Source organism: Cupriavidus sp. UBA2010, from assembly GCF_002335265.1.
GTDB lineage: Bacteria > Pseudomonadota > Gammaproteobacteria > Burkholderiales > Burkholderiaceae > Cupriavidus > Cupriavidus metallidurans.
In genome coordinates this window covers 57,672-109,291 of sequence record NZ_DDCI01000010.1, presented here as the reverse complement: position 1 = coordinate 109,291, position 51,620 = coordinate 57,672, and the positions used below count along the sequence as shown (strand labels likewise).

At 64.5% G+C, this 51,620-nt stretch carries 47 protein-coding genes (1 of these 47 only partly in view); 27 read left to right on the top strand and 20 right to left on the bottom strand.

Translation table 11 applies throughout. The features are described from left to right. Positions 1 to 61: 61 nt before the first annotated feature. Both B2246_RS06030 and B2246_RS06025 read right to left on the bottom strand, forming a co-directional pair. Positions 62 to 601, bottom strand: coding sequence for a DUF4124 domain-containing protein (locus B2246_RS06030; protein WP_008652225.1), 540 nt, complete (start codon positions 599 to 601; stop codon positions 62 to 64). A gap of 94 nt (positions 602 to 695) precedes the next feature. Continuing rightward, complete coding sequence (locus B2246_RS06025; protein ID WP_008652224.1) at positions 696 to 1,655, bottom strand: DMT family transporter; 960 nt, start codon at positions 1,653 to 1,655, stop codon at positions 696 to 698. 125 nt (positions 1,656 to 1,780) lie between these two features. Here B2246_RS06025 and guaB point away from each other — a divergent pair, with 125 nt between their 5' ends. The 3 genes from guaB to guaA all read left to right on the top strand — a co-directional run bounded on the left by guaB (position 1,781) and on the right by guaA (position 5,567). After that, complete coding sequence (guaB, locus tag B2246_RS06020) at positions 1,781 to 3,244, top strand: IMP dehydrogenase (RefSeq protein WP_008652223.1); 1,464 nt, start codon at positions 1,781 to 1,783, stop codon at positions 3,242 to 3,244. Positions 3,245 to 3,331: 87 nt separating this feature from the next. Next, complete coding sequence (locus tag B2246_RS06015; protein WP_008652222.1) at positions 3,332 to 3,973, top strand: hypothetical protein; 642 nt, start codon at positions 3,332 to 3,334, stop codon at positions 3,971 to 3,973. Next, positions 3,948 to 5,567, top strand: coding sequence for a glutamine-hydrolyzing GMP synthase (gene guaA / locus B2246_RS06010; RefSeq protein ID WP_008652220.1), 1,620 nt, complete (start codon positions 3,948 to 3,950; stop codon positions 5,565 to 5,567). Before B2246_RS06015 ends, guaA begins: the two co-directional genes overlap by 26 nt. 114 nt (positions 5,568 to 5,681) lie before the next feature. Here the strand turns inward: guaA and B2246_RS06005 are convergent, their stop codons facing one another. The 5 genes from B2246_RS06005 to B2246_RS05985 all read right to left on the bottom strand — a co-directional run bounded on the left by B2246_RS06005 (position 5,682) and on the right by B2246_RS05985 (position 10,377). Next, on the bottom strand, positions 5,682 to 7,223 hold the full coding sequence (locus B2246_RS06005) for a flavin-containing monooxygenase (RefSeq protein WP_186425338.1): 1,542 nt from the start codon (positions 7,221 to 7,223) through the stop codon (positions 5,682 to 5,684). Positions 7,224 to 7,285: 62 nt separating this feature from the next. Continuing rightward, positions 7,286 to 8,119, bottom strand: a complete 834-nt coding sequence (locus B2246_RS06000; protein WP_035882081.1) for an alpha/beta fold hydrolase — start codon at positions 8,117 to 8,119, stop codon at positions 7,286 to 7,288. Positions 8,120 to 8,219: 100 nt separating this feature from the next. After that, positions 8,220 to 9,005: a TetR/AcrR family transcriptional regulator gene (locus tag B2246_RS05995; protein WP_286880780.1), complete on the bottom strand. Its 786-nt coding sequence runs from the start codon at positions 9,003 to 9,005 to the stop codon at positions 8,220 to 8,222. Between the two features lie 235 nt (positions 9,006 to 9,240). Continuing rightward, a complete protein-coding gene (locus B2246_RS05990) occupies positions 9,241 to 9,660 on the bottom strand; it encodes a PAS domain S-box protein (protein WP_035882083.1) in 420 nt (139 codons plus the stop codon). Positions 9,661 to 9,780: 120 nt separating this feature from the next. Further along, on the bottom strand, positions 9,781 to 10,377 hold the full coding sequence (locus B2246_RS05985) for a DUF2239 family protein (protein ID WP_062794319.1): 597 nt from the start codon (positions 10,375 to 10,377) through the stop codon (positions 9,781 to 9,783). A 395-nt stretch (positions 10,378 to 10,772) separates the two neighbouring features. Between B2246_RS05985 and B2246_RS05980 the strand changes: the two genes are divergently transcribed. From B2246_RS05980 to B2246_RS05955, 6 genes are all read left to right on the top strand, one after another. Then, entirely contained in the window at positions 10,773 to 11,285 is a 513-nt protein-coding gene (locus B2246_RS05980; protein WP_008649704.1) for a DUF1993 domain-containing protein, read from the top strand. Positions 11,286 to 11,463: 178 nt separating this feature from the next. After that, positions 11,464 to 12,099, top strand: coding sequence for a 7-carboxy-7-deazaguanine synthase (queE, locus tag B2246_RS05975; RefSeq protein WP_035882086.1), 636 nt, complete (start codon positions 11,464 to 11,466; stop codon positions 12,097 to 12,099). Positions 12,100 to 12,102: 3 nt separating this feature from the next. Further along, complete coding sequence (locus tag B2246_RS05970) at positions 12,103 to 12,579, top strand: 6-pyruvoyl trahydropterin synthase family protein (RefSeq protein WP_008649701.1); 477 nt, start codon at positions 12,103 to 12,105, stop codon at positions 12,577 to 12,579. Between the two features lie 21 nt (positions 12,580 to 12,600). Next, positions 12,601 to 13,170 (top strand): tRNA adenosine(34) deaminase TadA, encoded by a 570-nt coding sequence (gene tadA, locus B2246_RS05965; protein WP_008649700.1) that lies wholly within the window; start codon positions 12,601 to 12,603, stop codon positions 13,168 to 13,170. Next, positions 13,167 to 14,087: a muramoyltetrapeptide carboxypeptidase gene (gene ldcA / locus B2246_RS05960; protein ID WP_008649698.1), complete on the top strand. Its 921-nt coding sequence runs from the start codon at positions 13,167 to 13,169 to the stop codon at positions 14,085 to 14,087. The genes tadA and ldcA overlap by 4 nt, the downstream gene beginning before the upstream one ends. Before the next feature lie 185 nt (positions 14,088 to 14,272). Beyond that, positions 14,273 to 15,895 carry an ABC-F family ATPase gene (locus B2246_RS05955; RefSeq protein ID WP_286880778.1) on the top strand — a complete coding sequence of 541 codons (1,623 nt, stop codon included), beginning with the start codon at positions 14,273 to 14,275 and terminating at the stop codon, positions 15,893 to 15,895. A gap of 74 nt (positions 15,896 to 15,969) precedes the next feature. Here B2246_RS05955 and B2246_RS05950 read toward each other — a convergent pair whose 3' ends face one another. Further along, positions 15,970 to 16,653 carry a hypothetical protein gene (locus B2246_RS05950; RefSeq protein WP_286880777.1) on the bottom strand — a complete coding sequence of 228 codons (684 nt, stop codon included), beginning with the start codon at positions 16,651 to 16,653 and terminating at the stop codon, positions 15,970 to 15,972. A 222-nt stretch (positions 16,654 to 16,875) separates the two neighbouring features. Between B2246_RS05950 and B2246_RS05945 the strand changes: the two genes are divergently transcribed. The 4 genes from B2246_RS05945 to B2246_RS05930 all read left to right on the top strand — a co-directional run bounded on the left by B2246_RS05945 (position 16,876) and on the right by B2246_RS05930 (position 22,406). Continuing rightward, positions 16,876 to 18,306, top strand: coding sequence for an aldehyde dehydrogenase family protein (locus tag B2246_RS05945; RefSeq protein WP_008649695.1), 1,431 nt, complete (start codon positions 16,876 to 16,878; stop codon positions 18,304 to 18,306). A 91-nt stretch (positions 18,307 to 18,397) separates the two neighbouring features. Next, entirely contained in the window at positions 18,398 to 20,863 is a 2,466-nt protein-coding gene (locus tag B2246_RS05940; protein ID WP_286880776.1) for a penicillin acylase family protein, read from the top strand. A gap of 107 nt (positions 20,864 to 20,970) precedes the next feature. Next, the gene (locus B2246_RS05935; RefSeq protein ID WP_008649692.1) at positions 20,971 to 21,699 is read left to right on the top strand and encodes a glutamine amidotransferase; all 729 of its coding nucleotides are present in this window, start codon (positions 20,971 to 20,973) and stop codon (positions 21,697 to 21,699) included. Then, positions 21,699 to 22,406 carry an MOSC domain-containing protein gene (locus B2246_RS05930; RefSeq protein ID WP_035882091.1) on the top strand — a complete coding sequence of 236 codons (708 nt, stop codon included), beginning with the start codon at positions 21,699 to 21,701 and terminating at the stop codon, positions 22,404 to 22,406. Before B2246_RS05935 ends, B2246_RS05930 begins: the two co-directional genes overlap by 1 nt. A 27-nt stretch (positions 22,407 to 22,433) precedes the next feature. Here B2246_RS05930 and B2246_RS05925 read toward each other — a convergent pair whose 3' ends face one another. Then, on the bottom strand, positions 22,434 to 22,685 hold the full coding sequence (locus B2246_RS05925; RefSeq protein WP_286880774.1) for a DUF1289 domain-containing protein: 252 nt from the start codon (positions 22,683 to 22,685) through the stop codon (positions 22,434 to 22,436). Between the two features lie 153 nt (positions 22,686 to 22,838). On the opposite strand from B2246_RS05925, the gene B2246_RS05920 reads away from it, so the two are divergent. Further along, complete coding sequence (locus B2246_RS05920) at positions 22,839 to 23,279, top strand: PaaI family thioesterase (RefSeq protein WP_286880773.1); 441 nt, start codon at positions 22,839 to 22,841, stop codon at positions 23,277 to 23,279. Between the two features lie 21 nt (positions 23,280 to 23,300). On the opposite strand, the gene B2246_RS05915 is transcribed toward B2246_RS05920, so the two are convergent. From B2246_RS05915 to prpB, 5 genes are all read right to left on the bottom strand, one after another. Continuing rightward, positions 23,301 to 24,428 (bottom strand): asparaginase, encoded by a 1,128-nt coding sequence (locus tag B2246_RS05915; protein ID WP_286880772.1) that lies wholly within the window; start codon positions 24,426 to 24,428, stop codon positions 23,301 to 23,303. A gap of 274 nt (positions 24,429 to 24,702) precedes the next feature. Beyond that, on the bottom strand, positions 24,703 to 25,896 hold the full coding sequence (gene prpF, locus B2246_RS05910; RefSeq protein ID WP_286880771.1) for a 2-methylaconitate cis-trans isomerase PrpF: 1,194 nt from the start codon (positions 25,894 to 25,896) through the stop codon (positions 24,703 to 24,705). 14 nt (positions 25,897 to 25,910) lie between these two features. Continuing rightward, a complete protein-coding gene (acnD, locus tag B2246_RS05905) occupies positions 25,911 to 28,508 on the bottom strand; it encodes a Fe/S-dependent 2-methylisocitrate dehydratase AcnD (RefSeq protein WP_286962397.1) in 2,598 nt (865 codons plus the stop codon). A 96-nt stretch (positions 28,509 to 28,604) separates the two neighbouring features. Then, positions 28,605 to 29,762: a bifunctional 2-methylcitrate synthase/citrate synthase gene (prpC, locus tag B2246_RS05900; protein ID WP_186425344.1), complete on the bottom strand. Its 1,158-nt coding sequence runs from the start codon at positions 29,760 to 29,762 to the stop codon at positions 28,605 to 28,607. 58 nt (positions 29,763 to 29,820) lie between these two features. Beyond that, positions 29,821 to 30,729 (bottom strand): methylisocitrate lyase, encoded by a 909-nt coding sequence (gene prpB, locus B2246_RS05895; protein WP_011516322.1) that lies wholly within the window; start codon positions 30,727 to 30,729, stop codon positions 29,821 to 29,823. Between the two features lie 302 nt (positions 30,730 to 31,031). Here prpB and prpR point away from each other — a divergent pair, with 302 nt between their 5' ends. Further along, the gene (gene prpR, locus B2246_RS05890; protein ID WP_286880768.1) at positions 31,032 to 33,023 is read left to right on the top strand and encodes a propionate catabolism operon regulatory protein PrpR; all 1,992 of its coding nucleotides are present in this window, start codon (positions 31,032 to 31,034) and stop codon (positions 33,021 to 33,023) included. Between the two features lie 144 nt (positions 33,024 to 33,167). On the opposite strand, the gene egtB is transcribed toward prpR, so the two are convergent. Beyond that, positions 33,168 to 34,457 (bottom strand): ergothioneine biosynthesis protein EgtB, encoded by a 1,290-nt coding sequence (gene egtB, locus B2246_RS05885; RefSeq protein ID WP_186425345.1) that lies wholly within the window; start codon positions 34,455 to 34,457, stop codon positions 33,168 to 33,170. Positions 34,458 to 34,664: 207 nt separating this feature from the next. Beyond that, entirely contained in the window at positions 34,665 to 35,288 is a 624-nt protein-coding gene (locus B2246_RS05880) for an FMN-dependent NADH-azoreductase (RefSeq protein ID WP_008649655.1), read from the bottom strand. A 155-nt stretch (positions 35,289 to 35,443) separates the two neighbouring features. On the opposite strand from B2246_RS05880, the gene B2246_RS05875 reads away from it, so the two are divergent. Continuing rightward, the gene (locus B2246_RS05875; protein WP_286880766.1) at positions 35,444 to 36,445 is read left to right on the top strand and encodes a LysR substrate-binding domain-containing protein; all 1,002 of its coding nucleotides are present in this window, start codon (positions 35,444 to 35,446) and stop codon (positions 36,443 to 36,445) included. Here the strand turns inward: B2246_RS05875 and B2246_RS29150 are convergent. Next, on the bottom strand, positions 36,363 to 36,599 hold the full coding sequence (locus B2246_RS29150; RefSeq protein ID WP_414646340.1) for a thiocillin family RiPP: 237 nt from the start codon (positions 36,597 to 36,599) through the stop codon (positions 36,363 to 36,365). The two genes, B2246_RS05875 and B2246_RS29150, sit on opposite strands and share 83 nt — an antisense overlap. 47 nt (positions 36,600 to 36,646) lie before the next feature. Between B2246_RS29150 and B2246_RS05870 the strand changes: the two genes are divergently transcribed. The 7 genes from B2246_RS05870 to B2246_RS05840 all read left to right on the top strand — a co-directional run bounded on the left by B2246_RS05870 (position 36,647) and on the right by B2246_RS05840 (position 46,313). Further along, positions 36,647 to 37,060 (top strand): DoxX family protein, encoded by a 414-nt coding sequence (locus B2246_RS05870; RefSeq protein WP_035882094.1) that lies wholly within the window; start codon positions 36,647 to 36,649, stop codon positions 37,058 to 37,060. Between the two features lie 13 nt (positions 37,061 to 37,073). Then, complete coding sequence (locus B2246_RS05865) at positions 37,074 to 37,658, top strand: DUF4136 domain-containing protein (RefSeq protein ID WP_008649649.1); 585 nt, start codon at positions 37,074 to 37,076, stop codon at positions 37,656 to 37,658. Between the two features lie 159 nt (positions 37,659 to 37,817). Next, positions 37,818 to 41,159: a DNA translocase FtsK gene (locus tag B2246_RS05860; protein ID WP_286880765.1), complete on the top strand. Its 3,342-nt coding sequence runs from the start codon at positions 37,818 to 37,820 to the stop codon at positions 41,157 to 41,159. 10 nt (positions 41,160 to 41,169) lie between these two features. Continuing rightward, complete coding sequence (locus B2246_RS05855; protein ID WP_286880764.1) at positions 41,170 to 41,517, top strand: cupin domain-containing protein; 348 nt, start codon at positions 41,170 to 41,172, stop codon at positions 41,515 to 41,517. Positions 41,518 to 41,598: 81 nt separating this feature from the next. Further along, positions 41,599 to 43,149 (top strand): glycine betaine ABC transporter substrate-binding protein, encoded by a 1,551-nt coding sequence (locus B2246_RS05850; RefSeq protein WP_286880763.1) that lies wholly within the window; start codon positions 41,599 to 41,601, stop codon positions 43,147 to 43,149. 18 nt (positions 43,150 to 43,167) lie between these two features. Next, a complete protein-coding gene (locus B2246_RS05845) occupies positions 43,168 to 44,484 on the top strand; it encodes a cytochrome c (RefSeq protein ID WP_008649645.1) in 1,317 nt (438 codons plus the stop codon). Then, entirely contained in the window at positions 44,481 to 46,313 is a 1,833-nt protein-coding gene (locus B2246_RS05840; protein WP_286880762.1) for an NAD(P)-binding protein, read from the top strand. The genes B2246_RS05845 and B2246_RS05840 overlap by 4 nt, the downstream gene beginning before the upstream one ends. 109 nt (positions 46,314 to 46,422) lie before the next feature. On the opposite strand, the gene B2246_RS05835 is transcribed toward B2246_RS05840, so the two are convergent. Continuing rightward, positions 46,423 to 46,860 carry a MarR family winged helix-turn-helix transcriptional regulator gene (locus B2246_RS05835; RefSeq protein ID WP_008649643.1) on the bottom strand — a complete coding sequence of 146 codons (438 nt, stop codon included), beginning with the start codon at positions 46,858 to 46,860 and terminating at the stop codon, positions 46,423 to 46,425. A 405-nt stretch (positions 46,861 to 47,265) separates the two neighbouring features. Here B2246_RS05835 and B2246_RS05830 point away from each other — a divergent pair, with 405 nt between their 5' ends. Further along, positions 47,266 to 48,522, top strand: coding sequence for a BamA/TamA family outer membrane protein (locus B2246_RS05830; RefSeq protein WP_008649640.1), 1,257 nt, complete (start codon positions 47,266 to 47,268; stop codon positions 48,520 to 48,522). A 54-nt stretch (positions 48,523 to 48,576) separates the two neighbouring features. On the opposite strand, the gene B2246_RS05825 is transcribed toward B2246_RS05830, so the two are convergent. After that, positions 48,577 to 49,116: a carboxymuconolactone decarboxylase family protein gene (locus B2246_RS05825; RefSeq protein ID WP_286880761.1), complete on the bottom strand. Its 540-nt coding sequence runs from the start codon at positions 49,114 to 49,116 to the stop codon at positions 48,577 to 48,579. A 152-nt stretch (positions 49,117 to 49,268) separates the two neighbouring features. Between B2246_RS05825 and B2246_RS05820 the strand changes: the two genes are divergently transcribed. After that, the gene (locus B2246_RS05820) at positions 49,269 to 50,282 is read left to right on the top strand and encodes a cupin domain-containing protein (RefSeq protein WP_008649638.1); all 1,014 of its coding nucleotides are present in this window, start codon (positions 49,269 to 49,271) and stop codon (positions 50,280 to 50,282) included. Next, complete coding sequence (locus B2246_RS05815; RefSeq protein ID WP_008649637.1) at positions 50,257 to 51,174, top strand: LysR family transcriptional regulator; 918 nt, start codon at positions 50,257 to 50,259, stop codon at positions 51,172 to 51,174. The genes B2246_RS05820 and B2246_RS05815 overlap by 26 nt, the downstream gene beginning before the upstream one ends. Before the next feature lie 4 nt (positions 51,175 to 51,178). On the opposite strand, the gene B2246_RS05810 is transcribed toward B2246_RS05815, so the two are convergent. Next, positions 51,179 to 51,364 carry a hypothetical protein gene (locus tag B2246_RS05810; protein ID WP_286880760.1) on the bottom strand — a complete coding sequence of 62 codons (186 nt, stop codon included), beginning with the start codon at positions 51,362 to 51,364 and terminating at the stop codon, positions 51,179 to 51,181. Between B2246_RS05810 and B2246_RS05805 the strand changes: the two genes are divergently transcribed. Continuing rightward, positions 51,363 to 51,620, top strand: partial view of a CidA/LrgA family protein gene (locus tag B2246_RS05805; RefSeq protein WP_008649634.1) — the 5' portion only. The gene runs 153 nt beyond the window's last position; the window shows 258 of its 411 coding nt (coding positions 1–258); its start codon is at positions 51,363 to 51,365; its stop codon lies beyond the right edge, outside the window. The genes B2246_RS05810 and B2246_RS05805 overlap by 2 nt on opposite strands.

The window sequence follows — 51,620 nt, the reverse complement described above, 5'->3', positions numbered from 1 at the left end:
AGTGGCGGATGAGTGGCGGATGAGCGGCGGATGAGTGGCGTGCGGGTCGCTTTGCGCCCTGTCAGCTATTGCACTGCTGCAGCGCGTCGTTGGTGCGCGCAATCTCCGCGGCACGCTCGTCGTCGTTTAGACGCACCGGCACGCCATCGGGACCCGCCTTCGCGGCGCGCATCCCTTGATTCAGCCCCGCCGCGTAGTTGCGCAATTCCTGGCAATTCTGTTGCCTGGCCAGTTGCTCTCGCTCCTTGGTGGCGGCTTCGAGATCCGCCTTCAAGCGCGCGTCACGTCGCTCCTGGAACTCGGTGTCCGCGTCCTTCGGCTTGGCGCCGCCTGCCTTGACGCTGGTGGGTTGCATACGCGGAGCGTCGGCCTTTGCCGGTGCGTCGCCTTTGGGCGGGGCATCGGCTTCCACTGCGTGATACATGCCCGGCGCGCGGCCCGGCGCCATGATGATGGCGCGGTCCGGCACGGACGGCGGTGGCGGCGTGTCGCTGTAGACCGTGCGACCGTTGGTGTCCTTCCATTGCCATTGGGAGAATGCGGTGCCGGGGACGGCAAGGCTTGCAGCAATCAGCAGGTACAGCACGGACGATCGGTTCATGGCGAAGGCGTCAACAGGTCGAGCGGGTTGCAGATGGGCATCAGACGCCAGTAGGGTTGACAGTGATGTGACCCGTGCGTCATGGCTCGTTAGTCTACTGAGACTTGTCGGTCGCGTGCAAGCGCACGGACCACGCCACGCCTGCCATCAACAGCATGATCGCGGCCATCTCGAGGGGCCGCGGCCAGCGATGATCGAATACAAACCCGTATGCCAGCGCGAAGAGCGTCTCGAAAACGATCATCTGACCGGACAGCGTCAGTGGCAAACGACGGCTTGAAATGTTCCAGAGGTTGTTGCCAATTAGCGACGCTCCGAGCGCCACGGCCGCATTGACCATCCAGAACAACTGCCAGTCGCGGCCGCTGTCGGGGGCGGTCAGGGTGTCGCCAAACATCGCCCAGCCGATTGCGGCGAGAACCGCCGATACCAGCCCGGTCGACAAGCCGTAGAGCGCGGACCATTCGTTGCCGCTGTAGTGCGGGTTGCGCTGAAGGTAGCGAGCATTGTCGACGGCATAAAGCGTCCAGCAGACCAGAGCGCCGGCCGCGCAGATCACACCGGCGATTTTCTGCCAGACGGGGCGCGCCGCTGCGCCGATTGTGGCGCCGTGCGCGCTGCCGCCCCCGGCGAAAAGATCAATGTTGATGCAGGCGATCCCGGCTGCCACCACGAGCAGTGGCAGCACCAGCCGGCGCAGTTGCACGGCGCCATGGTCGCGCCGGCCCATAAGCGTGACCGAAATCGGCAGGATGCCGATGATCAGCGAGGTCGGTCCGACGCCCGCCAACTGCACGCCGAAGGCCAGCAGCACGTAATAGAGCAGGTTGCCGGTGAATGCCTGGCGCAGCAGGGCGACGCAGTCGGCGCGGGTCAGTTTGCGGGCGATGCGGCCCATCAGGGGCAGCGCCGCGACGCAGGCCACCAGACCGTAGGCGAGGTACCGGCCGATCGCGAGTTCCCAGGGGGAGAACACCGGCAGCAGCTTGGGCGCGATGAACACCATGCCCCAGAATGCTCCCGCCAACAGTCCGCACAACACCCCGATTCCCATGGTCTTCCCGCTTGGCCCCGAAGGGGCGTCTAAAAAGGAGGCCGAGATTAGCAAACGCCATGCGATAACGCATCAGCAAATCCTGCATTCCTGTATAATCTGCTTTTGCGCCTAGAGGATTCGCTATGCGTCTTGTCCAGAAAGCACTCACATTCGATGATGTGCTGCTCGTCCCGGCCTATTCGGCCGTCCTGCCCCGGGATGTTTCCCTCCGCACCCGCCTGACCCGTTCCATCGATTTGAACATTCCGCTGGTTTCCGCCGCCATGGATACCGTGACGGAAGCTCGCCTTGCCATTTCCATGGCACAGGCCGGTGGTATCGGCATCGTCCACAAGAACCTGAAGCCAGCCGACCAGGCGCGCGAAGTGCAGCGTGTGAAGCGCTACGAATCGGGCGTGCTGCGTGATCCGATCACCATTTCTCCGGAAATGAAGGTGCGCGATGTGATCGCCTTGTCGCAGCAGCATGGCATTTCGGGCTTCCCGGTGCTGGAAGGCAAGACCGTAGTCGGCATCATCACCAACCGCGACTTGCGCTTCGAGGAAGAACTCGACGCCCCGGTGCGCGCGAAGATGACGCCGCGAGAAAAGCTCGTAACCGTCGCCGAAGGCGCTCCGCTGGAAGAAGCCAAGCGCCTGATGAACCGCCATCGTCTGGAGCGTGTGCTCGTAATCAACGGCGCGTTCGAACTGCGCGGCTTGATTACCGTGAAGGATATCCAGAAGGCCGTGGAAAACCCGCTGGCCAATAAGGATGCACACGGCCAACTGCGCGTAGGCGCGGCAGTGGGCGTGGGTCCGGACAACGACGAGCGTGTGGAGTTGCTGGTCAAGGCCGGTGTGGACGTGATCGTGGTCGATACCGCGCACGGCCATAGCCAGGGCGTGCTGGACCGCGTGCGCTGGGTCAAGCAGAACTTCCCGCAAGTGCAGGTCGTGGGTGGCAACATCGCCACTGGCGCGGCAGCGCTGGCACTCGTCGAACATGGCGCAGATGGCGTCAAGGTCGGTATCGGCCCGGGCTCGATCTGCACGACGCGTATCGTTGCTGGCGTAGGCGTGCCGCAGATCACCGCCGTGTCGAACGTGGCCGAAGCGCTCAAGGGCACGGACGTGCCGCTGATCGCCGATGGCGGCGTGCGCTATTCGGGTGACGTTGCCAAGGCACTGGCCGCTGGCGCCCACACCGTGATGATGGGTGGCATGTTCTCGGGTACCGAGGAAGCGCCGGGTGAAGTGTTCCTGTATCAGGGTCGTTCGTTCAAGAGCTACCGTGGCATGGGTTCGGTCGGCGCGATGAAGGACGGTGCCGCTGACCGCTACTTCCAGGAAGACAACACGGCCAACGTCGACAAGCTCGTGCCTGAAGGCATCGAAGGCCGCGTACCTTACAAGGGCTCGGTGCAGGCGATCATCCACCAGTTGACCGGTGGCATTCGCGCGTCGATGGGCTACTGTGGCGCAAGCTCGATCGCCCAATGGCACGAAACCGCCGAGTTCGTGCAGATCACCGCCGCGGGGATGCGCGAGTCGCATGTCCACGATGTGCAGATCACCAAGGAAGCGCCGAACTACCATATCGATTGATTTCGATCTGGTGCCTCCCACCACGGCCGCGCTGGTTTCGTCGATGCTGACGGGGCCGCGCGGCCGCGCTGCAAAAAAGGAGCGCTCATGAAGGTATTGCTGCGAGCCGTGCTGTTCTTCGACGCCTTGCTGGACTTGCTGCTTGGCATCCTGCTGCTGGCGTCACCGTTCACCACGCTGTATGCCGCGCTGCAATTGCCGCAGCCCCAGCCGGCCCTCTTCGGGCAATTGCTTGGCGTGGCGACGATCGGACTGTCCTGGCTGCTGTTCCAGGCCACCATCAACGGCCAGTTGACCGTCGCCGTGGCGCGGACCACGGGCTATGTGAATCTGGTCAGCGCGCTGCTGGTGACCGTATGGACGCTGTTTCTCGACATTCCCGTACAAGGCGTGGGCAAGGTCTGGTTGCTAACGCTGGCAGCCGTACTGATCTTTTTTGCCATCGTGCAGATCCCCGCGGCCAAGAAGGTGCGGCTGCGTGAGCGGCAACAGGCCGAACTGGCTACGGCCGAGCGCGAACCTGGCGCGGCCAATGGCGACTCCCCGAACAACGAACCCGGCGTGCCCCGCACGGCGCGCCCGAATGGATCCCCTGCATCTCCCGAATACCGGCGCGAGCCGGGTATCACGCCACCGCCTGGCTATGGTCCGGGCACCGAGGTGATGCCCGAACCCGATCCGGAAGCACTGCCAACTGCCAATCATGCACGACAAAATCCTCATTCTTGACTTCGGCTCGCAAGTCACACAGCTCATTGCCCGCCGCGTTCGCGAAGCGCACGTCTACTGCGAAATCCATCCGAACGACGTCACCGACGAGTTTGTGCGCGAGTTCGCGCCGAAGGGCGTCATCCTGTCCGGCAGCCACGCCAGCACCTACGAGGACCACCAGCTGCGCGCGCCGCAGGCCGTGTGGGACCTGGGCGTGCCGGTGCTCGGCATCTGCTACGGCATGCAGACGATGGCCGTGCAACTGGGCGGCAAGGTGGAGTGGAGCGATTCGCGCGAGTTTGGTTACGCGGAAGTGCGCGCCCATGGTCACACGAACCTGCTCAAGGGCATCGAGGACTTCGTCACGGACGAAGGCCACGGCATGCTGAAGGTCTGGATGAGCCACGGCGACAAGGTCACGGCACTGCCGGCCGGCTTCAAGCTGATGGCCTCCACGCCGAGCTGCCCGATCGCCGGCATGGCCGACGAGGCGCGCGGTTACTACGGCGTGCAGTTCCACCCGGAAGTCACGCATACGTCGAAGGGCCGCGAGATGATCGAGCGCTTCGTGCTGGAGATCTGCGCCACGAAGGCCGACTGGGTCATGCGTGACCACATCGCCGAAGCCGTCGAGAAGATCCGCGAACAGGTGGGCGATGAAGAGGTGATCCTCGGCCTGTCCGGTGGCGTCGATTCGTCGGTGGCCGCCGCGCTGATCCATCGCGCCATTGGCGACCAGCTCACCTGCGTGTTCGTCGATCACGGCCTGCTGCGCCTGGACGAAGGCAAGATGGTGATGGACATGTTCGCAGGCCGCCTGCACGCGAAGGTTGTCCATATCGATGCCTCCGAGCAGTTCCTGGGCCATCTGACCGGCGTGACCGACCCCGAGCAGAAGCGCAAGATCATTGGCCGCGAGTTCGTGGAAGTCTTCCAGGCCGAAGCGAAGAAGCTGAGCAACGCCAAGTGGCTGGCGCAGGGCACGATCTACCCGGACGTGGTGGAGTCGGGCGGTACCAAGACCAAGAAGGCGACGACGATCAAGAGCCACCACAACGTGGGTGGCCTGCCGGAAACGCTGGGCCTGAAGCTGCTGGAGCCGCTGCGCGACCTGTTCAAGGACGAAGTGCGCGAACTGGGCGTGGCATTGGGCCTGCCGCCCGAGATGGTCTACCGTCACCCGTTCCCGGGTCCGGGTCTGGGTGTGCGGATTCTCGGCGAGGTCAAGCGCGACTATGCCGACCTGCTGCGTCGCGCTGATGCAATCTTCATCGAGGAACTCCGCAAGACGATCGCCACGGAGCAGGACGCCGCTGCCGGTCTGTGCGAAGCGAATCAGGTGGGCAAGAGCTGGTACGACCTGACCAGCCAGGCATTTGCCGTGTTCCTGCCGGTGAAGTCCGTGGGCGTGATGGGCGATGGCCGTACGTACGACTATGTCGTAGCGCTGCGCGCGGTGCAGACCACCGACTTCATGACCGCCCACTGGGCGCACCTGCCGTACTCGCTGCTGGGCCGCTGCTCGAACCGCATCATCAACGAGGTTCGCGGCCTGAACCGGGTGGTGTACGACGTCTCGGGCAAGCCGCCGGCGACAATCGAGTGGGAGTGATTCGGCCTCTGGCACTGGCCAGAGCCGAGTCGCACCAGAGAACAAAAAAGCCCGCGTAATTGCGGGCTTTTTTGTGCCATTCATCCGGCACGGTGCAGTCGACCACGGCCTGGCTCAGGCATTGCCTGATGGGCGATTCGCGTCGTAACGAAATGCCCCATCCGTCAGATCAATCTCGGGGAACTCATCCTTTTCTCCCCAGTAGTCTTGCGTGTGTTGCCACTCGCGCGTGTTGCCGCTCCTGGGCATGAGATGAATGTCGCGCATGAGATAGCCGGGGTTGAAGTTGTCGGCGTCTATCCACTCGGATAGAGGCATGTCTTTCTCGTTTTCACGGAGTTGTGGGGTGACTTGCTTTGCTCCCGTGGCATCCATGTGCTTCAGCAGGCGGCAGACGAAGTCGGCGACCATGTCAACCCGTAGCGTCCAGCTGGCGCGGAAGTAGCCGAATACCCAGACCATGTTTGGCACGCCAGTGAACATCATGCCGCGATAGGTCACGGTTTTCGAGAAATCCAGCGGTTGGCCGTCGATGCTAAACGGAATGTCGCCCAGCACACTGAGCTGAAAGCCCGTAGCGGCCACAACGATGTCGGCGTCTAGCTTCTCGTTGGACTTGAGTACGACGCCGTCCTCGACGAACCGGTCGATCTCGTCAGTGACCACGCTGGCGTTGCCCTCGCGAATTTCCGCGAACATGTCGCCATCCGGAATGAACGCCACCCGCTGCTGCCAAGGCCGGTAGCGTGGCGAAAAATGCGGTTCGAGTTCGAAGTCCTCGCCAAGCTGCGCGCGAACCCCCGCAAGCAGTTCCTTGCGCACCTCCTCTGGTTCTTCACGTGAGCGGCGGGCGAAGATGGCGCCATCCATCAGGACTTTCTTCCGGATGATGGCGTGGATCCACATCGGGTCGATCTCGAGCCGGCGTAGCTCGTTTGCGAGATCGTTGGCGTTGCGGCCCGAGATGAAGTATGTGGGCGAGCGTTGCAGCATGGTGACCTTGGCACCCAGGCGGGCCAATCCCGGCACGACGGTGGCAGCGGTAGCGCCTGAGCCGACGACAACCACACGCTTGCCCTGGACGTCCAGTTCCTCGGGCCAGGTCTGCGCGTGAATCAACGGGCCTTTGAAATTGTCCATGCCCGTCCACTCGGGCAGGTAGCCCTGATCGTGGCGATAGTATCCCTGGCACATCCACAGGAAATTGGTGGTGAATCGTACGTGCTCTCCCGATTCGAGCCGTGTGGCATCAAGGGTCCAAAGTCCTTCGGCGGAAGACCAGGAGGCCGCATCGATGCGATGGCGATAGCGGATGTGCCGAGCGAGGTCGTTTTCTTCGATCACTTCGCCCATGTAGCTGAGGATCTCTTCCGCAGTCGCAATGGGTTTCCCTATCCATGGCTTGAAGCGGTAGCCGAAGGTGTAGAGGTCACTATCCGAACGCACGCCGGGATAGCGGTGGGTATGCCAGGTGCCCCCGAAGCTGTCCTTGCTTTCGAGCACGACGAAACGCTTGCCGGGGCACTGTGTCCGCATGTGATAGGCCGAGCCTACACCCGAGATGCCCGCACCGACGATGATCACGTCGAAATGCTCTGTGTGCTCCGTGGCTGCGGGTCGGGCAGGCTGGCGCCCGGACAAGATGTTGGCATTCATGGGGTTGTCTCCTGAGATATCGTATGTGGCCCTGGCCACTCACGTGAAGAACGCCGATGACGTCATGCGGCACCGTGTCGTTCTTCGTGGCAATGTCCTGTCGGACTATCAAGATGACTTTCAACCAGATCGAGCAGGGCACCGGGCTGTTCCAGCGTGACGAGGTGGCCGCAGTCGATCTGCTCGTAACGCGCGCCTGCAATGCCTGCAGCCAGATCGCGGCAATGCGCGGGCGGCACCAGACGATCTTGCTGCATGCCGATCACCAGGGTCTGGGCTCTGATTTTGGGTAGCTCGGCGCGAATATCGATCGTGGCATCGAGCTCCGCCTGGCGATCGCCTCCGGCAGAAAGCAGGTTGGCGATGCGGTCCAGTGCGGTCTGGATTGCCTCAGTGGAGTTGGCTTGAAAGAAGGCATCCGATACGCCGTTGACCAGCAGCAGTCTCGCGAGCTGGTGCTTGTCGGTTCGTGACAACTCCGCCCAGAGGTCAAAAAGCACGCACATGCTTCTGCTGCTTTGCACCCAGCCACCTAGCAAGACCAGTCGGCGCACACGGTCGGGCATTGCAGCGGCCGCGACCGCGGCGACCACGGCACCCAGCGAATAGCCGACAAGATCCAGTGGCTTGCCGTCTCCAGCTAGGTCGGCGACGGCGCGGACTTGTTGGACCAGCGTGGTCAGGGCGATGGGGCCGCCCGGGTCTTCGGTCTGGCCTGCGCCGACCATGTCGAACGCGAGGCAGCGCCGTTTGGCTGCCAGCCTGGGTAGCAACTGCGCCCAACCCATTTCGGCGCTTGAGGACGTGCCGTGAATCAGAATTGTGGGTCTGCCCTGGCCCGCGTCCAGCACAGTGGTTCTGGGAATGCCGGGCGCGTCCACATTCAGACGTTGCATAGGAGTCCTTGAGTGAGGAGAAGAAAGAGACCAACCAGACTGCGTCAGTTTGCTAGCGGCCAACGCTCGATTCGCTGGCCGTTAGCGCCTGCACGGGTGTCTACGGCGTATGGCGGGTACGCGATGAGGTGGCTAGCTTCCTGGGGCGGCCGCCCTGGTCATTAGTGCCCTGGCCGACGCGCCCGATTGGGGGCAGGCCCAGATAGCTCACGACAAGCTCGTACAGCGTGTGAACCATGGCGGTATGGCCCTTGGGTAAGGGTGCCTGGCTGTTGTACATCGCGTTGAAATGCGCGCTGCGCGCTGCGTACACTCCGAACATCAGGCGCGCTTCCCAGTCAGGGATGGCTACCACCTCCGGAAACCGGCTCAGTGCGGACACCAGCCGGCGCGTGGCGTCGTTTCCCAGGCGACCCACGGGCTCCCAGGCTTTGGGGTCGACCAGCGCACGCTGCAGTACGGCATGGAATACGCCATGACTCTTCTTCTGTACGCGTACGGCCAGGTCCACGAAGGCATTGATGACCTCGTGCGGTGATGCATGCTCGGTCGTGACCTTGGCCAGCAAGTCGTCGGTATCCTGGCGGATCTGGTCGAAGCCGCGTTCCAGCACGGCCTGAATGAAGCCTTCGCGGTCTCCGAAGCGGAAGTACAAGGCGCCAATCGATGTGCCAGCGTATTCAGCCACCGCCTGCATCGACAAGCCCTCGAATCCGTGCGCTTCGAAGTGGGCCAGGCCAGCATCCAGCAGCGCTTTCTCTGTTGCCTGGCTGCGGGCTTGCAGGGCGAGTCTGCGGTTCTTTGGGGGTGCCGCCTCTGTCTGGCGATCAGGTCGATCTGATCGCTCAGGCGATGCCTCGACGCTGCCGATGGGAACATCGAGCATGCTGTGTCTCCCAAATAGAATTCGATTTATGGTTCTATTTATAGTCCCTGTGGCCTATTGTGCAAGCCGGAACTGAAGGCCGGCTGCAATTTCCGGTCTGCCATGCTGTTGGGCCTCTGCCGAACACATTTGGCGTGTTGGCCAAACCTGACGGGTAGCTGTCGTCAGCGGCGGAAAGACAAAACCCGCAAGTGACTGTGGGTTTTGTCTGCTGGTGATCGTCCCGGAAGGGGGGCTATCTTGACGCTGGCCCCGCAGCGCTCTGGGCGCGTTCCTGCTCGACCTTGTCCGTGACATCCCGTGCAACGGCGACTGAGCCGATGACTTTGCCAGTCGCATCGCTGACCAGCGCGAACGTCATTTCCACGAAGAGTTTGCGTCCGTCCTTGTGGATCGCCTTGGTCAGCGTCGGCTTGCCGGAGAGCCGGGTCTTGCCGGTGTCGATGGCGGCCTGAAATCCCTTCCAGTGTGCGGCCCGCAGGCGCTCGGGGATGATCAGGTCGAGACTTTGGCCCAGCGCCTCGTCCGAGCCATATCCAAAGAGTTCTGCCGCGGCATGATTCCAGCCCGTGATTCGGCCGTCCGTATCGGCAAAGATGAGTGCGTCGGCGAGTTGCTCGAGGATTTGCGCTGCCGTGTTCGTTGAAATTGTCATGATTTCATCGCCTTGTGGGGTGGGGGCGCTCGCCCGGCATCGGGCCGTCTGATGCGGCCCGGTTGCCAGTTGATATTCTCCGCTGCAAATCGCAGATGCCTGCGTTTTCTCTTTGGACTATCAATAGTCCGCCAGATGTAGCGCGTGATCGCGCACGTCAGCCGGCCATCCGCCGATCAGTTCGCGGAGCCGCGATGCATCATTGCTAAACAGCGCACGCGTAGCTTCTTCAAAGCCGGGCAGATCGCCGCCAATGGCCAGCATGAAGTGATAGGCGCGCTCGTGGGCCTGTCGCATCCGGTCTTTCTCGCTGCCTGCGCGGCGCGCTTCCTCGACCAGCTTCCTGAGCGCCACGGAGGCGCCACCAGGCTGGCCGGCTAGCCATTCCCAGTGCCGGGGCAGCAGCGTGACCTCACGCGCCACCACGCCAAGCTTCGGTCGACCGCGGCCTTTGGGCTCGGAGGCCTCCGGCGCTTCCAACCCGGCTTCAGGATCTTTGTTGTGTGGCGTCGCCAGCTGCAATCGGCTGGCGATCTCTTGTTCCGTTCCCCTGGTATCCACATCCACGGTGCGGCCGGTCGTATCGTCGAAGATCAACACGGGGCCGGTCGTACCCTGTGCGAGCGCATGTTTGATGGCCAGCGCGTTCGCCAGCAAGGGGCCTGTGGCGATGCGTTGGTGTCCGTTGAAGCTGGTATAGGAGGGGGAGGTTGTCATCATCATCGGATGGGTAACTAGGCGATTCACACATATTACCCGGATAAAAATGAGCGCGCAATATCACCCGGATAAAAATATCGCCTCCCGGTGATAAGTGACTTAAAGCGCATCTTTATTGGCGAGGCCCAGCACCTGGTGCAACGCGTTCGAGCACGATCGCCAGCGCTCTATCTCAGCAGAGGCTCAGGCTCACATGTCAGGTCACGAAGGCATCGCACGCATTCACGATCCGCAGGTCCGTGCCCGGACCATTGAAGGCCCGATTTCCGCCGGGGCTGAAGCCTGACCGGGCAGTCGGCGGGATTCCGGTCTATGCTCTGGCCAGCGGGTGCCGGCAGGCCCCGCCTGGACAACAGCAACGCACGTTCCGTATTCACAGCCAAGGAGCCCACATGGCCCTCTCGATGTACGACGTATCGGTACCCGTATTCATCCGCGCGCTGACCAACCTGTCCGCGATCCTGGAAAAGGGCGCGGCCCATGCGAAGGCGCAGGGAATGGACGCCGCGGAGCTGATCCAGACGCGGTTGATCGCGGATATGGACCCGTTGCCGGCTCAGATCCAGCGCGCGAGCGACGCGGCCAAGGGCTGCGCGGCACGGCTGGCGGGGCTTGAGACTCCCTCATTTCCGGATACCGAGGCGACTTTCCCGGAGCTTCAGGAGCGCATCGCCAAGACCATTGGCTATCTGAAGACGATTCGGCCGGAGCAGTTCGAAGGCAGCGAGACGCGGACGGTGGAGCTCAAGCTGCGCCATGGTCCGATTACGTTCGACGGGAAGAACTACCTGCTTGGTTTCGCGCTCCCGAATTTCTATTTCCATGTCACGACGGCTTACGACATCCTGCGTCACAAGGGGGTACAGATCGGCAAGATGGATTTCCTGGGCGCGCCGCCGCGGTGAGCGATGATGGGTGGCGTCTGCTGCTCGCGGCGGCCGGCGCCAAGGTCGTCATGATTTCGGGTTCTCAGCAAAAACCCTAAGTTCTTGCTACAATCACCGGTTGCCCACCCATCGCATTTTGCTTATTTTTTAGGCAGGCGGGCGATTCCGGACACCCCCAAGACCCAAAACCAACCGCATGACTTACGCCGTCAAGGAAATCTTCTACACGCTGCAGGGCGAAGGCGCTAACGCCGGTCGCGCCGCGGTGTTCTGCCGTTTCTCGGGTTGCAACCTGTGGACCGGTCGTGAGGAAGACCGCGCGCGGGCGGTATGCCAGTTCTGCGACACCGATTTCGTCGGGACCGATGGCACGCTGGGTGGCAAGTACAAGACCGCCGACGAACTCGCGGCAGTGGTCGCGGCCGAATGGCCGCAGGGTGCTGGCGGCAAACCGCTCGTGGTCTGCACTGGCGGCGAGCCGCTGCTGCAGCTCGACGCGCCGCTGATCGGCGCCCTGCACGCGCGCGGTTTCGAGATCGCCATCGAAACCAACGGCACGATCGAAGTGCCTGAGGGTATCGACTGGGTTTGCGTGAGCCCGAAGATGGGTTCGGAACTCGTGGTGAGGAAGGGCGATGAACTCAAGGTCGTGATTCCGCAGGATGGCCAGGATTTCGCGGCATACGAGCAACTGGATTTCCAGTATTTCATGGTGCAGGCCATGGATGGCCCGCTGGCCCGGCAGAATACTGCCGCGGCAGTGGAGTTCTGCCAGCGCCACCCGCGCTGGCGCCTGTCGCTGCAGACCCACAAGCTGCTGGGCATTCGTTGACACATGAGCAAACAAGTTTCGATTACGCGCCGGCTCGAATTCGACGCCGGGCACCGCATCCCAAGCCATGGCGGACAGTGCCGCAACATCCATGGCCACCGCTATCGTCTGGACCTGACGCTGTCCGGCGAAGTCCTGCACCAGGAGGGCGCGCCCGATGACGGCATGATCCTGGATTTCGGCGATATCAAGACGCTCGCCAACGAGCATCTGGTGTCGAAGTGGGATCACGCGTTCCTGATCTATCGTGGCGATACCGCGCTGCTGAATTTCCTGCAGTCGATGGACAACCACAAAACCGTGGTGATCGACAGCATTCCGACCGTTGAAAACCTTGCGCAGGTGGCGTTCGACATCCTGGCGCCGGTCTTCAAGGACTGCTTCGATCATCATCTGCAACTGACCCGCCTGGTGCTGTTCGAGACGCCGAACTGCTGGGCCGAGGTCAGCGCGCCGCTCAGCCTGCCCGCGCAGGACTGACGCGGGACTGACAGGCGCTTCATGGCAGACGTCCCCGTATTTGCCGACCCCGCGGAGCGCGACCGCTTCTACATGGCCGCCGCGCTCGACGAGGCACGGCTGGCCGAAGCGGCCGGCGAGGTGCCGGTGGGCGCCGTGGTGGTGTGGGAAGACAAGATCATCGCGCGCGGCCACAATCTGCCGATCCGTTCGGTCGATCCGTCCGCCCACGCGGAGATGCAGGCGCTGCGCGCGGCGGCCAAGGTGCTGGGCAACTACCGGATGCCCGAGTGCGAGATCTACGTGACGCTCGAACCGTGCCCAATGTGCAGCGGGGCGATTCTCCATGCGCGGCTGCGACACGTGGTATTTGGCGCGACCGATCCCAAGACGGGGGCGGCCGGCAGCGTGGTCGATCTGTTCGCGCAGGCCACGCTCAATCACCAGACCACACTCACGCGAGGCGTGATGGCCGATGAGTGTGGCCAGTTGCTGCGCGACTTTTTCGGGGCGCGCCGCAGGGCGCAGAAAGCGGCAAGAGCCTTGCAGGTCTCGCCAGTGGACGCAGATTCGGGGAAAATTCAGGCTTCAGACCCGAATTCCGAAACATGAGCCAGCCCACCGAAGTCCGCCTCATCGCCTCATCCGGCTACCCTCACGACGTTGCCATTGCCGCCCGCGGCTGTGCCTGGCTCAAGCACCATGGCTACCACGTCAACAATCCCGATGTGCTTGCGCGCCGCTATCTGCGATTCGGCGGTACGGATGCGGAGCGGTTGGCCGATCTCCATGCCATCGGCACAGGTCCCGCGGGGGAACTGACGCTGGCGGTGCGCGGCGGGTACGGCCTGGGCCGACTGCTCGATCGCATCGAGTTCGGGCGCATCGCGGAGCAGGCCAGCGCAAGCGGCACGCCGATCGTCGGTCACAGCGATTTCACCGCGTTCCAGCTGGCCTATCTGGCCAAGGCTGGCGGGGTGTCGTTCGCAGGGCCGATGCTGCTCGCGGATTTCGGCGAGGAGCACGTCGATTCGTTCATGTGGCGGCATTTCGAGGGCATCCTGCGCGCCCCGGTCCACGACATCGAGGTCGAAGCGCCCCAGATGGCCGCGCCGGCAACCGTGGAAGGCACGCTCTGGGGCGGCAATCTGGCCATGCTGTGCACGCTGCTGGGCACGCCGTACATGCCGAACATCGACGGTGGCATTCTGTTCCTGGAAGACATCAACGAGCCGCCCTACCGCGTGGAGCGGATGTTGCTCCAGTTGCTGCACGCAGGGGTGCTGGCCCGGCAACAGGCCATCGTGCTGGGCGATTTCTCGAATTACCGCACCACCGACTACGACAACGGCTACAACATGGATGCCGTATTCGACTTTGTGCGCGAACAGTTGCGTATTCCGGTGCTCACGGGCCTGCCGTTCGGCCACTGCCCGCGCAAGCTGACTTTGCCGGTGGGCGGAAATGCGCGGCTGACGGCACGTGCCGACGGATTCGTGCTGTCGCTGTCGGGTTATCCGACGTTGTAAGGCGGGGCTGTAGCCGGAGGGCGCCCAGGGCGGCGACATGCCGCCCGCGACTTACCAGATACCCCCACGAGTGGTAAAATATCTGGTTATTTCCTCATTTCGCTGCGCCGGGCGCCAATGCCTGCCGCGAGCAGTCATCTCAGGGTGCCCACGCGGCACACCGACATTCCAGACAAGGTTCAGACGTGCTTTCTACCGCAAACATCACCATGCAGTTCGGCCCCAAGCCGTTGTTCGAGAATATCTCGGTCAAGTTCGGCGAGGGTAACCGCTACGGCCTGATCGGCGCGAACGGCTGCGGCAAGTCCACCTTCATGAAGATTCTCGGCAGCGATCTGGAGCAGTCGTCGGGCACGGTCATGCTGGAGCCGGGCATCCGTCTGGGCAAGCTGCGCCAGGACCAGTTCGCGTATGAAGACAACCGCGTGCTCGACGTGGTGATGATGGGCCATACCGAAATGTGGGGCGCGGCGAGCGAGCGGGACGCGATCTACGCGAACCCGGAAGCCACCGACGAAGACTACATGCACGCTGCCGAACTCGAGGCCAAGTACGCCGAGTTCGACGGCTACACGGCCGAGTCACGCGCTGGCGAACTGCTGCTGGGCGTGGGTATCCCGACCGATCAGCACCAGGGCCCGATGAGCGAGATCGCCCCGGGCTGGAAGCTGCGCGTGCTGCTGGCGCAGGCGCTGTTCTCGAATCCGGATGTGCTGTTGCTCGACGAACCGACCAACAACCTGGACATCAACACGATCCGCTGGCTGGAAGACGTGCTCAACGAGCGCAACTCCACCATGATCATCATTTCCCACGATCGTCACTTCCTGAACTCCGTGTGCACGCATATGGCGGACATGGACTACGGCACGCTGAAGGTCTACCCGGGCAACTACGACGACTACATGCAGGCGTCGATGCAGGCCCGCGAGCGCCAGGTGGCCGCCAACGCGCGCGCCAAGGATCGCATCACCGAACTGCAGGACTTCGTGCGCCGCTTCTCGGCCAACAAGTCGAAGGCTCGCCAGGCCACGTCGCGCCTGAAGCAGATCGACAAGATCAAGGTCGAGGACATCAAGCCGTCGTCGCGCCAGAACCCGTTCGTGCGCTTCGAGTTCGAGAAGAAGCTGCACAACCTGGCTGTCGAAGCGGAAGACATCACCAAGACCTACGACCGCAAGATCATCAACAATCTGTCGATGGCGATCCAGGCTGGCGAGCGTGTGGCCATCATCGGTGAGAACGGCGCAGGCAAAACCACGCTGCTGCGTTCCCTGCTGAACAACGTGGTGCAAACCGGCGTGCAGCGCGGCGTGGAAGTGGACCGCGGCACGGTCAAGTGGGCCGAGAACGCCAACGTGGGCTACATGCCGCAGGACACGTACGAGGAATTCCCGAACGACCTGAACGTGATGGACTGGATGAGCCAGTGGACTCAGGCCGGCGACGACGACCAGTCGTTGCGCGGCACGCTGGGCCGTCTGCTGTTCTCGGCCGACGATATCAAGAAGTCCGTCAAGGTGCTGTCCGGTGGCGAGAAGGGCCGCATGATCTGGGGCAAGCTGATGCTGGGCCGCCATAACGTGCTGGCGATGGACGAGCCGACCAACCACATGGACATGGAGTCGATCGAATCGCTCCAGGTCGCGCTGGACAAGTTCACGGGCACGCTGGTCTTCGTGTCGCATGACCGTGAACTGATCAGTGCTCTGGCCACGCGAGTGATCGAAGTGCGCACCGACGGGCGGATCACCGATTACCTCGGCACGTACGACGAGTACCTGCAATCGCAGGGCATCGAGGCATAAAGTCGGTAAGCCGGTAATCCGGCGTCTTTCTCCCCTGTCCCGCAACGCGGAGCAGGGGAGCTTCATGGCCCGTGCTACCGCACCGGCGCCAATCCCATCTCCGCCAGCAGCTGATCCAGCTGATCGATGATCGCGCGCGCCGTGATCTCTCCCTTCGCCTTCTGCAGCGCAGCCCCCAGCATGTCACGCAGGGCGGCCAGCTCCACCAGCGTCGCCGCCTTCTCCACCTTGACTTGCAGCATATAGCCGCGCAGGCCGAGGTGATTACCGATCACATCCGTATAGAAGTGATAAAGGCGCTGGTAGCCATCGGGTGCCGGCGTGGCTGGCTGCGCCGATGGCTTTGCCGCGGGCAGGGCGCCCGGGGCGATCGTGGTGTCCGCCAGGACGTCGTCGATGCCCTTGCCATCGGACGTGTTGAACGATGAATAGGCCGCGAACAGATTGGTCTCGGCCGGGGCCCGCTGCGGAGCGGGTTGCGCCTGGCCGGTAGCTGGGCGAACCGTGGCCTGCGCAGTCGACAAGGCAGGCTTCGCGCCCGTGGGAGCCGGTATTGGCTCGATCAGCCCGAGTGCCAGCAGCGTGTCCAATGCTTCCCCGGCCACGCCCAGGGCGCCGACTTGCGCCACTAGCTCCGACTTGGCGCGCTCCCCGTTCACGATCAGCAGTAGCGCACGCAGTTTCTGATCCAGTTTTCGTTCGCGCGTGCGAATTTCTTCCTGTCCTGCCTCCGTCTTGCGAAAGATCGGATCGACCATGCCCCGCTCCTTGTTGTTTTGTTCTGTCTTGTTTTGTTATGTACCGGCCGCCCGACGCATACCCTCCCAAAGTCTGGTATGTGGCCGATAATCGCCGTCTCGATGTCAGTTGGAGCTTGCGGCACAGGAAATTCGAAACCGCAAACCGCTCTACAATGTGGTGCACCACGAAAGTAACAAAAAATATTGCAACCGCCGATTCACCTAACGAGAACTGTGGCCATGCAACAACGAGACAAACTTTTCATCAATGGTAGCTGGGTGACCCCCCACGGCACGGGGTTCATCGATGTCATTCATTCCGCCACCGAAGACGTCATGGGCAAGATCCCCGAAGGGGACGCGCGTGACGCCGAGAACGCCATCGCTGCCGCGCGCGCGGCATTTGATGCCTGGTCGGCCACGCCGCCGTCCGTGCGCGCTGATTACATCCGCAAGATTGCCGAAGGCCTGAAGGCGCGTAGCGAGGAGCTCGCGCAGATGATCGCGGGCGAAGTCGGCATGCCGATCAAGCTGGCCCGCGCCATCCAGGTGGGCGGCCCCGTCTACAACTGGGGCCAGGCCGCGGCGCTGCTCGACCAGTTCGCGTTCGAGGAGCAGGTGGGCAATTCGCTGGTCGTGCGCGAGCCGGTCGGCGTGGTCGCGGCCATCACGCCCTGGAACTATCCGCTCAACCAGATCACGCTGAAGGTGGCGCCGGCATTGGCAGCGGGCTGCACCGTCGTGCTCAAGCCGTCCGAAGTGGCGCCGCTCAACGCCTTCGTGCTGGCTGAAGTGATCGAGACCGCGGGGCTGCCGCCGGGCGTGTTCAACCTGGTGACCGGCTATGGCCCCGTGGTCGGCGAGGTGCTGGCGAGCCATCCCGATGTCGACATGGTGTCGTTCACGGGTTCGACCCGTGCCGGCAAGCGCGTCTCGGAACTGGCCGCGCAATCCGTCAAGCGCGTGGCGCTCGAACTCGGCGGCAAGTCGGCGTCGGTGATCCTCGACGATGCGGACCTGCCGACGGCCGTCAAGGGCACCATCGGCGCCTGCTACCTGAACTCGGGGCAGACCTGCTCGGCGCACACGCGCATGCTTGTGCCGCGCAGCCGCTACGAGGAAGTCAAGGCCATCGCCGCGAAGGTGGTGGAAGGCTTCACCGTTGGCGATCCGCTGGCCGACACGACGAAGCTGGGACCGCTGATCTCGGCGGTGCAGAAGGAGCGCGTCACCGGATATATCCGTCGCGGTCTGGACGAGGGCGCGGAACTGGTGGCGGGAGGGCCCGATACGCCGGCTGGTCTGGACCGTGGCTTCTTCGTCAAGCCGACCGTCCTTGGCAACGTCGATCCGAAGGCCACCGTGGCGCAGGAGGAGATCTTCGGGCCGGTGCTGTCCGTTATCTGCTATGACACCGAAGACGAGGCCATCCGCATCGCCAACGACAGCATCTACGGCCTGGGCGGCGGTGTCTGGTCGGGTGACGAGTCGCGCGCGATCCGCGTGGCACGCCGTATCCGTACCGGCCAGGTGGACATAAATGGCGGCCCGTTCAACATGAACGCGCCGTTCGGTGGCTTCAAGCAGTCCGGCAACGGGCGTGAAGGTGGCAAGTTCGGGTTGGAGGAATTCCTCGAGTACAAGTCGCTGCAACTCAAGAAGCCCGCCTGACCGAGGACGAGTTCGTCGTATCATCAATGCCCGGCATGTCCGGGCATTTTTTATTTCTGTCTTTGCGGTCTTTCCTATCGGGGGGAGTTGGATGCGCTGGTTGAAACGGCTGGGTTGGGGATTGCTGGGCATCGTGCTGTTGGCGGCAACCGGGTCGATCGGCGGCTATGTCTGGTACAGGCAGGCGTCGCAGCCCGACGTGGCCGGCACCTTGCGACTGGCCGGCCTGCGAGACCGCGTGGTAGTGGTGCGAGACCGCAATGCCGTGCCACATATCCAGGCGGCCAACTCACTCGATGCGTACTACGCGCTTGGCTACGTCCACGCGCAGGACCGCCTCTGGCAGATGCAGATGAACAAGCGCATCGTCGCGGGCCGTCTTGCCGAAATCCTGGGTCCCAGCGCGCTCGAGACCGACCGCTTCCTGCGCACACTGGGCGTGCGGCGCAATGCAGAGGCGATCCTCGCACAGACACCGCCAGAGGCCCGCGCGGTGCTGCAGGCCTATGCCGATGGTGTCAATGCGTTCATCGACACGCGCAAGTCGGCGCTGCCGCCGGAATTCCTGATCGTTGGCACCCGCCCCGAGCGCTGGGAGCCGGTGGATACGATTGGCTGGCAGACTATGATGGCGTGGGATCTCGGGGGTAACTGGACGCAGGAAGTCCTGCGCATGGGGCTGTCCCAGCAGTTGCCTGCCTCTCGCATTGCAGAAATCCTGGCGCCGTATCCGGGCCAGAAGCCGTTGCGGACGATGGACTACGCCAGCTTCTATCGCAAGCTTGCCCCGGTGGCCACGGCCATGGCGCAAGTTGTCCAGCAGGCGCCGTCTGGCTACGTGGAGGGGATGGGCTCGAACAACTGGGTTGTCTCCGGCGCCCATACGCGCAGTGGCAAGCCGCTGCTGGCCAATGACCCGCATCTGGGGCTCCAGGCGCCCGCGCTCTGGTATTTCGCGCATCTGCAGGCCCCTGGCCTGGATCTGACCGGCGCCACGCTGCCCGGCGCGCCGCTGGTGGTGCTGGGTCACAACAAGCGCATTGCCTGGGGCTTCACCAATACCGCGCCCGATGTCCAGGACCTGTATCTGGAGCGGGTCGACCCGGCCAATCCCAACCGCTATCAAACGCCAGAGGGCTGGGCGGAGTTCAGCACGCGAACCGAGACCATCCAGGTCAAGGGGGCGTCGGATGTCACGCTGACGGTGCGCGGCACGCGGCACGGACCGGTCATGTCCGATGTGGCGGAGCCGATCAGCGCGGCCGCCAAGCCGCTGGGCGCGCAGTACGTGGTGGCGTTCCAGTGGGCGGCGCTGCGTGCCGACGATCGCACGTTCGTGGCCAGCCTGAACATGAGCCACGCCTCGGACTGGAAGTCGTTCGTGGCGGCGTTGCGTGACTTCCATTCGCCGCAGCAGAACATCGTCTACGCCGATGTCGACGGCAATATCGGATATATCGCCCCGGGGCGCGTGCCGCTGCGCCGCCCCGACAATGACCTGATGGGGCTCGCGCCAGCGCCGGGCTGGGATGCGCGTTACGACTGGCAGGGTTTCATCCCGTTCGAGCAGTTGCCGCACCGCTTCAATCCGCCCGAGGGCATGATCGTCACGGCGAACCAGAAGATCGTGGGAGACGACTACCCGTACTTCATTACGAGCGAATGGACGGTACCGTATCGCTACCAGCGCATCCGCACGCTGCTGGAGGCCGAGCCGCACCATACGAAGGACACCTTTGCCGAGATCCAGAAGGACGTGGTCTCGCTAGCCGTGCGCGATGCGCTGCCATTGCTGCTGGCTGCCCCAGTGGCGACGGACGCCACACGCCCGCCGCGCGAGCGCGCGCTGCTCGACGCGCTGCGCAAATGGGACGGCACGATGTCGGCCGACCGCGCGGAGCCGCTGGTGGTGACCGCATGGCTACGCGAACTGTCGCGCCTGCTGTTCGAGGACAAGGTCGGCGAATCGCAATTCAACCGGCTCTGGGAGCAACGCAACGTCCAGTTGCCGATGCTCAATGCGATGCGCGACCCGAAGGGCCTGGGTGCCTTCTGGTGCGACAACTCGCGCACGCCCGCCCACGAGAGCTGTGCGGACACGATCGGGCTGGCATGGCAGCGGGCGATTGCCGATCTGGATCGTCGCTATGGCGATGACACGGCCAAGTGGCGTTGGGGCAAGGCGCACACCGCGCGTTCCGAGCACAAGCCGTTCGGCAAGGTGCCGTACCTGTCCAGCCTGTTCAACGTGCGCGTGCCTACTGGTGGCGATACGTATACGGTGGATGTGGGCCGCCACAACCTCCGCGACGAGCACGCACCATTCGAGAGCACGCACGCGGCCAGTCTGCGCGCCATCTACGATCTGGACGATCTGTCGGAGTCGCGTTTCATGACGTCGACCGGGCAGTCTGGTAATGCGCTGTCGCCGCACTACCGCGACTGGACCGAGGAGTGGGCCGCCGTGCAATTCATCACGATTGGCGCCCACCGGCGCAATCCGGGCGGGGACAGCTTTGACACGTTGGTACTGCGGCCGCTGACTGATGGCAACTGATCGACGGCAACTGACCCGCCCGATGTTGTCAAAGATTGTGTCAATGGAAATCATTCCCGGTAAGCGGGCAGTACCATGACGAGACCTTTCCTTGCAGGAGTCATTCGATGAGCGATACCCATGCACCTCGCAGCCCGCGCCGCACCGACGTGATCCAGCATGTGGGATTCGAGCACGCCGGCGTGATTGCCGATGCAGCCCGTGCGCGTGGTCACGAAATCCGCATGTATCAGGCCGGCGTGGATGACCTTGCACTGGTGCAGGATGATCCCGCCGATCTGCTCGTGGTGCTCGGCGGCCCGATCGGGGTCTATGAGACCGAAGCCTATCCGTGGCTCGAAGCCGAGATCGCCGTCATTCGCGAGCGTCTTCATGCGCGGCGGCCAATGATCGGTGCGTGCCTGGGTGCGCAACTGATTGCAGCCGCGGCCGGTGCGCGCGTGTATCCGGGCACGCGGGAAATTGGCTGGGCGCCGATCACGCCCACGGAAGCCGGTCGGCGGTCGCCGCTGGCCGCGCTGGCCGAGGCCGACTGGCAGGTGCTGCACTGGCACGGTGATACCTTCGACCTGCCCGCCGGCGCCGAACTACTTGCCTCCACGGCTGCCACGCCGCACCAGGCCTATGCCATCGGCTCGCATGTGCTGGCGTTGCAGTTCCACCCCGAGGTCAAGCCGGGCGATATCGAAACCTGGCTGATCGGGCATACGGTCGAACTGGGGCGCGCCGGCATTGATCCGCGCACGATTCGTCGCCGTACCGGTGAAATCGGCGCCGTCGTTGCCAATGCCGGTGAGCGGATGTTTGCACGGTGGATGGAAGAGGCCGGGGTTTGATGGATGCGGTGATCAACATCCCGATTGCCGCCGTATTGGCGGGCAGGGTAAAGCCGTTCGGCCCCAAAGGGGTACCGAGCGGGATCGAAAAGACAGTGGTCAGCGGGCCGGTTCGCATCACGAAGCTCGGCTTCGATATCGACGAGCAGGGCGATCCGAAGCATCACGGCGGTCCGGAGAAGGCGCTGCACCACTATCCGCGCGACCACTATCCGGTCTGGCACGACACGCTGGCGGCCCATGGCGGTAACGTCGACGTGCTGGATGGCCCCGGTGCCTTCGGCGAGAACTTCAGCACGCACGGTCTGACGGAGGCGGAAGTCTGTATTGGTGACCGCTTCCGTGTCGGCACGGCGCTGGTGGAAGTCTCGCAGGCCCGGCAGCCGTGCTGGAAGCTCAATCATCGGTTCGGCTATGCGGCCATGTCGCGCTCGGTGCAGGAAGGCGGACGCACGGGCTGGTACTACCGGGTGATCGAGGAGGGCGAAGTGTCCGCCGGCGACAGGATGGTGCTCGTAGCGCGCCCTTACCCGCAATGGTCCCTGCAACGGTTGCTGCACGTGCTCTACGTGGATCGCCTCAACTACAGGGCACTGGCCGAGATGGCCGATCTGGCGCCGCTGGCGGAAAGCTGGCGCAAGCTGGCCCGCCAGCGCGTGGCGAGCCATCTCGTGGAGGATATGGAGAAGCGGCTGGCCGGAGGCTAGGGTCAGCCAGCGCGGCGTATCTGCCGGTCAATCCGGCTGGAATCGACGCGCCGTGCCTTCGCGGGTGATCCGCTCCCAGATCACCTGCTTTTCCTCGTCGGAATAGAACACCCAGTTGCTGACCTCGGCCGCCGTGCGACCGCAGCCCTGGCAGATCTCGTCGAACAAGGTCGAACAGATGCCGATGCAGGGGCTGTCCGGACGATCGCTCAACTGCGCCTGACCATCGGTATCGACGGTGGCGGACGGGGCAAGTGACGCGGACGGGTTGACGGGCATAAAGACGGAGTGACGGCGACAGGAACGACTGGCCGCACATTATAAACGTCTGTCCGATCCGGAATTACCCCCGAGGTCATTGTGGTTGGCTGGTCACCCGTCTACGCTTGATGGGTCATGTTTCCACCGCAACTGATTACCGGGAGATTGCCGATGTCCGAGTCCGCCAACGCTGTCGACCCGCGCAATGCCGCAATGATCGAATCGGTGCTGATTGCCTCGCCGGTGGCGCAAGCGCTGGGTATCCGGCTCGATGCGCTTGCTGCCGAGCGCGTGGAGATGCTGCTGCCATTCAGCATGAAGAACATCACGGTTGGCGATATTGTCCATGGAGGCGTCATTGCAACGCTGATCGATGTGGCCGGCGCGGCTGCGGCGTTTTCGAAAGTCGATCTGGATGTCGTCAAGACCGGGGCGACGGGTTCGCTGTCGATCCAGTATCTGGCGCCGGCGCTGGCAGCCCCACTGCGGGCCGTGGCCGAGGTGATTCGCCGTGGCAAACGGCAGGTGGCGACCGAGGTCTCGGTCTATGCGGAGGGCGATGCCGAGGCCGTGCTCGTTGCCAAGGCATTGATGAGCACGGCCCTGATCTAGTTCACACCAGGTTCACCAGGATCAGTACTTCCAGAAGATCTCTTGCAGTGCCTTCGGGTCGTTGGTCTTGGTCAGTGCCAGCGCCATCAGGATGCGAGCCTTCTGCGCGATCTGGTCGTCGGTGACGATCCAGTCGTACTTGTCGTCGGGCTGTTCGCCGTTACGGATCACGACGCCGCTGCCCGTGCGCGAGGCACGCACAATGAACACGCCCTTGGCACGGGCGGCCTTGAGCGGTTCGACCATGTAGTCGCCGACGCTGCCATTGCCGGTGGCGTCGAAGATGATGGCCTTGGCGCCGCTCTTCACTGCGGCATCGATCGCGGCAGGGTTCATGTTGCCGTACGCGTAGACCACGGCCACTTCAGGCAGCTTGTCGATCTTGTCGATGTCGAACTCCGTCTGCGTCGTGTGCGGGCGGGCCGGCAGGCGGAAATACAGCGTGCGGCCTTCCACCACGTAGCCGAGCGGGCCGAACGGCGAGCGGAACGTCTCGACCTTGAACGTGTTGGTCTTCGTCACGTCACGGCCGGTCTGGATCTCGTCATTGAGCACCACCAGCGTGCCCTTGCCCTTCGAGGCGGGGTTCGACGCCACCAGCACGGCGTCGTACAGGTTCAGCGCGCCATCGGCGCCCAGTGCGGTGCCCGGCCGCATCGAGCCAACCACCACCACGGGCTTGTCGCTCTTGAGCGTCAGGTTCAGGAAGTATGCGGTTTCCTCGATCGTGTCAGTGCCGTGCGTGATCACGATGCCGTCGACGTCGGGCTGCTTGAGCAGTTCGGAGACGCGCTTGGCCAGCTTGATCAGGCGCTCGTTGTTGAAGCTTTCGGAGCCGATCTGGAAGACCTGTTCACCCTTGACGTTGGCGATCTTCGAGATCTCCGGCACGGAAGCGATGATCTTGTCGACTGGCACCACGGCGGACTGATAGGCCGCGGTATTGGTGGCGGCAGCACCCGCGCCGGCGATGGTGCCGCCGGTGCCGATGATGACGATGTTGGCTTTGCGTGCTTCGGCGGTGGTGCCTGCCGGCGCATTGGCGCTGGCGGCCGACGTGGGGCTGAGCTGGGCGTGGGCCACGCCAGTGAGCAGGCTGGCCGAAAGCAGCAGGGCGGCCAGGGGTTTGAGACGGGCAGTGCGTTGCATGATTCTCCTCATATCGGCGAACGGCGCGCGTCTTGTGGAAGCGCGAGAGCCGCAGGTTTTCGATTCATGGATTCCATTCGTCAGGCGCCGCAGGGTTTTCCAGCGGTCGTTTCCGGGAATGGAGCGAGCACTATACCGAGGCCCCAGAGTTGCGTCGACAACTGCACCAGCAGGGGCACAGCCGCATACGTATGCCTGAAAAGACAAAGCGGCATCCTCTGCCAGAGAGGATGCCGCTTCGTTCAAGCAGCGAGGACCTTCCGTCTGTACGCGCTTAGAACGCGTCGCCCGGTATGCGAACCCAGCCTTCCATCAACACGCGTGCGCTGCGGCTCATGATGGCCTTCGTCACGGTCCATTCACCATCGGACTGGACGGCCTGCGCGCCCACACGCAGCGTGCCGGATGGGTGGCCGAAACGCACTGCCTCGCGTTCGCCGCCGCCGGCCGCCAGGTTCACCAGCGTGCCCGGTACTGCAGCCGCCGTGCCGATGGCCACCGCAGCGGTGCCCATCATCGCGTGGTGCAGCTTGCCCATCGACAGCGCACGCACCAGCAGGTCCACGTCGCCGGCATTGACGGTCTTGCCGCTCGATGCCGTGTACGTCGCCGGCTTCGCCACGAACGCCACCTTCGGCGTGTGCTGGCGACGCGCGGCTTCGTCGATGTCGCGGATCAGGCCCATGCGCTTGGCGCCATAGGCACGGATCGTCTCGAACATCGCCAGCGCCTTCGGGTCGCTGTTGATAGCTTCCTGCAGTTCCGTGCCGGTGTAGCCGATGGCCTCCGCATTGACGAAGATCGTCGGAATGCCGGCATTGATCATCGTGGCCTTGAGCGTGCCGACGCCGGGCACTTCGAGGTCATCGACGAGGTTACCGGTCGGGAACATCGCGCCGCCACCGTCATCGCCTTCCTCGGCGGCCGGGTCCATGAACTCGAGCTGGACTTCGGCCGCGGGGAACGTGACGCCGTCGAGTTCGAAGTCGCCCGTTTCCTGCACCGCGCCGTTGGTGATCGGCACGTGCGAGATGATGGTCTTGCCGATGTTCGCTTGCCAGATCCGGATCGTCACGGTGCCATTCTCGGGAATGCGCGCCGCGTCGATGAAGCCGTTGCTGACCGCGTACGGACCGACCGCCGCCGACAGGTTGCCGCAGTTGCCGCTCCAGTCGACGAACGGCTGGTCGATCGACACCTGGCCGAACAAATAGTCGACGTCGTGGTCCGGGCGGGTGCTCTTCGAGATCAGCACGGTCTTGCTGGTGCTCGAGGTGGCCGCGCCCATGCCGTCGATCTGCTTGCCGTACGGATCGGGGCTGCCGATCACGCGCATCAGCAGCGCGTCACGCGCCTTGCCAGGGACCTGCGCGGCCTCTGGCAGGTCCTGCACGCGGAAGAACACGCCTTTGCTGGTGCCGCCACGCATGTAGGTGGCGGGAATCCTGATTTGGGGTACATGTGCCATTCGTCAGTCTCCCGTCATGCCGCCGCGCGCGAGGACTCGAGGAAGTCCTGCGCAAAGCGTTGCAGCACGCCGCCTGCTTCGTAGATCGAAACTTCCTCGTCGCTGTCCAGGCGGCACAGCACCGGCACTTCCACGCGCTCGCCGTTCTTGCGGTGGATGACCAGCGTCAGTTCCGCGCGCGGCTTGCGTGCGCCGATGATGTCGAAGGATTCCGTGCCGTCGATGCCGTACGTGGCGCGGTTCTCACCGGCCTTGAACTCCACGGGCAGCACGCCCATGCCGATCAGATTGGTGCGGTGAATGCGCTCGAAGCCTTCGGCGACGATGGCTTCCACGCCGGCCAGACGCACACCCTTGGCGGCCCAGTCACGTGACGAGCCCTGGCCATAGTCGGCCCCGGCGACCACGATCAGCGGCTGCTTGCGGTTCATGTACGTCTCGATCGCTTCCCACATCCGCACGACCTTGCCTTCTGGCTCGATGCGCGTCAGCGAACCCTTCTTGACCGCACCTTCGACCACGGCCATCTCGTTGATCAGCGTCGGGTTGGCGAATGTGGCGCGTTGCGCGGTCAGGTGGTCGCCGCGGTGCGTCGCGTACGAGTTGAAGTCTTCTTCCGGCAGGCCCATCTTGGCCAGGTACTCGCCGGCCGCGCTGTTCAGCAGGATCGCGTTCGACGGCGAGAGGTGATCGGTGGTGATGTTGTCACCGAGCACCGCCAGCGGACGCATGCCGCGCAGCGTGCGCTCGCCGGCCAGCGCGCCTTCCCAGTACGGCGGACGGCGGATGTACGTGCTTTGTGGGCGCCAGTCGTAGAGCGGGCTGATCGACGTGTCGTTTTCCGCCTGCAGCGCGAACATCGGCTCGTAGACCTTGCGGAACTGCTCGGGCTTCACGCTCTGCTTGACGATGAGGTCGATCTCTTCGTCGGTCGGCCAGATGTCCTTCAGGTACACCGGCTTGCCGTCGGTATCGGTACCCAGCACGTCGCGTTCGATGTCGAAGCGGATCGTGCCGGCGATGGCGTAGGCCACCACCAGCGGCGGCGATGCCAGGAACGCCTGTTTCGCGTACGGGTGGATGCGGCCGTCGAAGTTGCGGTTGCCGGAGAGCACGGCCGTGGAGTAGAGGTCACGGTCGATGATTTCCTGCTGGATCTTCGGATCCAGCGCGCCGGACATGCCGTTGCAGGTCGTGCAGGCGAACGCCACGATACCGAAGCCGAGCTTTTCCAGGTCGGGCAGCAGGTTGGCTTCTTCCAGATAAAGCTCCACGGCCTTCGATCCCGGTGCCAGCGACGACTTGACCCAGGGCTTGCGCGTCAGGCCGCGTGCGTTGGCGTTGCGCGCCAGCAGGGCGGCGGCAATCACGTTGCGCGGGTTGCTGGTGTTCGTGCAGCTGGTGATGGCGGCGATGATCACGGCGCCGTCGGGCATCTGGCCCGGCACTTCTTCCCACTTGCCGGCGATGCCGCGGGCAGCCAGGTCGGAGGTCGGCAGGCGCTTGTGCGGGTTCGACGGGCCGGCCATGTTGCGCACGACCGTGGACAGGTCGAAATGGAGCACGCGCTCGTACTCGGCCTTCGTCAGCGCGTCGGCCCACAGGCCAGCGGTCTTGGCGTAGGTTTCCACGAGCTGGACCTGTGCCTCGTCACGGCCGGTCAGTCGCAGATATTCGGTGGTCTGGTTGTCGATGAAGAACATGGCAGCGGTGGCGCCGTACTCGGGGGCCATGTTCGAAATCGTCGCGCGGTCGCCGAGCGTCAGCGACGAAGCGCCTTCGCCACGGAATTCCAGGTACGCGCCAACCACTTTTTCCTTGCGCAGGAATTCGGTCAGGGCCAGCACGATATCGGTGGCGGTGATGCCAGGCTGGCGACGGCCGGTCAGCTCCACGCCGACGATGTCCGGCAGGCGCATCCACGAGGCGCGGCCGAGCATCACGTTTTCGGCTTCCAGGCCGCCCACGCCAATCGCGATCACGCCGAGCGCGTCGACGTGCGGCGTGTGGCTGTCGGTGCCGACGCAGGTGTCGGGGTAGGCCACGCCGTGGTCGGCGTGGATCACGGGCGACATCTTCTCCAGATTGATCTGGTGCATGATGCCGTTGCCCGGCGGGATCACGTCGACGTTGCGGAACGCCTTCTTGGTCCAGTTGATGAAATCGAAGCGGTCTTCATTGCGGCGATCCTCGATGGCGCGGTTCTTCGTGAACGCATCGGGGTCGAAACCACCGCATTCAACGGCCAGCGAGTGGTCGACGATCAGTTGCACCGGCACCACCGGATTGACCTTGGCGGGGTCGCCGCCCTGATCGGCGATGGCGTCGCGCAGGCCGGCCAGGTCCACCAGCGCGGTCTGGCCCAGGATGTCGTGGCAGACCACGCGGGCCGGGAACCACGGGAAATCGAGCTCACGCTTGCGCTCGATCAGTTGCTTGAGCGATGCGGTCAGCGTGGCGGGGTCGCAGCGGCGCACGAGGTTCTCGGCCAGCACGCGCGACGTGTAGGGCAGCTTGTCATAAGCGCCCGGGGAGATGGCTTCGACCGCGGCACGCGCATCGAAGTAGTCGAGCTTGGTGCCGGGTAGCGGCTTGCGGAATGCAGTGTTCATGGCGTCGTGTGAGGACTGTTTCGCGCCGGCCGGCGCGCCCTGGGGCGCGGACGGCGGCACGTTTTTCTTGCGGATCTTGCGTGCCTGGGTATCGGATCAGGCGCGTTTTTCGATCGGCACGAACTTCAGGTTTTCCGGGCCGGTGTAGTTGGCGGTCGGGCGGATGATCTTGTTGTCGACCCGTTGCTCGATCACGTGTGCGGCCCAGCCCGAGGTACGGGCGATCACGAACAGCGGCGTGAACATCGCGGTCGGCACCCCCATCATGTGGTAGCTCACCGCGCTGAACCAGTCCAGGTTCGGGAACATCTTCTTGGCGTCGGCCATCACCGTTTCCAGGCGCTCGGCGATGTTGAACATCTTCATCGAACCGGCGTCCTTCGACAGCTTGCGCGCGACTTCCTTGATCACTACGTTACGCGGGTCGGAGATCGTGTACACGGGGTGACCGAAACCGATCACCACTTCCTTGTTCTCCACGCGGCGACGGATGTCGGCTTCTGCCTCGTCCGGCGTGTCGTAGCGCTTCTGGATCTCGAAGGCCACTTCGTTGGCGCCGCCGTGCTTCGGACCACGCAGCGCGCCGATGCCGCCGCAGATGGCCGAGTACATGTCGGAGCCCGTGCCAGCCACCACGCGGCAGGCGAACGTCGAGGCGTTGAACTCGTGCTCTGCGTACAGGATCAGCGAGGTCTGCATCGCGCGTTCCCACAGCTTCGACGGGGCTTCGCCGTGCAGCAGGTGCAGGAAGTGGGCGGCGATCGAGTCGTCATCGGTTTCCACTTCGATGCGGCGGCCGTTGTGGCTGTAGTGGTACCAGTACAGCAGCATCGAGCCCAGGCTGGCCATCAGGCGGTCGGCGATATCACGCGCGCCCGGGGTGTTGTGGTCGTCCTTTTCCGGCAGCACGGTGCCCAGCACCGATACGCCAGTGCGCATCACGTCCATCGGGTGGGCGCTGGCCGGCACCCATTCCAGGGCGGCCTTCACGTTGGCGGGCAGGCCGCGCAGTGCCTTCAGCTTGGCCTTGTAGGCGGCCAGTTCGGACTTGGTCGGCAGCTTGCCGTGGACCAGAAGGTGAGCGATTTCCTCGAATTCGCAGGTGTCGGCGATGTCGAGGATGTCGTAGCCACGATAGTGCAGGTCATTGCCGCTGCGTCCCACGGTGCACAGTGCGGTATTGCCGGCGGCGATACCTGACAGGGCAACGGACTTCTTGGGCTTCGGGGTGGCCAGCGGTTGGGCTTCGGACATTTGGGTCTCCTGGTTAAGCTTGGTGTGTTTACGTGCGGTCATGGCGGTGGGTGCTGGATCAGCGGCCCTTGCCTTGTGCGAAGAGCGCGTCGAGCTTCTGCTCGAAGTCATGGTAGCCGATGCGGTCGTACAGTTCGGCGCGCGTCTGCATCGTGTCGACCACGTTCTTCTGGGTGCCCTCGCGGCGGATCGCCTGGAAGACATTCTCGGCCGCCTTGTTCATGGCGCGGAACGCCGACAGCGGGTAGAGCGCCATGGCAACGCCGGCGTTGCGCAGTTCGTCCAGCGTGTAGTACGGCGTGGCGCCGAATTCGGTCAGGTTGGCCAGCACGGGCACCTTCACGGCATCGACGAACTTGCGGTACATGTCCATGTCGGTCATCGCCTCGGGGAAGATGGCGTCGGCGCCGGCTTCCACGCAGGCCACGGCGCGTTCGATCGCGCTGTCGAGGCCTTCGACGGCCAGGGCGTCGGTGCGGGCCATGATGACGAAGTTCTCGTCCGTGCGGGCATCGACGGCGGCACGGATGCGGTCGACCATTTCACCCTTGGTGACGATTTCCTTGTTCGGGCGGTGGCCGCAGCGCTTGGCGCCGACCTGGTCTTCGATATGCATGGCGGCTGCGCCGAACTTGATCAGCGAGCGCGTGGTGCGGGCCACGTTGAATGCCGAGGCGCCGAAGCCGGTGTCGACGTCGACCAGCAGCGGCGTGTCGCACACGTCGGTGATGCGGCGGATGTCGGTCAGCACATCGTCCAGGTTCGAGATGCCCAGGTCAGGCAGACCCAGCGAGCCAGCAGCCACGCCGCCGCCCGACAGGTAGATCGCGCGATAACCGGCCCGCTTGGCCAGCAGCGCGTGATTGGCATTGATGGTGCCCGGGATCTGCAGGGGGCTTTCATCGATCAGGGCCTGGCGGAAGCGTGCGCCGGCGGAGCGGGCGAGTTCGGTGGCGGTAAAGGTCATGGCGTGAATCCGTTATTCGTGAATGCTGAAACCTGTCGGGACAGGGCGGCCCTATGGCGCAAGGGGTGTGCCAGCTGCCAAGTGATGCTTGCGGCAGATGTTTGTCGCGCTCATTTTTCGACGGTTTTTCCTTATTGATCAGTGGTTTATCCCATGTGGGTGCAGTGCGCGGCCCATGCCGGAAAGTGGCGCCGATGGCATTCCAGTGTTCGGCTTTGAAATTCACGCATTTCAAAGTTGAAATGCCGGGCCGGCCGGTGCAGAATCCAGATCGACTATACGCCCGCGTTGGAAGCTGTTCCATGACACCGTCGCACCCGACCGTTCCTCAGCCGATTTCCCTCAACCCCGCAGGCCCCGTCGCCCCTGGCGCCCGCCCGAGGATCTGGGCCATGGGCATCAGCCGTCTCTCGCGCGCCTTTGCCGAACTGATTCCGGCCTACGCGGGCCGGGCGGAATTCCGGATCGTTGGCCGGGCCTTCGAAGCCGCAGCCAGCGCCATCAACCGGGAGGCACGGGAGAACCGCGTCGACGTGGTGGTGGCGGGCGGATCGAACGGCGCCTACCTGCGCCAGCACGTCGATGTGCCGGTGGTGCTGGTCAAGGTGACCGGCTTCGACGTCATGAGCGCGTTGGCCACCGCCCGGCGTATTTCGCCGAAGGTGGCGCTGGTGACGCATGCGTCCACCTACGCCGAGGTCGACGAGTTCGTGCGGGCCTTCTCGCTCGATATCCCGCGCTACACCTATCTGACCGAAGACGATGCGACGGCGCGCGTGCGGGCGCTCAAGGAAGAGGGCGTGCGCGTAGTGGTCGGGCCGGGCCTGGTGACAGACATGGCCGACAAGTACGGGCTCGTCGGCGTGTTTCTCTACTCGGGCAATGCCGTGCGGCTGGCGCTGGAGGATGCGATCGAGGCCGCGCGGTTGCGTCGTATCGAATCCACGCGACGCGAATACGTGAACACGATTCTTGCCCACCTGAACGAAGGCGTGGCTGCGGTCGATGGCGAGGGGCGGGTGCAGGCGTTCAATCCGGCGATGGAGCGATTCCTCGGCACGCCTGCCGGGGTTGCGGTGGGTCGCAAGCTATCCACGCTGGCGCCCGGACTGTCCCTCGACGGCGTGATGCAGAGCGGCGCGCGCGAGCTCGAAGCAATCCATCGGCTGGGCGACAAGATGGTGGTCGTCAACCGGATTCCGATCATGAGCGAGGCCGGCACGACCGGTGCCGTGCTGACGATCCAGGACGCCAACGCGATTCACCGCGCGGACCGCAACCTGCGCTCGCGCACACGCGCCCGGGCGGCTGGCGTGCGTTACAGCCTGGACGACCTGGCGGGCGATTCGCCGGCGATGAGCGATCTGCGCGCGCTGGCGCGGCGCTATGCGATGGTCGATTCGACCGTGCTGGTCAGCGGCGAAAGCGGTACCGGCAAGGAAGTGCTGGCGCAGGGGATGCACGACGCGAGTCCGCGCCGCGCCTTTCCCTTCGTGGCGGTCAACTGCGCGGCCTTCCCCGAGACACTGCTCGAATCCGAGCTGTTTGGCTACGAGGAGGGGGCGTTCACGGGCGCCCGGCGTGGCGGCAAGGCTGGCCTGTTCGAGTCGGCGCACAACGGCACGCTGTTCCTCGACGAGATCGGCGATATGCCGCCTGCGCTGCAAACGCGCCTGCTGCGGGTGCTGCAGGAGAAACAGGTGCTGCCGATCGGCGCGATCGAGGCCGTGCCGGTCAATGTGCGGGTGATCGCCGCCACGCACCGCGACCTGGCCGCGCTCGTGCGCGATGGGGCATTCCGCCAGGATCTCTACTACCGCCTGAACATCCTCCGCATCGAGATGCCGCCTTTGCGTGACCGCGCGGGAGACCTGCCCGTGCTGGCGGAACTGCTGTACCGGCGCGCGCAGGAACGGCTCGGCATGTCGGATGGGGAACCACTACCCGCGATCGTGCGGGCACGGCTGGCGCGCTACGTATGGCCGGGGAATATTCGCGAACTCGAGAACGTGACCGAGCGGATTGCAGTGCTGGTGGCCGGCGCGAACCTGACACCTGTGGCGTTGCAGCGGGAGTTGCAGGCGGCGGTGCCGGAACTGTTTTCCGGCGATTACGGGATGGCCATCGAGATGTCCGACGGCGTACCCGCGCAATCGCTGGCAGGGGTGGCCAAGGCAAGCCAGGCCGAGCATATCCGCCGTGTGCTGGCCGATTGCGGCGGTAACCGCGCAGCGGCCTGTGCCCAGCTAGGTATCAGTCCGACGACCCTTTGGCGACGGTTGCGCGAGGAGTGACCGACATCCGATCCTTCATGAAGTCCGTTATTTCGCAATTAACGGCCAGAATTATTCGCCACCAATAATTTGGGCTAAACGTCCAAGGTCTTGAAAAACCGATAAAAAGACGACAAGAAAGACCGAAAGGGACTGGCTTACGTGTCAGACATCGTCCGCAAGTCGCACCCCAGTGAACTGCCAGCGCTGGTGGGGATAGAAGAAGTTGCGGTAGCTTGCGCGGATATGGGATTCGGCGGTGACGCAGGAACCGCCGCGCAGCACCATCTGGCTGCTCATGAACTTGCCGTTGTACTCGCCCACGGCCCCCTCGCGTGGCCGGAAGCCGGGATAGGGCAGGAAGGCACTGCCCGTCCACTCCCACACGTCGCCGAACATCTGGCGCAGGGAGCCAGCCGTGTTCTGACGATCGGGCAGGGGACGTAGCGCACGGCCTTCCGCGAAATTGCCGGTGGCGGGCAGATTGTGCGCCGCGTGCTCCCATTCAGCTTCGGTCGGCAGGCGGCGCTCCGCCCAGCGCGCGAATGCGTCGGCCTCGAAGAAACTCACGTGCGTGACCGGGCTGTCCGGATCGACGGGCTGCATCCCACGCAACGTCATCTGCCACCACGTGCCGTCGCGCTCTTCCCAGTACAGGGGGGCTTCGATCTGGTTGTCGCAGACCCAGCGCCAGCCATCGGAGAGCCACAGGCCGGTCGACTGGTAGCCGCCATCCTCGATGAATTCAAACCACTGGTGGTTGCTGACCGGGTGCGAGCACAGCAGATATGGCTGCAGCAGTACCTGGTGGCGCGGGCCCTCGCAATCGAACGCGAAACCGTCTCCACTGTGGCCGATCGTCACCACGCCGCCCGGAAAGGCGATCCACTCTGGCGCAGGGCGGGGGTCAGCGATAACCGGGGACGGCAGCGTCGGCGCATAGGCCGGGCGCAGCGGATTCTGCGCGAACAGGTGCAGGATATCGGTCAGCAGGAGTTCCTGATGCTGCTGCTCGTGATGCAGGCCAAGCGTGATCAACGCCGCTTCGTCGTCGGTCTGGGCCCGCATCAGTAGCGATTCCATCACTTCATCGACGGCTTCGCGATACGCCAGTACCTCGTCGAGCGACGGGCGTGTCAGCAGGCCGCGGCGCGGACGCGGGTGGCGCGCGCCGACCGCTTCATAGTACGAATTGAACAGATAGCGATACTGCGGATCGACCGGCTCGTAATCGGGCAGCCGGGCGGCTAGCACGAACTCTTCGAAGAACCAGGTGGTATGGGCAAGATGCCACTTCGCTGGGCTGGCGTCGTCCATGGATTGCACGGTTGCGTCAGCATCTGACAGGTCCGCCACCATCGCTTCCGTAGCGCTGCGCACATGACGGTACTGGCTGAGCAGGGCGGGTTCTTGCGGTGGATGACTGGCGGCGGCAGGCAGCAGGGCTGAGGTCATGCAGACTCCTGGAAGGCGCGGCAAATGTCGAACAATCATAGACCCATCCGCATGTCGGGGCGAGCGGCAAGGCCATCGGAGTTTGACGTAGGTGGGCGTTTGCGAGGCCCACAAAAAAACAGGTGCCTGGGGGAGGCACCTGTCTTAAGGATCGCCGGCACCGGGGAGGGCGCCGGGAACTACACGGAGAGGGAGAGACTGTCAGGCTCAGGCGGCGGCGCGCAGCGCGGCGTCGTTGAGCGCGGCGATCTGCGAGCGGGCAGTCGTGAGACCGGCTTCGCGCGCGTCGGGGCCCATGGCCAGACCGTGAGCGCGGACGATGCTAATGTCGGTGATACCGAGGAAGCGCAGCACTGCATCAATGGTGACTTCGTGCAGGTCCAGCGTGTTGGCGTCCTGACGCACGCCGCCTCGCGACGACACCACGATCACGCGCTTGCCGACTGCCAGGCCTTCAGGGCCGTTGGCGGTGTAGCGGAAGGTGCGGCCGGCTTGCGCGATACGGTCGATCCAGGCCTTGAGCTGGCTCGGGATGCTGAAGTTGTACTGCGGCACGCCAATCACCAGCACATCGGCAGCCATGAATTCGGCCAGGAACGTTTCGGTGCGCTCGAGTTCGGCTTGCTGCACGGCGTTCAGGCCGTCCTTCGGGCCACCCAGCACCGGCAGCAGGTGGTTGCCGAGGTGGGCGGGGGCTTCCTTGTCCAGATCGCGTACGGTCACCTTGGCGCCGGGGTTCTTGGCAACGAGGTCGGCCACGATGCTGGCGGTCAGGGAACGCGATACGGAGTTGTCGCCCAGTACGCTCGAATCGATTTGCAGGATGTTCATGTCTGGCTCCACTTGGGAATTCGGTTTGGATGGCTGAAAGATAGAGGTTCCCCATTGGTGCCGGTAGTGAGGCAAAATGCAAATGATTGTTCTATCGCTGCAACGGCATGCGCCTCGCCGCCTACGTGCCGTTGCCCGCCTTGAAGGAGCCCGCCATGCAGGATCTCAACGATTTGTCGCTGTTTGCCCAGCTGGTGCAGCACGGCAGCTTTTCAGCGGCAAGCCGGGCCACCGGCGTGCCGAAATCGCGACTTTCCCGCCGGATTGCACAGCTCGAGAAGGAGTTGGGTGTGCAATTGCTCCGCCGGACCACCCGACAAGTGCGCGTGACGCCGCTTGGCGAGGCCTACTATGCCCGCTGCCGCGAAATGCTCGATGCGGCGGAGGCCGCCCGCGAAGTGATCGAACATGCTCGCGACCAACCGGGAGGCTTTCTCCGAATCAGTTGCCCGGTCGGTATCGCACAGGTGCTGCTGGCACCCTCGATCGGTCATTTCATGCGGGCCAACCCCGGCATCCAGCTTGAAGTCGAAGCCACCAACCGTCGTGTCGACGTGATTGCGGAGGGATTCGACCTCGCCCTGCGCGTGCGAAACGTGCTGGAGGATTCAAGCCTGGCCGTGCGCACCTTCGGCAAGAGCGAGTTGCGGCTGGTGGCCAGCCCGGCACTGCTCGACAGCATTGGCCGGCCGCGCACGCCCCAGGCGCTGGAGGGGATGCCCGGCGTCAATCAGAAGCCTCACGATGGCAAGCATGTGTGGCCGCTCGTCAGCAAGACTGGTGAGCAGGTCCATGTGAGCTACGACCCTAAGCTCATCTCCGATGAGTTCGCGCTGCTGCGGGAAGCGGCAATTGCCGGTGTCGGCGTGGCACTGCTGCCGAGCATGTACTGTCGCGATGAAGTCGAGCGGGGGGAGCTTGAAGTACTGCTGCCGCAATGGGACTTGCCGATGGGGGTGCTGCACGCGGTCTTTCCGTCGCGGCAGGGGGTGACGCCCGCACTTCGCCGCTTTCTCGATTATCTGGGCGAAGTGTTGCCCGAATGCGCGCGCAAGATGGGGATGATTCCGAACGTCAGCCTGGGAATGCACGTGGCGCCACCGACCGAGCCCGCGCAGCGCGCCGGCGGCAAGGCGAAGGAGCTGGAGGCGTCCTGACAGTCCCGACAGTCCCGACAGTCCCGACAGTCCCGACAGTCCCGACAGTCCCGACAGTCCCGACAGTTCCGACAGCCCCGACAGCGGGCAACCTGTACGGTGCTGCGCCTTTACCTTCACGCCAGCACGACCTAATGTAGGGAGTACAGGTCACATGCGTTCCATGTGATACCGCATCGTCCAATGCAAGGAGCCGTCGAAATGAGTCACTCGCAAGGATCGCAGGATCTTGGCAAAGCCGTACTTCGTATCGTGCTGGGGGTGCTGATTCTGTTGCACGGTATCTCGAAGATCATGGCTGGCCCGGGTTTCGTAGTGAAGGTGGTCACCGACGCCGGCCTTCCGGTGGAGCTGTCCTATCTGGTCTACGTGGGCGAGGTGCTGGCCCCCATCCTCCTGATCGTCGGCCTGTGGACCCGGGCGGCGGCGTTGATCGTCGTCATCAACATGCTCTTCGCGTTTGGGCTCGTCCACACCAAGCAGCTCATGGAGATGGCGCCAACCGGTGGCTGGGCGCTGGAATTGCAGGGGATGTATCTGGCGGGCGCGCTCGCGGTGGCCCTGCTCGGTGCCGGACGTCTGAGCTTCGGCGGTATTGATGGCAGGTGGAACTGACGGAGGCACCGCGATGCTGAGTCTTGGTCGATTTCGTCGTGCCGCGCCCTGGATGGTGGTGCTGGTGTCGCTGGCAGGCTGCGCGACTGGCCCTGATATTCGTGCCGACTACAACCATGCGAACGACTTCTCGAAGTACCGGACGTTTGGATTCGTGGCGCATCCCGGCACGGACCACAGCGGGTATGAGAGCCTGACTACGCAATACCTGAAGACGGCGGTCGACCGGGAGATGTCCGCGCGCGGCTATCGATATGCGGCTCATCTGCCCGACTTGCTGGTCAACTTTAACGCGCAGTTGCGCGAGAAAGTCGTCAGCAACCCGGCCCCGATGCCGCCGCCCGGATACGCCGGCTACTACGCGTATCGCGGCGGTCTCTATGCGCCATGGCCCGGTTACGGGTTCTACAGCGATACCTACACCTACACCGAAGGCACGCTGAATATCGATATCGTCGATGCGCAGAGGAACCAGCTCGTCTGGGAGGGCGTGGCGCAGGGCGACGCGAGCGACGTGGACCCGCAGACCCGCCAGCAGGCTATCGACAAGGTCGTGACGCAGATTTTCCTCAAGTACCCGTTCCGCGCGGCGCAGTAACGCGTCGCTACCCGTCGCCGCGCACCTTCATCCCTGCGTCACCATCTTTTTTCACCAAAATCGGCGCTTTCCGCGACATCGCGTCACAAATTCGCGCATGGCACCAGAGCCAGACCCGCTACAATCGCTGCCCGTAGTTTTGAACGTGTCAAATTGATCATGGGTCTGGGCTGGTTCGGATTGTCGACCTTGTGGCTGTTGCCGCTCGTATGGCAAACAGTGGGGCGTGTGCTGGCCGGCGAGCGGCGGCTGCTTGGTCGTGGCTCGCTGCGCGTGCTGCTTGGCACGGTACTCGTGCTGGGTGCCAGCGCCACGCTTGAATCGCTGACTGGCGGCGAAGGCGAGACCGCGGGCGGTGCCGTCGGGCACGCGCTGGCCGGCGTGGCATCCGGAGTGCTCGGCTGGACTGGCGCGCTGTTGATGATGCTGGCGGTGCTGGGCCTGACCGCGCCCATGGTATTCGGCGAGACATGGCGCAGCCTGTTCCTGCTGCGCAAGCCGCGCGTGGAAAGTGACGAGGACCGTGGCGACACCCGGACGAAGTCGCGCGCCGATTCCCGATTCGAATCGCGAGCCAGCACCCGTACAACAGATTTCCGTCACGACACGCGCAGCGAACTCCGTAGCGATAGCACCGCGCCGCAGGCTTCGCCGCGTGATTCGGTCGAACGCTGGGAGACCACGTCGCTGCCGGCGCAGTCGGCCGGCGGCTGGCAGCCCACGCAGCCGCGCCAGAAAGGTATCGAGGCGGTTTCCGCCCGCCGTCAGCCCGCGTGGCAACCGCCGCCCCGCACGCGTGAGTCGCCGCCACAACCGGGCGAGATCTGGCTGCATCATGCTGAGGCGCCAGGGGCGGTGAAGCCGGTGGCGCCGGTGGTGCCCAAGCCTGCTCCGTCTACCGCGCAGAAGTCTTCCACGACGCCACCCACGCCTCGCGCGGCCAACCCTGTGCCGACGGCCGTCCGTCCCGCCGCAGCCGCACCGGTCCAGGCGAAGGCGGAAGCCACGGTTGCGCCGAAGCCGGCAGCACCGCGCGCGACGGTTGTCAGCAGCCCGTTCCGTAATCCGCAGCTCGGCCTGCGCTCGGCAGTTACCACGCTGCCCGAGCCGGTAGTTGCGGCCACGGTGGCCGCGTCGGCGGCTACCGGGGCCCCGGCAGCCACGGCGGAGGTTGTAGAACAGGCGGTAGCCGTTGCGGCTGTCGCTGACGACCTTGCCGTCGAACGTCAGGGCGCGTCCGCCGCTTTGGAAACGTCCGCAGTCAACGACGGATCCGACGCGCCCGGCGAAACGCCGGAGTCGTCAGTGACGATGGACGCGATTCGCGACGAGGCGCTGGCCTTGTTGGCCGAGTTGCAGGCGCTGGCCGGCCGGCACGTGCAGTCATCGGTGGCAGCGGAGCCTTCGCCAGTGGTAGAGGCTGTGCCCGAAGCCGCGCCGATGGTAGCCGAGGCGCTGCCGGCACGCTTCGCGGAGCCGGTATTGGCTGACATCCCGGACGTGCCAGCAGAGCAGGGCGATGCCGACGATATGGCGATCCAGTTGGCCGTGGCAGCTTCAATGGCCGAGGCGGAGGTCGTCCAAGCGGACGCCATCGACGAGGAGCCAGCCGCAACCGAAGCCGCAACCGAAACCGCAGAACAAGAGTCCACCGAAGCGATCCTCGCCGAGGCCGTCCCGGCCAGCGACGAAGCAAGCACCCCGGTGGCCGATGCCGGCGATCCCGAGTCTGACGAATCCCGAATCGAATTGCAGGCGGCAGCGGAGGAAGCAGGGGAGGGCGAAAATCAGGCCGACGATAGCCAGGCCGACGATAGCCAGGCCGACGACCCGTCCGCCGTGGTGGATGCCAACACCTTCGTCCAGCCAACGCCCAAGCCACGCATCGTCCTGCCGGCCGTAGTCGGGCGGACGGTGGCACTTGGCGCCCAGGCGCCGGCGACGGTTGCCCCGGTGATGGCCGCGCCTGTGCCGCCGTCACCCCTGGCAGCGCCCCCTGCGCCGCCAGCGCCGCGAATCGTCGATTACCGTCTGCCGGGCGCCAGCCTGCTGGAAGCGGCCGACGAGAACGCCGAGCAGGTGTCCGAGGAGCGGCTGGAGCAGACCGGCGAACTGATCGCCCAGCGCCTGGCCGAGTTCAAGGTGCCGGTGTCAGTGGTCGGGGCCAGCGCGGGTCCGGTCATCACACGATTCGAAGTCGACCCGGCAATGGGCGTGCGCGGCGCGCAGGTGGTGGGCCTGATGAAGGATCTGGCCCGCGCGCTGGGCGTGACATCGATCCGCGTGGTCGAGACGATTCCAGGCAAGACCTGCATGGGTCTGGAACTGCCGAACGCGAAGCGGCAGATGATCCGCCTGTCCGAAATCGTCAATGGCGGAGCGTTCCAGGCGCACGCGTCGAAGCTCGTGCTGGCCATGGGCAAGGACATCACCGGCAACCCGGTGGTGACCGATCTGGCGCGCGCGCCGCACCTGCTGGTGGCCGGCACGACCGGCTCGGGCAAGTCGGTGGCCGTCAACGCCATGATCCTGTCGATGCTGTACAAGGCCACGCCGGAAGACGTGCGTCTGATCATGATCGACCCGAAGATGCTCGAGTTGTCGGTCTACGAGGGCATTCCGCACCTGCTGGCACCCGTGGTCACGGACATGAAGCAGGCCGCGCACGCGCTCAACTGGTGCGTCGGTGAAATGGAAAAGCGCTACCGGCTGATGTCGGCGCTCGGTGTGCGCAATCTGGCGGGCTACAACCAGAAGATTCGCGTGGCGGAAGCCGCCGGGGAGAAGGTGCCGAACCCGTTCTCGCTGACGCCGGATGCGCCCGAGCCGCTGTCCACGCTGCCGCTGATCGTGGTGGTGATCGACGAGCTGGCCGATCTGATGATGGTGGCCGGCAAGAAGATTGAGGAACTGATCGCCCGGCTGGCGCAGAAGGCGCGCGCGGCCGGCATCCACCTGATCCTGGCCACGCAGCGGCCGTCGGTGGACGTGATCACGGGCCTGATCAAGGCCAATATCCCGACCCGCGTGGCGTTCCAGGTGTCTTCGAAGATCGACTCGCGCACGATCCTGGACCAGATGGGCGCCGAGAGTCTGCTGGGGCAAGGCGACATGCTGTTCCTGCCGCCGGGCACAGGCTATCCTCAGCGTGTGCACGGCGCATTCGTGGCCGACGAGGAAGTGCATCGCGTGGTCGAACACTGGAAGCAGTTCGGCGAGCCCGACTACGACGAGGCCATCCTGGCAGGCGACGCGCCCGAAGGCGCCGCGGATCTGTTCGGCGACAACGGCAGCGACGGCGAGTCCGACCCGCTCTACGATGAGGCCGCCCAGTTCGTGCTGACATCGCGGCGCGCGTCGATTTCCGCCGTGCAGCGGCAACTGCGCATCGGCTACAACCGTGCCGCGCGCCTTATCGAGCAGATGGAAGCGGCGGGGCTGGTATCCCCGATGGGCCGCAACGGCACGCGCGAAGTGCTGGCGCCGGGGCCGTCCGACTAAGGAACTGACGATGACGGCGACCACCGGCAATCTACTGCGAGACGTACCGGTTCACGCATCGGCGGAGATCTTTGCCGATCTGATGGCATGGCAGGCGGCGGGACGGGTGCGTATCGAGCGCATCGTCTCGAACGGCCAGGCCAGCGCGCCCGACTTCTGGTACGACAGCACCGACGACGAGTGGGTGCTCGTAATCAGCGGCAGCGCCGCCGTGGAAGTCGACGACGGCACGACGCACACGTTGGGCGCCGGCGACTGGCTTCATTTGCCGGCCCACTGCCGCCACCGCGTGGCGAGGACCGACGTGGCACAGCCGACCATCTGGCTGGCGATCCACGTCTCCCCGGCGGCCACCTGATCCGCCTGACACACCTGATCTGCCGCGGCGCTTGCCGGATGCCCTTATGATGGGGGGACATCACCGAGCGGAGGCTTCGGCTTGTTTCATTCATTTACGCGGTTCGCCCTCCGGCAATGCCGCTTCCTTGGCGCGCTGTTAGTGCTGCTGGTCATGGCCTGTGGTCCGGCTGCCGGCGCCGACACGCTGCGCATCGGTTCCAAACGCTTTACCGAGTCCTACATCCTGGGTGAGATCCTGAGGCAGGTTGCCGAGCCGCACGGCGCGGTACGCTATCTGCCGGGGCTGGGCAACACCGCCATCGTGTTCCAGGCGCTCCAGGCCGGCAGCATCGACCTATACCCGGACTACACCGGCACGCTTGCCAGCGAGATTCTGAGACTGCCGGGTACCGCCACGCTGGAGCAGATCAACGCCGCGCTGGCGCCGATGGGATTGGGCGCGGCCATCGCGCTCGGCTTCGACAATACCTATGCGATCGCGGTCTCCGATGCCCAGCCAGTCAGCCTGCGCGCGCTTGGCGACCTTGCGGGGCAACCGGACCTGCGGATCGCCCTGTCGCACGAGTTTCTTGGCCGTGCCGATGGCTGGCCCGCGCTCAAGCGCGCGTATGGATTGCCTCAGCGACCAGCGGGGATCGATCATGGCCTCGCCTACGAGGCATTGGCGCACGGACAGATCGACGCGACCGATATCTATTCGACTGATGCCAAGATCAGCAAGTACCACCTGCGCGTGCTTGAGGACAACCAGCGCGTGTTCCCGCGCTACGAGGCAGTGATCGTCTACCGGCTCGACGTGCCGATGCGTCATGCGGCGGCGTGGCAGGCACTGCGGCGTCTGGCTGGCACCATCGGAACGCAGGACATGATCGCCATGAATGCGGCAGCGGAAGTCGATGGGAAGACGTTCTCTGCTGTGGCCCGGAATTTCCTGTCCGGGCACCCGGGGGTATCGGCGAACGGTGTGGCGAGATCGGATCAGCGCGACAACCTGGCGGCGATGCTGACGAACGCGGAGACCGGGCGCCTGACTGCCCGACATCTGGCGCTGGTCGGCGGCTCGGTGGGGGCCGCCACGCTGGTCGGCGTGCCGCTGGGTGTGGTGGCCGCGCGCCGGCGCCGGTTCGGTCAGGTGTTGCTGGCCTTGGTCGGCATGTTGCAGACCATCCCGTCATTGGCGCTGCTGGCGATGCTGATACCGGCGCTGGGCCGTATCGGCATCTGGCCGGCACTGGTCGCGCTGTTCCTCTATGCCTTGCTGCCGATCGTGCGCAACGCGTGCACCGGGCTGCAGGAAGTGCCGGCGGGGATGCGCGATGCTGCCCTGGCACTGGGGATGCGGCCGTTGCAAGTGCTCTGGTACGTGGAGTTGCCGCTGTCCCTGCCGGTGCTGCTGGCCGGTATCAAGACCGCAGCCATCATCAGCGTAGGCACGGCGACCATCGCTGCGTTTGTCGGCGCGGGCGGGTACGGCGAGCGGATCGTGACCGGACTGGCGCTGAACGACGCCACCCAGCTTCTCGGCGGCGCGATCCCGGCCGCGGTGCTGGCATTGGTGGTGCAGGGTGGCTTTGGTCTGGCCGAATACTTGCGGGATCGAAAGCGCGCACGCATGGCGAAATTTGGGTAACAATGCGGTGTCCCCGAGGTGCATCACAACAAGAACGGTACCGCGATGCGTGGATTCGCAATCGGATGGCTGGCATGGATGACGTGGCTGTCGGTGAGCACCGCATGGGCGGCGCCGCCCGCTGCTTCCCAGGCGCAGGTAGAGCGCGGCCGCTACCTGGCGCGTGTCGCCAATTGCGTCGCCTGTCACACCGCCGAGGGCGGGGCGCCGATGGCCGGCGGATTGCCACTGCAGACGGGCGCCGGCACCGTCTACTCCACCAATATCACGCCTGAGGCCAGTACCGGCCTGGGCCGCTATTCGCTCGACGACTTTGACCGTGCCGTGCGGCGCGGCGTGGCCCGTGACGGCCGGCGCCTGTATCCCGCCATGCCGTATCCGTCGTACGCGCGTATGACGCGGGACGACGTGGCCGCCGTGTATGCTTGGCTGCGCGCCGAGGTCAAGCCGGTAGCGCAGACCAATCGTGATGCGCAGATGCGCTGGCCATACAGCATGCGGTGGCTCATGGTGCCGTGGAACTTGCTCCATCTGGAGGAAGGGCCGATACCGGCGAGCGCCGATCGGGGCGCGGCGTGGAATCGCGGCGCTTATCTCGTCCAGGCCGTGGCGCACTGCGGCGCCTGTCATACCCCTCGTGGCACGCTGTTCGGCGAGAAAGGAACCGATACACGCAGCCGCGACTTTCTGTCCGGCGCAACGGTCGAGGGGTGGTCGGCCACGAACCTGACCGGCGACATGCTGACCGGGCTTGGCGCCTGGTCGCTGGCGGAGATCGTCGAATACCTGCACACGGGGCGCAACGCCCATGCCACGTCGTTCGGGCCGATGTCGACGGTCATCGCCTCGTCAACCCAGTACATGACCCCCGGCGATCTCGACGCCGTGGCGACCTATCTCAAGTCGATCCCGGGCGCGCGCCGGGAGGTAGAGCCGTTCCGTTATGACGCGACCGTTGCCACGCAACTCGAGCAGGGGCGGTTCGATACCGCTGGGGCGCGCCAGTACGCGACCTACTGCATGCCGTGCCACAACGCCAGCGGCAAGGGCTACGCGCGGGTATTTCCGCCACTGGCCGGCAACCCGACGGTGGTGGACCCGAATCCCGCATCGCTGGTGAACCTGCTGCTCAATGGCGCCGTCACGGCGCGGGTCAACACCGCTCCCACGGACTACCACATGCCCGGCTATGGCTGGACCATGGAAGACCAGGAACTGGCACATTTGCTGACCTTCATCCGCAGCAGCTGGGGGAATCGCGCCGCGCCCGTGACGGCGCAAACCGTGGCGGAACGCCGCAAGGCAACAGGAAAGCAGGCGACGAACGCACGATGACCATTACTCGCAGAGACTTCCTGAATGGTACGGCGCTGACGATTGCCGCCGGGCTCGCACCGGCCAGCCTGCTGCGTGCTGCGGAGGCGCAGGGCCCTGCCTATCCTCCCGCGCTGACCGGCCTGCGTGGCAACCACCCCGGTACGTTTACGCTCGCGCATAGCCTGGCGCGGGAGGGTGCGAAGTATCCGGGCGTGCTGGCGCGCGAATCTTATGACCTGGTGGTGGTAGGTGGCGGCATCGGTGGGCTGGCTGCGGCGTGGTTCTACCAGCAGCGCTTCGGTAGCAACGCGCGCATCCTGATCCTCGACAACCACGATGACTTCGGCGGCCACGCCAAGCGGAACGAGTTCACGGTGCGTGGCCGCACGCTGGTTACCTACGGCGGCAGTGCCGAGATGCCGCCGTCGGCCAGCGACAACGCGGCCGTGCGGGCGTTGCTGGCGGGGCTCGACCTGGCGCCGACGATCCAGGCGCGCCCCGGGGACGACTATGCGCGGCGAGGCCTCGGGCGTGCCGTGTTCTTCGATGCCGAACATTTTGGGCGCGATCAATGGCTGGCTGGCGATCCGTTCGCGGCGCTGGTCGACGCGCGCAACGCCGGGACGCGTCCAGCACTGGACGATTTGGGCGCCTTCCTGAACGCCGCGCCATTGCCGCCAGCCGACCGGCAGGCGCTTCAGCGTCTGGCGCAAGGTGAGACTGACTATCTGTCAGGCATGGCTGGCGAGGCGCGAGCCCGTTACGCGCAATCCACGCGCTATGCGGTGTTTCTGCGCGAGAAGGCCGGGCTAGGGCTACCGGGGCTGCGGTTCCTGCGCAGCCGCAGCCAGGACGCCTACGCGCTCGATGCCGACGGCATCACGGTGGCGCAGGCCATCGCGATCGGTTTGCCGGCCGGCGCCGGCATGGCCGCCCCGGCGATCGACCCGAGGCTGGGCAAGTCACCGGCCTCGCGGCTCTGGTTTCCGGACGGCAACGCCACGCTGGCGCGAGCGTTGGCGAGCAAGCTGGTGCCAGGCGTGGCGGCGGCGCAGGGGCAGGAAATCGTCGGCGCGCGTTTCGACTACGGCAAGCTCGACCGGGAAGGGAATCCGGTGCGTATCCGTTTGAACAGCACCGCCATCGCGATCGAACCCGACGTGCGGATCACGCGCGTGACCTACGGGTGGCAGGGCAACCTGCAACGCGTGGAAGCCGCGCACGTCGTCGTGGCCGGCTACGACATGATGGTGCCGTTCATCCTGCCTTCCTTGCCGGCGCCAGCCAAGGCCGCGCTGCGCTCGTGCGTGAAGGCGCCGCTTGTCTACACCAAGGTGGCGCTCGACAACTGGCGCGCGTTCGATGCGCTGAAGACGTGGCGGATCCATGCGCCGACCATGGCCTACTCGGACCTCTGGCTCGAATCCGCGCCGGGCGGCAAGGATGACCCGGTCGTGCTCCACATGCTCTATGTGCCGACCGTGCCCGATAGCGGCATGTCGGCCCGCGAGCGGTTCCGCGCCGGTCGTGCCTTTCTGCTTGGTACGCCGTTCGAGGCGCTCGAGCGCGATATCCGCACCCAGCTCGACCGTATGCTGGCGGCGGGCGGATTCAAGTCCGTCCGGGACATCCAGGGCATTACCGTCAATCGCTGGGCGCACGGATACAGCTACATGCCATCCGGCTTCGCGCCCGACGACGCAAACCTGCAAGTTGCGCTGGAGCAGGCAGGGCGGGGCGTGGGGAACATCCGCATTGCGGGGGCCGATACGGCCGGGAGCCCGTCGGTGACAGCAGCGATCGAGCAATCGATGCGGGCGGTGGGGTCTCTCAATCCCAAGGCCTGAGTGAGTGAGGGGGGCGGGCCAGCGCGACGGCCTGCGTCCGTCATGCGCTGACGCGAGGCGCAGCCGGCGCACGACCTGGCCGGTCGCGCGCTCAACTCGCCAGATGTGGTCAACCCATAACAAACTTTTGCAGCAGGCGCCGGAATTCGTCGAACTCTTCGGGCGTGAATGCCTTCAGTCGCTCATTCAGCACTTCCGGTGCGATCGACGGGATCTCTGCCGAAACAAGTCTGCCCTTGGAGGTCAGGGTCAGATTCACCACGCGACGGTCGTCGATGCTGCGACTGCGCTCCAGCAGGCCTTTTTCCTCGAGCCGGTCGAGCATGCGCGTCATCAGGCCGCTGTCGATGCCGAGCAGCTTGCTGATCTCAAACGGCGTACCCGCCATGCCGCGGGTCAGCGCCAGCAGGATGCCCATCTGTTGCCCATTGATGTCCAGGGGACGTAATGCGGAATCCATTTCCAGAAGCAGGCTGTTGCGCGCCTTGTTCAGGTGGAAACCAATGCTCTGGGTGAGATGGAAGTTCTCGGGTGTGTAGTGTTTCACTATCGTGTCCTTTTTCGATGATCGAGAGACTTGTGATGCAGACACTTGCCGAAAAGAAGTCTGGCGAATTCGCGACAGAATGGGAATTTAGTTTTGTTGTGAGTCGATGTAGAAGAAATGAAATTGAGTGCGATTTCCCAAAACCGCCGTCTGGCGCGGATGTCCGGTCATTGGAAATGCCCCAATTGGGGTATTCGAAAAGGTGCGCGGGGAAAAAAATCTAAATTCTGCGGACGAGAAAGTTCATCACGCATAGCGCCGCGTCGCGGGTGTTGCTCCGGTACAGTCGCGGATAAATCAGAAAAAGGGATCGAAGTGTCACTCTATTCGACCCCGGCAAACTGAGTAAGGGGGCGGTGTCCCGCAGAGGACCGTCGTTGCCGGTTTCAATATGACATCTGGAAAATGACGCGCGCGATTCTGATATCTGCATTGGCGCTGCTGGCTGCTGCCGCCGGATCGCCGGTTTATGGACAGGCTCAGCCCGAAGATCAGGGCCAATCTCAGTCTCAGACGCAAACGCAATCACAACCGCAGGCGGAATCCACAAAACCGTCCGAATCCGCCAAGCCGGCGGACCAGATGCAGCCTCCGGCAAAGAAGAAACTGACGTTCTTCGATCCGGAGGATGGCAAGCTCGATATGAGCGACTTCCTGCTCAATCACAAGGGCGCGCTGCCGGTGCCGACGATCATCACCGAACCGGCGGTGGGTTACGGCTTCGGGCTCGGACTGCTGTTCTTCTCCGAATCCATGGCGGATGCGGCCGCCGAGGCCCGGGCCAGTGGCAAGGGGCCGGCGCCGCCGAATATCACGGTGCTGGGCGGTGCCTATACCGATAACGGCACGTGGGCGGCCGGCTTCGGGCATTTCCACACCTGGGATGGTGATCGCATCCGTTATCTGGGCGGTATCGGCAAGGTGGACGCCAATCTCGAGTACTTCGGTGTCTCGAACCAGCCGCGATCCTATGAGCTGAGCGGCTTCGCGCTGGTGCAGCAGGTGCTGATCCGGGTGGGCGACACGCACTGGTTTATCGGTCCGCGCTACGTATTTGCCGATACGTCCGCGACCTTCAAGTTCGGCAACTCTGCGCAGGAACTGGGCAGCTTCGAGCGCGACCAGCGTATCGGCAAGGGCGGTATCGTCATCGACTACGACTCGCGCGACAACATTTTCTATCCGAACAAGGGCACCTACGCCGAGCTGGAAGCGCAGTTCGCGCGAGCCGGCTTCGGCAGCACACAGACGTTCGACATGTACAACGCGCGTGGCTTCACGTGGATTCCGGTGGCTCGCACGCTGATCCTCGGCCTGCGCGGCGATACGCGTTTCTCCACAGGTGATGTGCCGTTCTACGCGCAGCCCTATGTGGACCTGCGCGGTGTGCAGAAGGGGCGCTATCAGGACCGCAACGCCGTAATGACCGAAGTCGAACTGCGCTGGGACGTCACGCCGCGCTGGTCGCTGCTGGCGTTCTCGGGCGCGGGCAAGGCGTACGGGCGGTGGAACGATTTCTCCGATGCGTCTACCGTGGTCAGCGTCGGTGGCGGTTTCCGCTACATGATCGCCCGCAAGCTGGGCCTGTCGATGGGTATCGACGTGGCGCACAGCCGCGACCAGAATGCGTTCTATATCCAGGTGGGCAGCGCGTGGCACTAGCCGGGCAAGCGTGACGCCACCGATGCTGAAACGGGCCCATACGGGCCCGTTTCCTTATGCTACGGCCGGGAAGTCCAGGGTCGTGTCGTTGACGCGATTGATCATATTGGTGAACAGGATCGCGCTGATGGCCTGAATGGCCTCGACGATCTGCCCATCGCTGTAGCCGGCGGCGCGTATCGCGTCCAGGCTTGCAGCCGGTACCGTGCCGCGCGTGCTCACCAGTTCCACCGCGAAGCGGGTTAGCGCGTCAATTTTTGCGTCCTCTGGGTAGCTGCCCCGACGAAGCTGGCGCATTTGATCGCCGGTATAACCGGCCATCTTGCCCGTCAGCGTATGTGCGGCCAGGCAGTAGTCACAACCGCTGTGCTCGCTCACGGAGAGGTTGATGGCTTCCAGTTCACGCGCCGACAGGTTGCCCTTCTTGAGCGCCGCATTCGTCTGCAGCGCCTGCGCGAGCACAGCCGGCGCGTTGCTGCCGATCGTTGCGTAGGCGTTCGGCACCTTGCCGATCCCCCCGCGGAGCGCGCCAAAAAGTTCGGCGGTCTGGCCGGTGGCGTCCTGGACGGCGATGGTATGCAGGCGGGTGGTCATGATCTTTCTCCTTCGTGTCACGGGTATCGGGGTTCGGAGGCGCCGGTATGTGGCAACGCTTCCATGGACTCCATGGTAGGTGCGAGTGCGATTCGCATGGATTAGAATCGGCTCATCTTTTTGCTCGATCGTCTCACATCGGGGCGTGCTCCATGGACAGCCTTAGCGAACTCGTGCGCCTGCTGGCACCAGCCGGCACGGTGGACCTTCATTGCCGCGTGGCGGGTGCGTGGTCGGCCCACAATGAACAGGCGCCACCCGGTCACGTGCCATACCACGTGATCCTGGATGGACAGGCCAGCGTGCAGGTGGGCAAGGAGACGCTGCAGGTTGGCATGGGCGATGTGCTGCTGTTTCCGCATGGCGCCGCCCATACGTTGCATGGCATGCAGGGCGGCCGGCGCAGGGCGGCGGAGTCGCGGCAGTTCAACGGGGTGGTGACGGAAGTGTCGGTACCGGGCGCGGCGGCGCCGCTCGACATCCTGTGCGGCACGTTCGTGCTTGGCAGCGCGTCCAAGGTTCTGCTGAGCGCGTTGCCGGAGATGCTGTGCGTCGGCACAAGAGGCAACGGCGATGGTGAAGGCGAGGGCGGCGCGGACGATCTGGCCTGGCTGCGCGGCCTGATCGGCATGATGCATGTGGAAGCGGAGCGCCCCGGCCCGGGTAGCGCTGCGATCATCGCCGACCTCTCGACCGCGCTGTTTACCGTGCTGCTGCGCACGCTGATCGCCCAAGGGGGTGTTTCGCAGGGCGTCATTGCCTTGATGGCTGACCCTCGGATGGCACGCGCCGTCGACGCCGTGGTCCGGGCGCCCGAGCAGCCGTGGACTCTCGATAGTCTCGCTCAGGTTTGCAACGTGTCGCGCGCCACGCTGGCCCGTCGCTTCTCGCAACTGGGCATGACGCCGCTGGAATTGGTGACGACGCTGCGCATGGAACGCGCCGCGCGGCTGCTGCGCCAGGATGATCTGTCGGCGGCGGCCGTGGCCGAGCAGTGCGGATATGCGTCGCAGGCGGCGTTCGGCCGCGTTTTCACGCAGCAGTTTGGCATCGGGCCGGGCGCATACCGGCGGCAGCATCGCGCGCTGCGCCATGGCGCCCGAGACCCCATTACTGATTTGACTCCAACTGGATTGACGAATGCCATCCGCGACCAGACCCAATGACAACTGGGATGACTACCGGTACTTCCTGGCCGTTGCCCGGTCGGGCACGCTCTCCGCGGCTGCCGAGCAACTCGGAACAGAGCACACGACGGTGGCACGCCATATCCACGCACTTGAGCGGACGCTCAATACGCGCCTGTTTCACAAGAGCCATACGGGCTATGCGCTGACCGATGCGGGCGAGCGGCTACTGGCCACCGCCGAGACGATCGAAGGCGCGCTACTTGCCTCGAAGGCCGCGGCGGCTGGCGAGCAGGAGATCGCCGGCATCGTGCGGATCGGCGCGCCCGACGGCTTCGGCAGCATGTTCCTGGCGCCGCGTATCCATGCGCTGACCGAACGGCACCCCAGGCTCGAGGTGGAAATTTTCGCCGCGGCCCGGATTTTCAGCCTGACCCGCCGCGAAGCCGATATCGCCATTGGCCTGTCGGGTGCGGAGCATCTGCGTGTGGCGTCGCGACGACTGACCGACTACCGCATGTTCGTCTACGGGACGAAGTCGTACCTGAAGCGCGCTGCGCAGATTCGTACCAAGGCAGACCTCGCGCAGCATCCCTTCGTCGGCTACGTGGAGGAATTGCTGTTCTCGCCCGAACTGAGCTTTTCCGGCGCGGTCGGCGTCGAGCTTCCGGCGCGTGTGCGCTGCACGAACCTGCTGACCCAGGTTCACGCCACGCTCTCCGGACATTGCCTCTGCATCATCCCGGCTTACGTGGCGGCGGATTTCCCCGCGCTGGTGCCGGTGCTGCCCGATGCCGTGGCCGTGACGCGCACCTTCCACATGCACGTTCACGAAGACCACTGGAAATCGGCGCATGTGCGTGCCGTGGCCAACTTTATCGCCGAGGAAGTCGAGGCGAATACCGGGCTGTTCCTCGACGGTACGGGCTGATCGGTCACTGTAGTGAAAGGGCGAGGGCGAGGGTGAGGTTGTGCATCTTTGCACAACCGATGCGGATTTGCGGCCTGTCGTTGTGCACGATCTCGACGAATAATTGGCGCATGTCAGGTTTGCTGCCCACCGCCATGTCCGCCCCCGCCTCCACGTCCGCGTCTTCTGCCAGTTCCGCCAGTACCGCCATGTCCGCCATACCTGCCGGCTCGCGCCACCTGCGCACGCTCACGCAGGTTGGCGGGCTCCTCGCCGTCTGGTTTGCCGCCGATTCGCTCACCCGGGCGTTCGGGTGGTCGATGTCGCCAGGTGTGCTGGGGCTGCTGGCCGTGCTGGTCCTGTTGCTGTCCGGCCGCCTTCAGGTCGGCTGGGTCAAGGATGGGGCCAACTGGATGCTTGGCGAGCTGGTGCTGTTTTTCATCCCGTGCGTGGTGGCCGTGATCAAC

Excerpts from the sequence above, each read along its gene's own strand:
- prpB (WP_011516322.1), bottom strand. The coding sequence starts at position 30,729 with ATGACCTTTACCGCCACCGAACTCGCCCGCTCCGCCGGCGCACGCTTC.
- B2246_RS05815 (WP_008649637.1), top strand. The coding sequence starts at position 50,257 with ATGCCATCCGCGACCAGACCCAATGACAACTGGGATGACTACCGGTAC.
- B2246_RS05980 (WP_008649704.1), top strand. The coding sequence starts at position 10,773 with ATGGCCCTCTCGATGTACGACGTATCGGTACCCGTATTCATCCGCGCG.
- B2246_RS05935 (WP_008649692.1), top strand. The coding sequence starts at position 20,971 with ATGAGCGATACCCATGCACCTCGCAGCCCGCGCCGCACCGACGTGATC.
- tadA (WP_008649700.1), top strand. The coding sequence starts at position 12,601 with ATGGCAGACGTCCCCGTATTTGCCGACCCCGCGGAGCGCGACCGCTTC.
- B2246_RS05865 (WP_008649649.1), top strand. The coding sequence starts at position 37,074 with ATGCTGAGTCTTGGTCGATTTCGTCGTGCCGCGCCCTGGATGGTGGTG.
- B2246_RS06015 (WP_008652222.1), top strand. The coding sequence starts at position 3,332 with ATGAAGGTATTGCTGCGAGCCGTGCTGTTCTTCGACGCCTTGCTGGAC.
- prpF (WP_286880771.1), bottom strand. The coding sequence starts at position 25,896 with ATGGCACATGTACCCCAAATCAGGATTCCCGCCACCTACATGCGTGGC.
- B2246_RS05920 (WP_286880773.1), top strand. The coding sequence starts at position 22,839 with ATGTCCGAGTCCGCCAACGCTGTCGACCCGCGCAATGCCGCAATGATC.
- acnD (WP_286962397.1), bottom strand. The coding sequence starts at position 28,508 with ATGAACACTGCATTCCGCAAGCCGCTACCCGGCACCAAGCTCGACTAC.
- B2246_RS05915 (WP_286880772.1), bottom strand. The coding sequence starts at position 24,428 with ATGCAACGCACTGCCCGTCTCAAACCCCTGGCCGCCCTGCTGCTTTCG.
- guaB (WP_008652223.1), top strand. The coding sequence starts at position 1,781 with ATGCGTCTTGTCCAGAAAGCACTCACATTCGATGATGTGCTGCTCGTC.
- B2246_RS05970 (WP_008649701.1), top strand. The coding sequence starts at position 12,103 with ATGAGCAAACAAGTTTCGATTACGCGCCGGCTCGAATTCGACGCCGGG.
- B2246_RS05945 (WP_008649695.1), top strand. The coding sequence starts at position 16,876 with ATGCAACAACGAGACAAACTTTTCATCAATGGTAGCTGGGTGACCCCC.
- B2246_RS05825 (WP_286880761.1), bottom strand. The coding sequence starts at position 49,116 with ATGACCACCCGCCTGCATACCATCGCCGTCCAGGACGCCACCGGCCAG.
- queE (WP_035882086.1), top strand. The coding sequence starts at position 11,464 with ATGACTTACGCCGTCAAGGAAATCTTCTACACGCTGCAGGGCGAAGGC.
- ldcA (WP_008649698.1), top strand. The coding sequence starts at position 13,167 with ATGAGCCAGCCCACCGAAGTCCGCCTCATCGCCTCATCCGGCTACCCT.
- B2246_RS05810 (WP_286880760.1), bottom strand. The coding sequence starts at position 51,364 with ATGGCGGTACTGGCGGAACTGGCAGAAGACGCGGACGTGGAGGCGGGG.
- B2246_RS06000 (WP_035882081.1), bottom strand. The coding sequence starts at position 8,119 with ATGCAACGTCTGAATGTGGACGCGCCCGGCATTCCCAGAACCACTGTG.
- B2246_RS05990 (WP_035882083.1), bottom strand. The coding sequence starts at position 9,660 with ATGACAATTTCAACGAACACGGCAGCGCAAATCCTCGAGCAACTCGCC.
- B2246_RS05925 (WP_286880774.1), bottom strand. The coding sequence starts at position 22,685 with ATGCCCGTCAACCCGTCCGCGTCACTTGCCCCGTCCGCCACCGTCGAT.
- B2246_RS06025 (WP_008652224.1), bottom strand. The coding sequence starts at position 1,655 with ATGGGAATCGGGGTGTTGTGCGGACTGTTGGCGGGAGCATTCTGGGGC.
- B2246_RS05950 (WP_286880777.1), bottom strand. The coding sequence starts at position 16,653 with ATGGTCGATCCGATCTTTCGCAAGACGGAGGCAGGACAGGAAGAAATT.
- B2246_RS05880 (WP_008649655.1), bottom strand. The coding sequence starts at position 35,288 with ATGAACATCCTGCAAATCGATTCGAGCGTACTGGGCGACAACTCCGTA.
- B2246_RS05870 (WP_035882094.1), top strand. The coding sequence starts at position 36,647 with ATGAGTCACTCGCAAGGATCGCAGGATCTTGGCAAAGCCGTACTTCGT.
- B2246_RS05860 (WP_286880765.1), top strand. The coding sequence starts at position 37,818 with ATGGGTCTGGGCTGGTTCGGATTGTCGACCTTGTGGCTGTTGCCGCTC.
- B2246_RS06005 (WP_186425338.1), bottom strand. The coding sequence starts at position 7,223 with ATGAATGCCAACATCTTGTCCGGGCGCCAGCCTGCCCGACCCGCAGCC.
- B2246_RS05995 (WP_286880780.1), bottom strand. The coding sequence starts at position 9,005 with ATGCTCGATGTTCCCATCGGCAGCGTCGAGGCATCGCCTGAGCGATCA.
- prpR (WP_286880768.1), top strand. The coding sequence starts at position 31,032 with ATGACACCGTCGCACCCGACCGTTCCTCAGCCGATTTCCCTCAACCCC.
- B2246_RS05940 (WP_286880776.1), top strand. The coding sequence starts at position 18,398 with ATGCGCTGGTTGAAACGGCTGGGTTGGGGATTGCTGGGCATCGTGCTG.
- B2246_RS06030 (WP_008652225.1), bottom strand. The coding sequence starts at position 601 with ATGAACCGATCGTCCGTGCTGTACCTGCTGATTGCTGCAAGCCTTGCC.
- B2246_RS05820 (WP_008649638.1), top strand. The coding sequence starts at position 49,269 with ATGGACAGCCTTAGCGAACTCGTGCGCCTGCTGGCACCAGCCGGCACG.
- guaA (WP_008652220.1), top strand. The coding sequence starts at position 3,948 with ATGCACGACAAAATCCTCATTCTTGACTTCGGCTCGCAAGTCACACAG.
- B2246_RS05985 (WP_062794319.1), bottom strand. The coding sequence starts at position 10,377 with ATGACAACCTCCCCCTCCTATACCAGCTTCAACGGACACCAACGCATC.
- B2246_RS05930 (WP_035882091.1), top strand. The coding sequence starts at position 21,699 with ATGGATGCGGTGATCAACATCCCGATTGCCGCCGTATTGGCGGGCAGG.
- egtB (WP_186425345.1), bottom strand. The coding sequence starts at position 34,457 with ATGACCTCAGCCCTGCTGCCTGCCGCCGCCAGTCATCCACCGCAAGAA.
- B2246_RS05875 (WP_286880766.1), top strand. The coding sequence starts at position 35,444 with ATGCAGGATCTCAACGATTTGTCGCTGTTTGCCCAGCTGGTGCAGCAC.
- B2246_RS05840 (WP_286880762.1), top strand. The coding sequence starts at position 44,481 with ATGACCATTACTCGCAGAGACTTCCTGAATGGTACGGCGCTGACGATT.
- prpC (WP_186425344.1), bottom strand. The coding sequence starts at position 29,762 with ATGTCCGAAGCCCAACCGCTGGCCACCCCGAAGCCCAAGAAGTCCGTT.
- B2246_RS05855 (WP_286880764.1), top strand. The coding sequence starts at position 41,170 with ATGACGGCGACCACCGGCAATCTACTGCGAGACGTACCGGTTCACGCA.
- B2246_RS05830 (WP_008649640.1), top strand. The coding sequence starts at position 47,266 with ATGACGCGCGCGATTCTGATATCTGCATTGGCGCTGCTGGCTGCTGCC.